The sequence below is a fragment of the Perlucidibaca sp. genome, assembly GCF_057084925.1.
Map to the genome: position 1 here is coordinate 1 of NZ_JBXMRC010000023.1, position 55,336 is coordinate 55,336.

Sequence of the window (55,336 nt, forward strand, 5' to 3'; positions counted from 1 at the left end):
CATGACATTTGATGACACCACAGGCGAAGTACTGCTGACGCTGAATGCCAAAGCACCGATTGAAGCGCCCAGTATTGAGCTGAACTTTGTGCATAGCACGCAAAGTGGTAAGGACCAGAAATTGGTCTTACAACGTCTGATGGGCAACAGCTATCGTGGCCAGCTCGCGCAGCCTCTCGATGGCGTCTTCCAGATTGAATTGTCCACCCGCGATTGGCGCTTAGCAGGTACGCGCCGCTTACCGTCACAGGAAGGCATTCGCCTACAACCCGAGTGAGTAACTGCTATCACTGCGACCTGCCCAATCCGGAAGGGTCTGGCTCAGAGCATACGCCCCGCTATCACACCCTGGTGCTTGGCGAGCGGCGAACTTTTTGCTGCCCCGGCTGTGTCGCCGTTGCAGAAAGCATTGTGTCCAGTGGTTTATCGTCGTACTACCAAGAACGAGATAGCAGCAGCCCCACCGCCGCCTTGCCCGAAGCGCTTGAAGACCTCCTGCGATATGACCACCCTGCAGCACAAACTGACTTTGTACACCGTGAAGGCCGCTATGCCTGCACCGAGCTCAGTTTAGAGAACGTCAGCTGTGCGGCCTGTGCCTGGCTGATTGAGCGCCGCTTAACGCAAGAGCCCAGCGTCGCCCAAGCTTCTGTGAATCTCAGTAATCATCGACTGCGTTTAGTTTGGGATGACAGCGAGCGGCCTTTGAGCAGCTTGCTGAAGGTACTCGAAACGGTGGGCTATCGTGCCCGCCCATTCCAAGCCGACACCCATGCTGCCCAGCTCAAGCGTGAGGCAAGGACGCAGCTCATTCGAGTCGCCCTAGCTGGTTTGGGCACGATGCAAGCCATGATGTATGGTCTAGGGCTCTATATCGGTGCCTTTCAAGGCATTAGTGATGAATATCGCGACTACTTGCGCTGGATTTCTGGCGTGGTGGCGACCCCGGTCTTTTTCTACGCCGGATGGCCTTTTTATCGCGCCGCCGTTAATGCCCTAAAAGCCCGCAGTTTGACTATGGACGTGCCTGTTTCCATCGCGCTGATTTTTGCCTACACCGCGAGCTGGTATGCCACCGTGACCCAAAGTGGAGAAACCTACTTTGATTCGGTCTGTATGTTTATTTTCTTTCTACAAACCAGCCGTTATTTAGAGCTGAAGGCAAGACAGCATGCCGGAGAAACTGCGGCCAGTCTGATGACGCTGGAGCCTCGTCTTGCCCAGCGCCGTTTAGCGGATGGTCAATGGCAAACGGTGGCCAGCGATGATTTATTACCGGGCGATGTCATTCTCATACGCGCCGGTGAGTCTGTGCCCTGTGATGCACGGGTGCTCCATGGCAGCAGTAGTGTCTCGGAAGCCTTCATTACCGGCGAGCCTTTGCCCGTCAATAAACAGCCCGGTGACGACTTACTGGGTGGCAGCATCAACGGCGAGCAAGTTCTAGAAGCTGAAGTCACGCGCGTGGGCCAAGAGTCTGTGCTGGCCACGCTGCAGCAACTGCTTGCACGTGCCTTGTCAGAAAAGCCGCTGATTGCTCAAAAAGCGGACCGCATGGCGCATTTCTTTGTGGCACGCGTGCTGGTACTGGCCGTGCTGACCTATGTGGGATGGCAGTTTGTTGATCCCAGCCATGCCTTTTGGGCGGTGCTGGCCGTATTGGTCGCCACCTGCCCTTGTGCCCTTTCTCTGGCTACACCCGCGGCTTTGACGGCGGCCACACACACACTAGCGCGAGAAAGCTTCTTGCTTACCCGTGGCCATGTCTTGGACACGTTAGCCGCCGCCACTCATGTGGTGTTTGACAAGACCGGTACGCTAACAACAGCACAGCTCATCGTGAAGAAGCTCGATACCCAGGCCTTACCGCGTGAGCAGGTACTCAGCTTGTTGGCAGGTCTTGAGGCTGGCTCCGCGCACCCCATTGCCCAAGCCATTACCGCCCTCGCCCAGCAAGAACACGCGGTGGCCACGCCATTTATCGAACCGCCCAGCCAAATCGCTGGCTCTGGCGTATCCGCCTCGCATGAAAGCTTTATCTATCGCTTAGGTCATGCTCGGTTTGCCTGTGCAGAAAGCTCGGCAACCCATGAGTCTGCCTTAACACTGTACCTCACCCGCCAATCCATCGATGCTGAAGATGCCCCGCGTATCGTGCTCGCCAGTATCACACTGGAGGATCAATTGCGGCCCGAGGCGTTGCCGGTGATCCAGGCCTTACGCGAACGCGGCTTACAAACCTATTTGATGTCCGGTGATCATTCCGCCGTGCCACAACAAGTGGCTGATGCACTGGGTATTGATCACTGCCATGGTGCCATGACACCGCAGGACAAACAGCAGGCGATCGAGCAATTGCAAGCCAGCGGCGCCATTGTGGTGATGGTTGGCGACGGCGTGAACGATGCCCCGAGCTTGGGCCAAGCCCACCTCGGCATTGCCATGGGCTCGGGCACAGACTTGGCGCAAACCACGGCCGACGCGGTTCTACTCGGCGATCGCTTACCCGCCTTGCTGCCTGCGTTTCGCATGGCCGATCGCACCGCTCACATTATTCAGCAGAACTTGCGCTGGGCCGTGGGCTACAATCTCGCTATTCTGCCGCCGGCTGCCTTGGGCTTTGTACCGCCTTGGTTGGCCGCGCTGGGCATGTCCTTAAGTTCACTGGTTGTGGTCATCAACGCCCTGCGCTTACGCCAGCGTCAATAACCGCTCATAGAGACATCCGCATGGAAGTCATATACCTGCTTATTCCCCTAAGCCTGCTTTTTCTCGTGGCCTCTGTCTGGTTCTTTTCCTGGGCCGTGCGGAATGCTCAGTACGATGACTTACAGGGCCCCGCACATCGCATCATTTTGGATGATCGTGATCGCCAGCGTACCCTCACTGAGGCCACCAAGTCGTCCACCGAGGCGGGAGACAAATTGCCATGATGGATCTGAGTTGGTTGGCTACGGCCTTTGTCATGGGTCTGCTGGGCGGCACCCACTGCGTGGGCATGTGCGGCGGCCTCAGCAGTGCCTTTACCTACGCTCTGCCCGAGCGCTCACGCCACGGCGTCGCCCTCGTCGGTTGGCAGCTGATCTACAACAGTGGTCGTTTACTGACCTATATGCTGCTGGGCTTGTTGGCAGGTTTTTTGTTGCTGGGTTTACAAAATCTCGGTGGGGTTGGCACGGCTATCCGCTGGTTTGCCGGACTCTTCATGATGTTACTCGGCGCCTACCTGGCCGGGTGGTTTCAAGCTCTCGCCACGCTAGAGCGTCTGGGTGGCCCGCTGTGGCGCTGGATGGCGCCATTACGTCAACGCCTGCTGCCCATCAAACATCCGGGTCAGGCACTCGCCGCTGGCATGCTCTGGGGTTTCTTACCCTGTGGCCTGGTATACAGCGCCATGGCGCTAGCGATCACACGCGCCGAACCTAGCCAGTCTGCACTGGTCATGCTCGCTTTTGGTCTGGGTACGCTACCGACCTTGCTGGTCACGGGCACAGCATCCGCCCAATTACGACGCGTACTTCAGCGGCCCGGCACACGCCAATCCGCTGGTGCGCTGGTCATACTGTTCGGACTTTGGACCATCATCGGGCCGGAGCTCATGCCACACGGCCAGCATCATCATGAGTCATCGATGACGCCGGCTGCCGTGAACCACGAGCAAATGAACCATGAGCACAGGGATCACGGCAGCATGCATCACTAGCGTCAGTCGCGAATATGATGCGGAATCATGTAGCGGGTAATTGCGGGGACCAGCAATACCGCGGCCACCATGTTGGCGAGGAACATAAACGCGAGCAGCATACCCATATCGCGCTGGAACTGTAGTTCCGAGAACATCCACATCGCGACCGATAGTGCCAGCGAGATACCGGTGAAAATCACCGCCTTACCCGATCGCTGCAAGGTACGGTAATGCGCCTCTTCCAGCTTCATGCCCATGCCCATGCTTTCTTGCAGAATGGCGTAATGGTAGATGCCGTAGTCCACGCCAATGCCCACCGCCATCGCCAGTACCGGCAACGTCGCGACCTTGAGGCCAATGCCAAGCAGGGCCATAAAGGCATACGCCAGCACCGACACCATCGCCAGCGGCAAGCCAATGGACAGCACCGACGCCGCGTCACGGAATGACAACCAAACAAACAGCACGATGATGAGGAACACGCCAATCACGACCTGCTTTTCATCGGCATGGATAACTTCGTTGGTCGCGGCCATCACACCCGCGTTGCCCGTCGCCAGTCGGAAGGTCATGCCATTGGGCTTACGCTCCGCATTAAAGGCCTTAACCGCATTCACCACATGTTCCAGCGTCTCCGCTTTGTGGTCTTTCAGGTAAATGAATACCGGCAAGGCGCTGCAATTGGCATTAAACAAACCGGCACTGCTGGGCAGCAGACTGGTGGCACGAGACAAGGACTGGGCATTACGCGGCACCACGTCTGCGTGAGGGCGGCCCTCGTTAAAGCCAACATAGACCTGTCGTGCATAGGTCAGTGCAGAGAAGGCCTTGGCCACACCCTCTACGTTTTCCATGCGCCACGCGAAGCGATCCACTTCCTCCATCCATTCATAGTTGATGCAGGCATCGGGCCCCGCCTCAGCAATGACTTTCAGAATATCGGCACCGAGTACGTAATTGTCGACGATGGTGGCAGTGTCTTGGTTGTAGCGTGAGTCTGCACGCAGCTCAGGCACGCCCTTTTGGATGTCCCCCACATGCAGGTCTTGGTAATGCCAAGCCCCCCAGATCGTGACCAAAATGGCGCCACCAATAACCACTTTCGATTGCACAGGACGCGTCAGCTTTTTCAGCTGATGCCAGCACGGGTCGAGCAGGCGCTCACGAACGCGCTGTGCTTCCTTAAACTGACTGGCATTGCTCACCGGCATATACGACAGCCAGATCGGCATCAGTACCTTGTTGGTGATGATGATGGCGAGACAGCCCAGCGACGCATTCAAGGCCATGTCTTGAATGGCTTGAATCTCGATAATCATGATGGTGACGAAGCCAATGACGGCGGTCAGCAAAGCGATCGTGCCGGGAATGGCAAAGCGTCGGAAGGTGATGAGCGAGGCTTCCAGGCTGGTGTTGCCGGCATCCACTTCCGTCACCCACGCATTCACATATTGCACACCATGAGAAATTGAAATGGCCAGAACTAAGAAGGGCACCAAGACCGCGAAGGGGTCCAAGCCCATGCCGAAGACCACCAGCAAACCAAAGTTCCACATCACCGACACGAGGGCGCAGACCAGCGGCATCACCGCCATCCGTAAGCTGCCGCAATAAACCCACAGCAGGCCGGTGGTCAGCAGCAGCGTCAGCAAGAAAAAGATGAAAACTTGGCCCGTTGCATCGGTCATATCCCCCACGACCTTGGCAAAGCCAATGACGTGAATGGTGACGCCATCTTTCTCATACTTGCCGCGAATCGCCTCCAGCTGATCCGCTACCTGTTTGTAATCAATGCGATTACCGGTAACCGGATCAACCTCCAGCATTTCCGCAAACACCATGCCGCCATGCTCATCGTTAGAGACTAGACGCCCCACGATACCCGCCTTGCGGACATTCGAGCGCACCTGCTCCATCATCTCAGGGGTGGGCTGATAGTCCGCCGGAATCACATCGGCGCCACGTAAACCATCTTCAACCACTTCAATGTAGCGCGTGCTGGGCGTGAACAGCGACGACACGCGCGCGCGATCCACGTTGGGCAGGAAGAACACATCGTCAGTGACTTTACGCAGCTTCTCTAGGAATGCCGGCTGATAAATATCGCCACGCGTGTTTTGCACCGCCACCAGCACAATATTGGCGCCACCAAAGTCACGCTGGTACTTCTTATAGACCTCCATGTAGGGGTGATCGAGCGGAATGGTCTTTTCATAACCGGCATCGGGTGCCAGATGGCTGCCGAAATACAGCAGAATCAGCGTAATAAAACCAAGAACGCCTAGCGTGAGTTTGCGCTTTGCAAAGACCAGCGGCTCAATGACTGCAAGAATACGTCGGGTGCGTTCGGAGAGAACGAGAGACTCTTTCACTTGGCGAGCTCCGGCAGCTTAATTCGAGAGACACCGTGCATACCCACCACCAGCAAGTGCTGACCTTGGCGAGCAACACGGGAATAGGTCGCAGAACCCTTATGCTTAAGCAAGGTCGCGGAGGTAAACGCAGGATCTACTACCAATGTCGTGGCATCTGCCCCAACGAAGACCGCACGACCATCAGGCAACAGGCTGCCACCGAAAAGGGAAGCCTCAACGGGCGTCGGGACGCGTCGAAAACCCAGCTTCAAGGCTTGAGCATCATCCGGACTAGGGGTAATGAGCGGATCGAAACTGGCAGGATCGCCTGATTGCAGACGGCTAATGTCATCAATTGCGTACAAACGACCGCGCTGACCATAGACCAACGCAGTATTCCCCGAGGTGGGCAATACGCCAAAATACGAGCCTGCATACGCGGGTGCCGACAATTTCCAGGTCAGACCGCCATCACGCGAAACGCCTAACAAGCCGCGCTCACCACTGACAATCAGCCCGCCCTCACCTAAGTTAGCGATGGCATTCAAATGCAGGCCCGAAAGTGACAGCGCATTCTCTACGGGCTGCCACGTCGTGCCGCCATCCTCAGTCACCAACATGAGACCAAATGCGCCCAGCGCGTAACCCCGTTGCGCAGAAACAAAGGCCACATCATAGAGGGTGTTCGGGCGTTGATCTGAAATGGTCTGATGCTGCAAGGTCCAGCGTTGACCTCCATCAACACTGCGTAAGATCACACCGTCATGACCGACCGCAATGAGGCGGGCATCCGTCAGGGCAATAACTCGATTGAGCATGGCCCGCGTAGGCACCGAGCGCTGAGTCCAATTCACACCATCTTTTGAGCTGAGGATATGACCTCTCGCACCGACGGCAATAAAGCCCTTGGGCAGCGCCACGACATCGAGCAGAGTGCTAGATGTCGCTTTGGGCATGATCTCCGCGTGGCCTGCGGGTGTCGCAGCACTGACGCCCGCAGAAAGTGTCAGCAAAGCCGCACACAACAGGTATTTCAACATCATCTAAACCCTTATTTGGACATGCTCTGCGGCAAGAAGTGGCTGTCTTTGAAATCAATGGTCCAGTCACTGAACTCACTTTCATTCAACAGACCCGTTGCGTAGTAACGGCCACTCAGCAAGTCATAAATAAACTCTGGGCTTGGCGAAACCGTTGGCAGGAACGGAACGGTGGCCAGATGCGCTTCTTGAAACTTCCACAGTTGGTCGCGGTTGTCATAGCAATCCACAGCCGCAATGGCATAGGAGTCCTCATCGACATAGAAGCGACGCTTTTTGAACTGATGGCGCTGACCGGCTTTCAACGTTGCTTCAACAACCCAGACGCGATGCAGCTCATAGCGAGCGTGATCTTGGTTGGCGTGGCCTTTGGTCAGAATATCTTTCACTTTGTGTGTTGGTGACGACATACGCACGCTGTTGTAAGCAATCAGCATGGGTTTCTTGCCTAACAGCTTCCAGTCATAACGTTCCAAAGAGCCGTTGAACGTGTCCACTTGGTCGTTGAATTGCTCACCATCCGCACCCAACGTCGGGTTATCGAAGCCCACATCCGGTGCGCGACGTACACGACCTAGACCCGGATCAAACAACCATGCCGAACGCGAGCCCATAATGGGTTCATGAACCAGCGTAGTCTGCCCAGCGACACGCGCGGGTGCTTGGTTCTTGGCTAAGAAATACAAGGCCAGCTTGTTGTCTGCCGGTGCTGGATTTTTGTAGTTGGCGTAAACGAACTTTACATCCGCAATAAAGCGCGACTGCTGAATGCCACCGTCCTGCGAGACGATGGCGGAATTGTTCACCAAACGCACCGCATTACCGCGATACTTTAGGCGGTGATTCCAGATCACTTCAGCGCCGGTTTTCGGGATAGGGAATGGGAAGCCAATCGCGGCGCCTTTCAGATCATCCGTACCTTGCAGCGTGGCTGATGTAGCGTTTTTCTTAGTGGCCGCGTAAATCTGCTCGGGGAAAAACCCGGTACGTTCGGAGGGATACACATTCATCTTGTAAGACGGGTACAACCGGAACATGGCCTTATGGCCTTCGGTGAGCTGGGTGGCGTATTGCGCCATGTTGGCGCGAGTGATGGTCAGACGGGGCTTATCATCGGCCAGTTTACCGGCCAGCAGGGCATAGGCCCCTGTTGGGTTATTACGCCCCATCGCAACCAATGCAGGTCGATTGATGTCCAACTGGGCCTGACTGTAAAAGCTCTTTCCCTTCCATGCAGGAATGAGGCCATCCGCCGATGCCCCCATTTCAGCGCCAACCGGCGTGAGATCTTTGCCTAAACGATCAGCTTCTGCTGCCGAAACGCTGGCATAGGATGCTCCAGATACGAGTAGCAATAGGCTCGCTTTTAAAAGTTGGTTCATTCTTCTTATTCTCCTGCCATTTTTTTGATCTAAGCGCTGTCGTTACAGGCATGCAGCACAATGTAGTCGTTCAGTGTACGAAGCTGCGGATAGTCATGAATTGGCCTTGCGGCGAACAACTAATTTCTCGCCGGCCAATGCCACCTTGGCATACCCCTGCAAAAGATGCCAATGGTAAAAAACCACCGTCCCCAGTGTGTCCGGAAGCATAAAAATGATAAGAAGCGGACTAGTGTGGGTGATCTGCTTATTGACGTTTGCGACCCCATCCTGGGCGCTCGAAGGCGAATTAGCAGGCATCCGTTTTAATGTTAAAACCAATGTATTAGCCGGCGTGGCCTTTCGTGCCGAAGATCGTGACTTAAATCAGGTCGCCAAACTCTCCATTCCCGGCCAAGAGAGTCTCTGTGATGGCAATGACAGCGCAGGCCAAGCCAGCAATGGCTGTACTAGCGTGCAAGGCAATCGCGATTTGATCAATGCCAAAGGGGCATTCACCGGCACTAACTCGGACGATGGCAACTGGAATTACGACAAAGGCGACATTACCGACTCTGCCATTCGTATTTCGCCCGAGATCAAGCTGCAACGCGGTGATCTGAAAGTTGAGTTCTCCGGTCTTTTCTACTACGACCCTGTGAACGCGAATTTTGAAGAGTTTCACGCGGACAGCACTTACCAACCGGAACGCACCCCACGCGATCAGAATGTGGTCGATATTTACGCGCGACGCGCGGAGTTGCGTAAGGCCTTTTTTCAGTACACACCAGAGGTATTTGGCTTACCCATTAACTTGAAAGTGGGCCGGCAAGTCCTCCCTTGGGGCGAATCATTATTGACCCTGTTTCATAACCTGAATCAACTCAACCCACTCGATGCCAATGCCGCTGTTCGTCCCGGCTTCCAGCTCAGTGACGTATCTACGCCCGTCAATATGGCCGTGGTAAGTTTTCCGATTCTCGACAGCTTATCTCTCGAACTGGTTGCTCCGCTTGAATGGCAAGGCGTTCGCGCCCCCCCTCATGGTAGCTTCGCTTCCACCTTAGATCCCGTGGATAACGACTACCTAACGCTAGGTCTTGGCAACCAGAAGGAAAATCCGGATCGAGTACCTACGGCTTACGGAAACAATGGACTGATTACGAGAACGTCTTATAGCCCTAAGGTGCTCCCCCCCGAATTTGGTTACGCTTCGGATAAAGGCCAATACGGCGGTCGTTTAACTTATGTTGCTGACTGGCTTAATAATGGCACCGAAATCAGTCTGCACTATTTGCATTACCACAGCCCATTTCCTTACTTAAGTGGCTTTGCAGCGGACGAATCTTGCTGGCATCGATCCAGTGGTCGAAACCTCAATGGTAGCCCAAATGGCAACCTTGCCTTCTTGGATGCCCTGAGTGACTGCCGAGGCTTTGCGAATGCACCAGGTGGTGAAAACCCACTCACTGTCGATACCCTAAAGGTTTTTCTCGATTACCCTGAAAATATTGACATGTTTGGTCTCAGTTTTAATACCAACGTATTGGGTGTTGCATTGTCAGGTGAGTACGCCTATCGCCCCAATATGCCGCTGCAAATTTTGACGACGGATGTACTCTTTTCACTGCTGCAACCTGCTTTACCAACGCAAGATTTAATTGCAGTGCCAAACTCGCCCCTCATGGCCGGCACAACTATTCCCAGTGGCGAAAATGCATTGCCAAGTTACATTGAAAAATATCGTGGCTTTCAAGTTCAAGGGAATCAGTATGTACAGGGCTACGAACGCTTCCCCGTGCATAACATTTCGTTGTCATTTCTTAAGCTGTTTCCACATAATCCGTTTGGCGCAGACGACATGACGACGATTCTCGAACTCGGCGCGACCTATATCGATAACATGACCGGGTCACAGGAACTGCCGCTGAATGGGCCAGGCGAAAATACGCATACCAGTCCGGGCGCCGATGGCACGGGCACTGCCTCAGGTACGCCAGACACACGACGACAGAATCCCACACAGCAAACGTGGAATCGCCCAACCGAACTGTCTTACGGCTACCGCGCCGTGGCTCGCTTTGCCTATAACAATTTGATTCCAGGCGCTGTGTTTGAGCCCAGCATCATCTTCTTCCATGATTTAAAAGGTATTACGCCAGCGCCACAGGCTAACTTTATTGAAGGTCGCAGAATAGCCAACGTCGGCCTGGTGCTGCGCTTCCCCAATCAGCTGCAGTTGGGTGCCGGCTATGAAGCAAAGTTCGGCTCTAATATTCGCGAATACCTGGAGCGCGATCGCGACCGTATCCTTTTCTACGGGACCTACAGCTTTTGATGTCTAAAGCTTAGGCGAAACATCGTGGCGCTGATGGCGAGCCCGGAAATCTGCCGGTGTCTCGCCATGGCTCCAGCGCTTAAAGGCTCGATAAAACGTGCTCGGCTCGGAAAATCCTGCGGTAAAGGCAATTTGAGAAATACTTTCATTGCTCCGGCGTAACATCTCTTTGACTAAGCGACGGCGGCAGTTTTCCCGCTCACGAATGAAGTGCGTACCCAACGTACTGAGTCGATACTTCAGCTCGGTGGTGTTGAGGCCCAAGGAGCGACTGGCCGCTTCCAACGTCACCTCTCCCCGCTGCAACAAACTCGAGATTACTGTCTGCACGCGCAGCAGAAAATCTTGCTCTTCAATTTTGCGCAACGCACTACGGGCGTAATTTTCATGCATGCGCAAGAGCTCAGGCTCTGCATAACCACAGTTGCACGCCAACACGGCAGTATCGAAATAAATGCGATTTTCACTGCAGCCAAAGTGCAAAGAACAATCATAGATCGTGGTGCGTTCAGCCATATTGACTGGGGCCTCACAAACAAAATCGATGCGGGTCGGCTTGAACTGGTTGCCGGTAACCTCCCGATAAAACGCAATGAACCCCAGTAGCAGACACTCGGTGTAGTGCCTGAAAGCATTCACATCCGGGCATCGCGACTGCAGATGCAAATAGCTGGTGTCGCCCAAGCCATGCAATTCAACCGTAATGGCATCGGACAATAAGCGCATGAACTTAAAGCTCGTGACTAGGGCATCTCCAAAATTTGGCGCGCCGAGAAACAAGCAACTTTGCACACTGCCTCGGGACGACGGCAGATGCCGACCAATGCATAAACCAATGTCTGGGTCGCCGGAAAAGTGCTCAAGCGCTGTCCAAAAATGAATGACTCGATCGTGGGGGTAACAAAAATCCGGCTGCTGGAATTGCTCAGCGGAATACCCCAGTCTGGCTAAAAAATCGTCAGCGTTGTAACCGGCCCGTCCAATGGCCTCGTAGCACAGCACGGCAAATCTACCGCGATCAGATAGCGTGTGATTCATGGTCGTGAAGTCCGCTAGGCTTTAATTATTTTTCTCGCGCTTCTTGTTGGTCTTTGCCAACGCCGCCGAATGTAGCACTTATTTTTTTCTGTGTAACTTTGTGTAACTGGAAACAGTGTAACCCGCAACACTTAGTTTGACCCTGGTCCCTGTCAAATATAGAGTGCGTGGCACACCCCCATATTTAGCTTGAATTTTTTACTCTCGGCGTTTTCGGAGCCCGCTATGCAAACTCAATTCAGAACCCTTTTTCAATCAGCCGGTTTGCTGCTTGCGCTGTCCATTAGCTCACCCGTACTGGCTTCCGTGGGCGTTTGGGTACAGGACAAAGCCTTAGGCTTAGAGCAGTTCCGCGCCGACTTAATGACTAGCTCCGTCAACGTTGATGGCCATGACGTAAAAGTCTTTACGCGCAAGCTCGATAGCAGCGAGCCCTGCATCGTCATGATCCATGGCTTCACCGCGCGGGGCGCGCACTGGTTCCGTATGGCGCAAAAGATGCCCGCCGAACGCTGCATCATCTCGCTGGATTTACCAGGGTTTGGCGAGTCCAGCTTCATTCCAACAGCTACCTATGATGCGGCAACGCAAGCGGATCGCGTCAGTGCTGTGATTCAGGCGTTGAAGCCAAAAAACCCTCAGGTGGATGTCATCGGCAACTCCATGGGCGGCTTCATTTCCGCCGAGCTTGCGTTACGTCATCCTGAGCAAGTGCATAGCTTGGGCCTAATGAATGCTTCTGGCGTCAGTAGCCCTACCCCTAGCGTATTGCGTCAGCAAATTGCCGCCGGCAAGAACGGCTTCTTCGCTAAAGATATCGCCGGTTTTCACACCTTTTACGCCATGACCATGAGCAAACCACCGTTTATTCCTGGCTTTGTCTTGGATGCCGTTGGCGAGCAGGCCATCGCACGTGTACCGCGCCACGAATACATTTTTAAGCAGATCAGCAATGTGAATTTGGATGACCAGCTGAACAAGATCAAAGTACCGACGCTGATCATCTGGGGCGATGAGGACAAGCTGCTGCACATCAGCATGGCCTCGATCTGGCGCAAGATTCCCGGTTCGCGCGTGTTCGTGTTCAAGGGCATTGGCCACATGCCGCACCTGGAGCGTCCGACCGAAAGTGCCGAGCTCTACACCCGATTCCTGAACAAGACTCTGTAAGGACAGCCACCATGACGGTCGCCAATCGCCGCTTCACCCTGTCACTCAGTAACGGTCATGACATGCAGTGCGAGCTGTTTTTGCCGGCGCGCCGCAACAGCAAGCGTGCGGCGGTGATTGCCATCCATGACATCTTCGGCCTGACCGATGACATTCGCCGCATCGCCAGTCGTCTCGCCGATGCCGGCTACCCGGCGGTGGTGCCCGACCTCTACGACAACGGCTCGATGAAGCCGCTGTGCGTGACCAAGACGCTGCTCGCGCACGAGACCGGCAAGGGTCTGGCGTTCGAACAGCTCGAAGCCGTGCGCCAGTGGCTTCTGATCGAGCCGGAGCTGGATGTGCAGCAAGTCGGCGTGATGGGCTTCTGCATGGGCGGCCGCTTCGCCCTGCTCTATGGTGCGCAGGCACCGCTGGCCGTGGTGGCCCCGTTCTACGGCATGGTGCCGCCCAAAGCCGAAGACTTGCAGGGCATCTGCCCGGTGGTCGGTGGCTGGGGCGAAAAGGACATGATCATGGGCAAGCACGGCAAGCTGCTCAACAAGCATCTCGACAAGCTCGGCGTGGAGCATGATGTGAAGAGCTACCCGGATGCCGGTCACTCCTACATGAACAACCACGACACCTTCATTTTCCGCGAGCTGGGCGATTACAGCCCGCTGCGCTCGAAGTACAACGAGGCCGCCGCCGAAGACAGTTGGGAGCGCGTATTCGCGTTTTTTGACAAGGTGTTGTGATTGGCAGTTGCTGATAACGCACAAGCGCAGGGCTTCGCGCCGGTCGCCCGTAGCGATGCGCGGCTGCTGATTCTCGGCAGCATGCCCGGCCAAGCCTCGCTGCAAGCGCAGGCCTATTACGCCCACCCGCGTAACGCGTTCTGGCGCATCCTCGCTGATGTGCTCGGCTTTTCGACCGAACTGCCCTATGCCGAACGGCTCTTGATTTTGCAGGCCAACGGCATTGCCCTGTGGGATGTACTAGCGTCCTGTCATCGCCCCGGCAGCCTCGATGCCGACATCGACGACGCCAGCATCGTGGTCAATGACTTCGCCAGCTTCCTGCAACAGCATCCGCACATCCGCCGAGTCTGCTTCAACGGCGCCAAGGCCGAGAGCAGCTGGCGCAAGCAGGTGCAGCCTGTGCTCGTCACGCCGCTTGAGCTGTTGCGCCTGCCCTCGACCAGCCCGGCCCATGCCGGCATGCCCTACGAGACCAAGCGCGCCATTTGGACCGAAGCCTTAGTGCCAATTTGAGCGAATTCAGGCAGCCGCTTTCCAGCCCGACACGATGATTGCCATGCCGAAAAGCGCAATGCCAGCACCCAACCAATCGGTTGCTTGTAACGTGATGCCATCCACCCAGCGCAACCACAGCAGCGCCACCACAATATAAACCCCACCGTAGGCTGCATAGACACGGCCGCTGGCGGCGGGATGCAAGGTCAGCAGCCAAGCGAACAAGGCCAGACTGAGCACCGCCGGCAGCAACAACCACGGCGAGCCCGCTTTTTTCAGCCAGAGATAGGGTAAGTAGCAGCCCACAATTTCAGCCACGGCAGTCAATACAAACAAAGCTGACGTTTGGAGAAGCCCGAGGGTGTTCAAGTGGAAGTGCTCGTTGGCGTGGCCATACCTTCAATCAACAGACGCACACAAGCTTCTGAGTAGGGTTTAAGCACATCGGCATTATCGGGCTCTGTGAGCAAACGAAACATCCCCGCCATGATGATGCCGACAATGGCATGGCCGGTACTCAGGGTGTCGAGGTCAGCCCGCAAATAGCCATGCTGCACGCCATTCGCCAAGTAGGCTGCGGTAATGTGGCCACTGGTATTGACCAGCCTTAAGACGCTTTGGGTCATGTCGGCATCAATCGATGTCGCCTCCATGAGCACCAGTCTTAATACTTTCGGATTAGCGTGGGCAAACGCACTGAAACGTTCCGCAATGCGACGACACTGTTCGGCGTAATCCTCCAGGGTATCCACCGCTTCTGGCGCATTCTCCGCGACCAACAGCTCAGTGAGCTTCAGGGCCGTGTCATTAATGACATGCTGCAAGATATCGCGCTTATTCTCGAAATAACGGTAGAAGGTGCCATGACCAATGCCCAGTCGCTGCGCAATATCGGCGATCGCGGTTTGGTGGTAACCACGCTCGGAAAACTCAATGAATGCCGCCTGCAAAATATCTGCACGCAGTTGCATACGGTTGCGCTCAGCGCGGGAAAACTTGGGATCTTCGCTCATACGTTGAATCTTAACTGACCATTCAGAAAATGACGACTTTCACCAAATTTGACATTATATTCCTTAAATGACATTGTATTCCGTAAGTGGCCAGCAAGTCACAATTTCGAACACTTAGGATGAATACGGAGCACTGCATGCATGAAGTCATAATTTTGGGCGGAGGTTTTGCCGGCCTAGGTGCTGCCATCAAGCTACGTGAGGCCGGTATTCATGACTTCCTGTTGCTGGAGAAAGCCGATGAGCTTGGCGGCGTTTGGCGTGAAAACACCTATCCTGGCTGTGCCTGCGATGTGCCTTCTGCGCTTTACTCCTACTCTTTTGCGCCTAATCCGGCCTGGAGCCGTGTCTTTGCCGGCCAAGCCGAAATTAAAAACTACCTTCAGTCCACGGCCGAAAAAGCGGGCGTACTCTCACATGTTCGCTTCCAACATGAAGCCCAACGCGCCGGTTGGTCCGATGCCGATGACTGCTGGATTATCCAAACTAACCAAGGCGAGTTTCGTTCTCGATTCGCCATCATGGCCTGCGGCCCGATGCATGAACCTGTACTGCCTAATGTGCCAGGTCTAGAGAGCTTCGGTGGCGACATTTTCCACTCATCGCGCTGGCGACATGACATCGACTTACGCGGAAAGCGTGTTGCGGTGATCGGCACGGGCGCTTCTGCCATTCAGTTTGTGCCGAAAATTCAGCCCCTGGTGAGCCAGCTCAGTGTGTTTCAGCGGACGCCGCACTGGGTTTTACCCAAAATGGATCAAACCTTGCCGCCACTGGTGCAACGCCTGTTTAAGCGTCTGCCCTTGGCACAGCTGACCGTTCGCGGCGCCATCTTTGGCATTTTCGAAACGCTCAATGGCGGCATGCAAAATATAGCGGCCATGAAGCAATTCCAGCGCCTGGCGTTATTCAATTTACGACGCACCGTGAAAGACCCTGAGTTGCGAAATCGCCTCACTCCCAACTACGTTTTGGGTTGCAAACGCATACTGCAATCCAACGACTGGTATCCGGCACTGGTTAAAGCCAATGTCAATGTGATCAGCAGCGCCCTAGCGGAGGTGCGCGGCAAAACGCTGATCGGCGCAGATGGCACTTCGCGTGATGTCGATATCATTATTCTCGGCACCGGATTCGAAGTTGCCGAGCCACCCATCGCCAAGCGCGTGTTCAACCGGCATGGCGTGAGCATGGCGGAAGTTTGGCAAGGCAGCCCTAAAGGCTATATGGGCACGATGGTCGAAGATTGTCCGAATGGCTTTCTCATGTTTGGCCCCAACATCGCGGTCAGCTCGTCCGCTTTCCTCATCATTGAAGCCCAGCTTGCCTACATCATGGACGCCATTAAGCAGGCTCGTGCGAAAGGCATCACCCGCATTGAGACTGACCCCATTCGCCTCGCGGAATACAACCATCGCGTGCAAGCCGCTCTGCAAGATTCGGTTTGGAATCGCGGTGGCTGTAGCAGCTACTTCATTGATAGGAATGGCCGAAACAGCACGGCCTGGCCTTGGAGCACGCTGGAAATGCGCCGGCAGCTAAGTCAGTTCAATCTCGACGAATATCTCACTAAAAAACAAACGGCCTAAGTCAGGAGCTAACAATGACAAACACATCACTGCAAGGCCCACTGAAGAATAAAGTGATTGCCATTACCGGCGGTGGACGCGGCATCGGCCTGGCCATTGCAGAGGCCCTAATCGCCCAAGGTGCACGCGTGAGTATTGGTGATATTGATGTGGAGCTGGCCGAGCGGGAAGCGAAGCGTATCGGGGCTCATGCGGGGCTGCTCGATGTGCGTGATCGCGCCTCATTTGCGGCATTTATTGCCGACACGGAAGCAACACTAGGCCCGCTCTATGCCTTGATTAACAACGCCGGCATCATGCCCATGGGCTATTTTCTGGACGAGGACCCCGCACTGGCGGACGCACAAATCGACATCAATTTCCGTGGCGTCATTCATGGCATGCAAGCAGCCTTACCCGGCTTACTGCAGCGTAGCAGTGGGCATATCGTTAACATTGCCTCGTTGGCAGGACGCTTTGCATTACCCGGCTCTGCCGTTTATACCGGCACCAAATTTGCCGTGGTGGGGATGACGGAAGCCGTCGCGGGGGAATATCGCGACAGTGGCGTGGAGTTCACCTGCATCATGCCGTCAAAAGTGCTCACCGAGCTGACCTCTGGCACTGAAAAAGCCGCCAGCGTCATCCCCGCGGTAACGCCTGAACAGGTCGCAAAAGCCGTGGTTGGCGCGCTGCTGAAACCACGGCTGATGATTGCAGTGCCAGATTATCTGCAGGCTGCACATCGCGCCTACACGGTTATCCCTGGCTGGCTGCAAGAGCGGGGCCGCCGACTCTTCGACGATAATCGTATCCTCACGCAGCTGGATCATGCCGCCCATGCGAGTTATGAACAGCGCATAAATCAACTCGCCCGCTCGGTTAAAAAAGGAAAAACCGCATGAGACTGCCGCAGCCTATCGCCCACAGCTTGGTAAAAACGGCCCTGCGGACGAGCTTCAAATTACCCAGCCTGCTTCCCCTGCCACTGGCCGTGCTTCGCCAGGCCATGGAAGGAGGCGCACTACTTTTTCGACCCCGCGCTGAAGCCATTGTAGAAAAGGCAACGCTAGGAGGCGTTCCGGTCGAACGTATTTCACCACCCGGTCGTGCGGATCGAGTCCTGCTGCATCTCCATGGCGGCGCATTCTTTGCGGGCTCCTCCAATACCCATAGGGCACTGGGCAGTGAGTTGGCTCTGCGTGGCATGGCACAAGTCATCATGGTGGACTACCGACGCGCACCGGAACATCCCTACCCCGCCGCCTTAGAAGATGGGCTAGCGTGCTATCACGCACTGTTGGAAAAAGGCTGGCGCGGCGACCAAATTGTGCTGGGCGGCGACTCCGGCGGTTGCGGGCATATTTTGTCGCTGGCCATCACCCTAAGAGACCGAGGCCTGCCGCTGCCCACCGGTCTGGTCATGATTTCACCGTACTTGGACATCACGCTGAGCTTGCCTTCCGTTAAACGCAATGCCCGTCGCGACCCCATGGTAACGGCTCAAGCACTGCGTCGCGGAGGGGATGGCTTTCGCGGCAAAATCCCTGAAAACGACCCCCGGGTATCCCCACTTTATGCTGAGCTGCGTGGCTTACCGCCGGTGCTCGTGCAAGCGGGCAGCGAAGAAATTTTGCTGGATGACGCCCTTATGTTTAGCGGGCGCGCACAGTCCGCAGGCGTTGATGTGACCTGTCGGATCTATGAAGGCCTCTGGCACAACTTCCAAATGTTCAATGCACTGATCGCAGAGGCGGACACGGCACTGGATGAAATTGGGGCATTTATTCGCACTCAGTAATTTATCCCGTGAGCACAGGGAAGCCACGTTTGACCTTACAGACTGGCCAATTTTTAGCCAGCAGCTGCTTCCCTGCCACAATCCTACTTGCAGCCACGGCCTCAGCTGAGTAGGGTGCAGGCAATTTGCCCATTTGCCTAAGCTCCTATGCACATGACTGAAACCTGGTGGGCCTGGCTAACGCAGAATCCGGATTGGACACTGCTACTCATTTTTGGCCTTGCCGCACTTGAGTCACTGGCCGTCATCGGCTCCATTATTCCGGCTATTCCGGTCATGATTGGTCTGACCTTATTGGCCGGACATATCGGCATTAATGTCTATGAAGTGCTGCTCTATGCGGTGGCGGGCGCCATCGTCGGCGACGGCATCAGTTATGCCATCGGGCATCACTTTAAACACCGCATTGAGCATGTCTGGCCTTTTCGGAAAAATCCGCATTGGTTGGCGGCCAGTAAAGTTTTTGTCGAAAAACACGGCGGCAAAAGCCTGATCTTTGGACGTTTTATTGGTCCTATCCGCGCATTTGTTCCTCTGGCGACTGGCATTTTCCAGATGCCATTTCCACGCTTCCTCTTTTTTAATGTCATTTCCGCCCTGCTTTGGGCTCCGCCGAATATTTTGCCAGGCTATTTTGCCGGTGCTGCCATCGACAACCCACTGCTACCCGGCAAGCATCAGCTCCTTTTTGTGGGCGCCATTCTCATTACTATTGGGACGTTGGTTTGGTTACTGCCCCGCCTTAACAGCCTCACACGGCGTTGGCGACAGCAACATGCGCCGCATAACCACGGGGTATTTGCCTGCGCCGATGGCATTCCAGAAAACCAATTTATGACCTTACTGGTAGGCAGCGTCGGCTTAGTGGGTTTTATCTCGCTGGCTCTGTATTTACCCTTTCTAGCCGACCTTAATGCATGGGTCACAACGGAGTTCACCCGCCTCCGACAGCCCGGTATTGATTGGTTGTTTACGGCATTTACGTTGCTCGCCGATAACCGCGCCTTAATGACCTTGGGCGGCATCGTGGCATTTTGGTTGCTGCTGCGCCGCGAATGGCGGGCTCTCAGTTTTACCGTTGTGGCCAGCCTGTTGTGTTTATTCCTGCCCTCACTGCTGCAAACAGTGTTTGCCCATCCAGGCCCACAGCCCGTCTTTACCATGCGCGACGAGGCCTCCTTCCCCAGTGATCACGCCTTTTCCGTGACCGTGCTATGGGGTTTATTCTATGTCTTTATGACCCGCGATTTTTGGCCCGGTCTCAAGCCTTGGGCACTTGCCGTGAGCCTTACGCTCATTATTTTTACCTCAATTTCACGTGCCTTTTTGGGTCTGCATTGGATCAGTGATGTGATGGCCGGCGTCATGCTCGGTACGGCAGTTGTGGCGGGTCTGCGCTGGTCGTGGTACCGCGGCTCAGGTTTTACCCGGGTTAAGCACTGGGAGCCGACACTCATCATTATGCTTGCGTTGGTTTTGTCGGGCTTCTTGTGGCTGCGTCATAGTTGGGCATCCGCATTAATTCCCTACACCGTTTTAGGCTCAGGTAGCTAAACATGGCATCAACTCGTTTTTTACGAACTCTGGATCGCATTGAGGCGTTAGGGAATCGTCTCCCTCCGCCAGCGTGGCTCTTCGTTTGGCTCTGCGGCATCGTGCTGATTGCCTCCGCCATTGCCGCGGGCCTAGGCTGGCAAGCCACTTGGCCGGATGGCAGCAAGACCATTTCCGCCGTTAATCTGATCTCTCTGATCGGGTTGAACCATTTGTTCAACGACACCGTGACCAACTTCACCAGTTTTGCGCCTGTCGGCAATGTCGTGGTGGCCATGCTCGGCTTAGGGCTGGCTGAACGCTCAGGCTTACTCGCAGGTCTCCTGTCATCGCTGGTTCGCCTCAGCGGTGTGCGCGCATTGCCAACAGTCGTTGCACTGGCCGGTGTGTTGTCAAGCATTGCCGTGGATGCCGGCTACGTGGTGGTCATCCCCCTCGCCGGCCTGCTCTTTCAACGCGCAGGGCTGCCGCCCTTAGCCGGGATTGCCTGCGCCTTTGCTGGCGTTTCAGGCGGCTTTTCTGCCAATGTGCTGATTGGCCCCGTTGATGCCCTGCTTGCCGGCATAGCCAGCGAAGCCTTGCAAACGGTGAAGCCTGGCGCGGAAGTGGCTGTCACCGCGAATTACTTTTTTATGCTGGCGTCCACGCTCTGGGTAACCCTGATCGTGTCCTGGGTCAATCATCAATTTGTCATGCCTCGATTGTCGGCCACAGCATCGACTGCGATGAGCGCGTCCGATGAGCTTGCCGATAGCCATTTGCACCTAGGCGGAGCCCGTGCGGTACTGCTGTGGACACTGGCTGTGCTGGCCTTCGCGCTCGCGGGCTTGCTCCCTGCGGATGGCTTTTTGCGCGGGGAAGATGGCAGCGTCGCGAAGTCGCCACTAATCAAAGGCGTGGTGGTATTGGTCGCTATTTACGCGGGGATTGCCGGCATTCTCTATGCGCGGGTAAGCCAGCGTTGGGCTCGCAGCAGCGATGCCATTCCCGCCTTAGAGGAAACCCTGAAAACCTTAGCCAGCTATCTGGTGCTGATGTTTTTTGCCGCGCAATTTGTTGCCTATTTTCAGTGGAGCCAGATCGGGCAACTCGTTGCCATTACCGGCGCTGAACAGCTCAAAACCATGGATTGGTCGCCGGTGGTGTTATTGCTGATGTTTGTTTTATTCACAGTCACGCTGGATTTGTTGATTGGCTCGGCTTCGGCGAAATGGGCGCTGATGGCTCCCATATTTATCCCCATGTTCTTTCTCGCCGGCATTCCGGCTGAAGGCACCTTGGCGGCCTATCGCGTCGGAGACAGCGTCGCCAACATCATCACTCCGCTCATGCCGTATTTTGCGATGGTCGTGGCCTTTGCCCAGCGCTTCGAGCCGAAAGCGGGCATCGGCACACTCATGGCCATGATGCTGCCTTACTCGCTAGCGCTGTTGATTGGCTGGGGCGGCCTGCTTGCGCTCTGGCTGAGCATGGGCTGGCCGTTGGGACCGGGCTGAACTCCGCCACCTGCGCATCCCCGACACGGGAAAACACGCCGTGAATACGTCCCTGTAGGCTCTCATGCGCCATCCATGGCGCATGACGGTTTTCCCGTGTCGGGGATGCGCGGGTGAGGTGAAAGCGTTAGCGTTCGGTGCTGCTTTTACCGGCTTGAAGGAGCTTTTGGCGGCGCTCGCCGGCTTTGCGGAACAGGCCGATGGCTTTGTTGCCGAGCTGTGGCAGATTACCCGCTAGTTTCGCGGTAGTGCCTCGCCAAGCCGGCAGTGCAATCTCAAACGGACGATCCCGTAGTACAGGCCCGAGGATGGCGGCAACAACTTCTTGCGCCGTCAGTGCGCGCGGGCCGGAGAAGGTCAGCGCGGTCTGCGGCTTGCCTTGTTGGATGTCTAGCATGGGTGTCTGCACCGCGTCCGGGCACACGGCCGTTACGGCGATGCCTTTGTCGGCAAGCTCCATGGCCGCAACCAGTGAATAGCCGCGCACAGCAAACTTGCTGGCGCTGTAGAGACCGATACCGGGCACCGGCGACAAACCTGCCAGCGACGCAATATTGATGATGTGGCCCTGACCGCGCGCGAGCATGCTGGGCAAGACGGCCTGAGTGCCAAAAATCACACCTTTCACATTAATGTCGAAGTGGAAATCGACTTCGGCTGCCGTGGCATCTTGCACCCAGTTTTCTTTCAACACACCCGCAATGTTGGCCAGCACATCGACTGCGCCATCCTCCGCTTCAACTTGAGCCACTAAGCTTTTCCAAGCTTCGGCATCGCGAACGTCTAAGGTTTCCACGCGCAGCTGCGCAGACGCACCGGCCAATGCCTTTAGCGCCTGCAAACCGGCAGGCTGAACATCACAGGCACAAACACGATCTCCACGCGCCAGCAGTTGCTTAGCCAACTCCTGACCAATGCCCGAGGCTGCCCCTGAAACGATCCAATGCAGGCTCATGCTGCGACTCCTGATTTCAAGGTCAATTGACCAAACTCTTGCTCACCCACGGTGGCTGTTGGCGCGGTGCCGGGGAAGAGCCAGAACGCACTCACTTCCGACGACGGCGCCACATTCGGGAAGCGCTCATCCTTGGGATTCGGGCCGGCCACGCTCTTTTCCTGAACCATGGAGATGTACTGATCCACCACATATTCCATGGTGTTGCCGTTGATGATGATTTCGGCACCGGTCTGCTTCGCAAATGCCGCGAGACCGGGCGTGGTGGAATGCTTGGGCTCGTAGGCATCTAAACTCACGCCGTTCTCGCTGGTCACAATTAGGCCCGTGTCGGTGTGCGAAACAATGGAGTGATTACCTTCGGTATGCCCCTTGGTGCGCATAATGGCCACCGAGCCATCGCCCAGCGCCACACTGTCGTCGAGCAAGATCAGCTTGCTCTCGGGCACGGCGGCGATGCCATCCGGGCAATACCATTGGTTCTGCCACGGAATCAGCGCCTGCGCACTCTCCCACTCCTCGCGCATCACCAAGAGCTTGGCATTTGGAAACAGCGCGGACTGGCCGTTACCACCAAGCCAGCGCGTCACATTCTGCGTATGCAAATGATCATAGGTGATGTAGTCAACGTCCTCAGGGCTAAGACCAATGCTTTTAAGGCAGTCCAGCACGGTCGCTGTCTTGCGAACGATGAGCTTATCCATCACACCCGTAAATCGCCCGGCCTGTTGATCTAGCTGGGCAAAAAACGGCGTTTCGCGTTGATGCTCCCAGTCTGAAGGCCCGACCAGCAGCGTCTTAAGGCCTTCACTGGAATCAAACTGAATCACACTCAAACGGTTGCACAAATGCACAAACGGCGTCGGCAAACTGAACGCATTGAGGTAGGCAAATTTGGCCGGATACGGGACGCGCACGAGCTCGAAGGATTTGTAAAAGCGCACCTTGGGTTTGGCCAACATGTCGCGGCGAAAATCCTTGGCGGCTTCACGCACATTGTCGACGCGAGCCATGGGGCGACGGGCATCGCGCGTGCCATCAAAGTGTTTCAGGGGCTGCAAAACGGTCATGCCTAGTCCTCAACAATCCGGATAAAAATCACGCCTAGCTGACTTGCCAAACGAGCAATCTGTGGCAGACTGTAAATCCAACAAGAAATCTTGTCAAAATAACTTATGGCTGTGATGTTCACCGATGCTGCGCTACCCAACACGCCTCGCGATGCTGAAAAACCGGCTCGCGCGTATCGTGGTGTAGCGCCTGAACAACGCAGAGCAGAACGCCAACAGCGCCTACTCGCGGCGGCTTTGGAACTGTTTGCGCGGCAAGGCTATGCGCGCACCACCATCGAACAGCTCTGTTCCGAGGCCAAGGTCACAGCACGTCACTTCTACGCCATCTACCCCTCGCGTGAAGCCCTGCTCACCGACCTCTACGACCGCATCTTGCAGGATCTGCGTGAAGCCGCGTTGCTGGCCATTCATGCCCCCGAGCAAAGTTTCGAAGAAAAGATCCCCCGTGCCATGCAAGCACTGATTACCCACTACTTGGCAGATAGCCGACTCGCTCGGGTCGGTGTGCTGGAATCCGTTGGTGTCAGCGCCGCCATGGAAAAGCGACGACGTGCGGCCATTCATGACATGGCTGGGGTGATAGAAGGCTTCGTCAATGCCATGGTCAGCCGAGGCGAGTTGCCCGCGCATAACTACCACCTCGTTTGCGTAGCCCTCGTGGGGGGCATCAATGAACTCCTGGCCGAATGGCTCACCGTTCCCGAGCCGCCCAGCATCACTCAGCTAAGCCATGAAATCATTCGGATTTTTTACGCCTTGATACGTGGCAGCGCCGTCCTGCCCCCCACCCTATTCACTCAGGAAATCACCTCATGACAACGCTTGCGATTACCGGCATCGGCGGCTTCATTGGATTGCGCATGGCCGAACGCGCACTGGCGCTGGGCTGGCAGGTTCAAGGCATGGATCACTCGCTCATCGCGGCAGAACGCGCGCATGCGTTAGGCATCCAAGTTACCGTCGGCGACATCAATGATGAAGCCACACTGCAGGCCACCTTTGCCGGGGCCGATGTGGTTTTTCATACCGCGGCCATTGTGGAGGAAGACGGTCCCCGTGAGGCTTATGAGCGGGTGAATGTGGAAGGCACGCGCAGTGTCTGCCGGGTAGCGCAGTCGCAGGGCGTGAAGCAATTGGTGCATTTATCTTCGGTCATGGTCTATGGCTTTGACTATCCGGCCGATGTCACCGAAGACGGCCCGTTAAACGGGCAAGGCAATGTGTACAACGACACCAAGTTGGCCAGCGAGCAAGTTGCCCTGACGTTTAACACCGCCGATTTTGCGGTGATCGTGATAAGGCCCGGCGATGTCTATGGCGCAGGCAGCGTACCTTGGGTGCAGCGTCCCATCGACTTGATTCGGCGGGGGCTGTTCGTGTTGCCGGATTTCGGACGCGGGGTGATCAATCATGTGCATGTCGACAACCTGCTCGATGGCATTTTTCTGGCCTTGGAAAAAGCGCAGGGCGGCTCCGTGTTTACCCTCAGTGACGGCGTCGCCACGCCTTGCCATACCTTCTTTGCCTATCACGCTAAAATGGCGGGCAAAAAACGTGTGCCGGCACTGCCCGCTTGGGCGCTTAACGCCTTTTTGGCAGCCAGTGCGCCTGTGCTCAAGCTGCTCGGCCAAAAACCGTTGGCCAGCCCCGCGGCCATGAAGTTTCTTTTAAGACGCCATCGTTACAGTATTGCCAAAGCTCAGCGTGAACTGGGCTATACCCCGAAAATTTCACTCGCCGATGGCATGGCGGACATTGCTCGGAGCCAAACAACATGACCACTGTCAGCCATCGTGGTGTGCAGGATGCCCTGCGCTTTCACCTCGCATTTTTTGCCCTGGCCATCCCCAGTGCGCTGCTGTCGCAAGGCGCCACCTTGGGCTGGGCCATTTTGCTGTTGGCCGCGGCCTACAACTTAGCCTTGCCGCTCATGTGCTATTGGCGAGGGCATCGCCAAGGCCTGAATCTCTGGCTATTTTTACTGCCCTTATCCATCGCACTGCCCTGTGCAGACTGGATGCTGGTGAAACAAATGGGCACGCTCACCTTCCCAGATCACGGTATCTATCGTCTCGGCGGTGCCGTTCCGATCTACTTCATGGGCTTGTGGATCATGCTGCTCTGGCCGTTGTGCTGGCTAGCGCAAGCCACTCGTTTCCCATACAGCGTTAGCGCGGTGGGTGGCTTAGCCGCCTTCCTGACGTGGGAATGGGCCGCCCGCCCCATGAATTTGTGGCATGCCCAAGACGTGCAGCAAATCGCTGGCTTTGCGCTCTACCCCCTCATTCCAGAGATGCTTCTGGTCTTGGCCGCCCTCTGGATATGGCGCCAGCACGGTCGCTCGACCTTGCCGGTACGCCTTTTCTGCGCTGTCAGCGTGGCCATTTTTTATGCCGGCGCCCTGTCACTCGCGCTGCTTTGGATAGGCTAAGCCCTTCGTCGTCTCCACTCAATTTTAGGCTGTTCACCATGACTCACGACTTACTTGCACAACCCTTTACCCTGCCCTGCGGTGTCACGCTTCCAAACCGTCTAGCTAAAGCCGCCATGACCGAAGGCCTGGCCGATGCCCAGCAACGCGCCACCGAGCGCTTGAATTCGCTCTATCGCCGCTGGTCCGAAGGCGGCTCAGGGTTGCTCATAACCGGTAATGTGCAAGTGGATCGTGAGGTCTTAGAGCGCCCGGGCAATGTGGTGATTACGTTAGAGACCGAGCAAGACAGCGTGGCCATGGCACGACTGCAGGCCTGGGCCGAGGCAGGCACCGTTAATGGCAACCAACTGTGGATGCAGATCAATCACGCGGGTCGTCAATCGCCGCGCTATGTCACCCGCCATCCTGTTGCGCCGTCTGCCGTTAAACTCGATCTCATGGGCAACTACGCCTCACCTCGAGCACTCACCGAAGCAGAGATTCTCGGCCTCATTCAGCGCTATGCCCATGCCGCTCGCGTCGCACAGAAAACGGGCTTTACCGGCGTGCAAATTCATTCGGCGCACGGCTACTTGCTGTCGTCCTTTTTATCGCCCATCACCAATCAACGCACCGATGCCTGGGGCGGCTCTTTAGCCAATCGCGCCCGCTTTCTGCTCGAAACGGTACGTGCGACACGGGCGGCTGTCGGCCCGCATTACCCCGTTGCGATCAAGCTCAATTCAGATGACTTCCGCCAAGGGGGGTTCTCTCACGAGGAATGCCTACAGGTCGTGGCCTGGTTGAATGACTTGCAGGTGGATCTGTTAGAAATTTCTGGCGGCACCTACGAGCAGCCCAAGCTGCTGGGCCACACCGGACGCAGCGACTCCATCAAAACGGAAACGGTGGCGGTTCGCACCAGCACACGCCAACGCGAGGCCTACTTCCTTGAATACGCTGCGGCAATTCGCCAAGTCGCCACCATGCCCTTGATGGTCACGGGCGGCTTCCGCAGCCGAGAGGCCATGGAGCAGGCACTAAAAGCCGGCGACTGCGATGTCATCGGTCTGGGGCGCCCCCTCTGCACCGACCCCAACACCGTCAACGACTTACTCAGCGGGAACATTGATCGCGTGGCTACGTATGAGCACACCCTCCGTTTGGCTGCCAAAGGGCTGTTTTCACCCGCAAGCCCGGTGCTGCCCCTCAAGCTCATTAATGTCATTGGTGGCCAAGCCTGGTACTACCAACAAATATTCCGCTTGGCTGATGGCCTGGAAGCCGACCCCAAGATGGGCTTACTGCGCGCACTCACCGGCTACTACGGCGATGAATTACGCCAAGCGTGGCGCATTCGTCACTAAGCCATAGATCGTTGCGGCTCGCGTTTGTCCTAGCGCGAGCCCACGACCAAGGTCGCTACACTTAGCGCATCTCATGGCTTGAAGGGTTAGCACGCGACATGACTGCCGTAAAAAAAATTGCCGTGATTGGCGCGGGCATTGCCGGACTGTCCTGCGCTCAACGCTTACAGGCTACTGGCCACCATGTCACTGTGTTCGAAAAGAGCCGTGGCGCAGCCGGTCGTATGAGCACAAAGCGTGGTGAAGCTGAAAATGGCAACGCCTGGCAATGTGATACCGGCGCACAGTACTTCACCGCACGCGATCCCCGCTTTCATGCTGAGGTTCAGCGCTGGGTAAGTCTGGGCTTGGCTGCCGCGTGGGATCCTGAACTGCAAGTATTTGGCTCCTTGCCAGAGGCATCTGAAGCAAACGCCACCCAAGCTAAGCCTCAGCGCTTTGTCGGTACTCCACGCATGACAGCGCCCGCACGACACTTGGCCGCGACACTGAACGTGAAAAGCCAAACCACGATCCAAGCCATAAAGAAGCATGAAGAGCAATGGCAACTCCGCAGTGCCGAGCACGATTGGCTCGACGACACCTACGATGCCGTTGTGCTGGCCGTGCCTGCACCGCAAGCCCAACCTCTGCTTCGCCCCATTCATCTTGGCTTAGCCGAGCTGGCTAGCTCTGCGCCGATGCGCGGCAGCTGGGCGCTCATGTTGCGCTATCACGAGCCTATGAAGCTGGCCTTCCAAGCCGCGTTTGTTAACCACGGCCCCTTACGCTGGGTGGCGGAAGACAGCCAAAAGCCGGGACGAAACGGCCAACACTGTTGGTTACTTCATGCTAGCGCGGAATGGAGTGAGGCCCACATTGAAGCCACCGGCGACGCAGTGGCCGCGCCGCTTATTGCGGCATTTATCAGTCTGGGTGGGCGCACGCCAGATGCTTGGAGCGCGCATCGTTGGCGCTACGCCGACACCGCTAAACCCTTGAGCGTGGGTGCGGTGTGGGAAGCGCAGGCAGGGCTAGGACTGTGTGGGGATTGGCTCAATGGAGGCAAAGTAGAAGGTGCCTGGCTGAGTGGCCAAAGCCTGGCAGAGCAAATCCTCACCGCGACTTAATCGTCACGCGTGAGGACTTCGAGTAGCTCAATTTCAAAATTCAATGGGCTGTTGGGCTTGATGTGTGCGCCCACTTGGCGCTCGCCATAAGCCAAATGCGCGGGCACATGCAATTGACGCTTGCCGCCCACTTTCATGCCCATCAAACCTAAGTCCCAACCTTTAATCACGCGACCCGTTCCAATCACGCATTGAAACGGCTGGCCGCGGGACCATGATGAGTCAAACTCGGTGCCATCGATTAAAGTGCCTCGGTAATGCGCGCGGATCAGCGCGCCTTTCACCACGGCCTTACCCTCGCCCAGCACCAGATCCACTACCTGTAACTCATCGCTCATCATCAACACCCTAGCCTAGTCCATCGCGACGGTGTTTTACCGTATTCCCGGTCTGCTATCTAGCTTGACGAGGTCATATCTGCTGCCGTGCCATCGATCATCTCCTGAAAATCGTCCAGCGTCAGTGCTCGTCCTGAGGCCAAAATCTCCCGAATTTTCGGGATATACACCTGCATGGCTCGACGCGTATTAGCCTGCGAGGCCACCGCCAGAAACGCGTTCTTTTCCACTGCCATGCCCTGATCCCAGCTCTGCGAAGCCGCCTGATACACTGCCTGCTTGATCGCCCGCACGGCAAACGGCGAGCGCGTCGCCATACGCTGCGCCAAGACCATGGCCTCATCAGCTAACGCCTCTACCGGCACCACCCGATTAATCATGCCCAGCGCAAGAGCCTCGGCCGGCGTCAGTGGCCTACCCTCAAGGCAATGCTCCAGCGCCTTAGCCACACCGAGGCTACGCGTGAGAAATTGTGTGCCGCCACCGCCAGGAATAAGGCCAATGAGAATTTCCGGCTGGCCTATCATGACGCCAGTGCTGGCATCCCCCTCGATCATCAGGCGCAAATCGCAGGCCAGTGCCAGCTCGCAACCACCGCCCATGGCGCGACCATTGATGGCGGCGATAAAGACCTTATTCATGGCCCGCATGCGCGCCGTCACTTCATGAAAGATGTTCATGTCCGACACGCCGGCCATGGGCGTATGGCTGAGCAACTTGCGCGTTCCCGGAATGTGATCGAGCAGGCTTTCACTGCGCGTCAGTACTTGCACCAAGCCTGCCGACATGGGGAACGGAATTGACTCCACGGCCTGCTCGATATCATCCACATCAAAATGGGTGAGGAACACGCCCTCGACCGCACTGGTGATGATGACCGCACCAATGTCTTGGCGACTTTCCAACGCGACCAGCTGCTGATTCAACTCAGCCATGATGGCCGCCGTGAGGAAGTTGGCCGGCGGATTATTGATGGCAAGGGTCATGACACGACCCTGCTCGCTCACCTGCAACAGCGAGGATTTTTTCTGGCTCATTAGGCTCTCCAATTATTAACGCAAGATCATGCAAGTGGCCGTCGCAAAGGCATACAGCACGCCATTGTCATCGCGGATGCTGCCTTCCGAAATCACGAGCCGGCTGCTCACATTGATGACTTTACCCTCGGCCCGCAGCGTCTTGTGAAAGGGGATGGCCTTGCACATCTTCACATTGAGCTCGATGGTGCCGTAGCTCTCGCCCGCCGCCAGCGCCGTGTGGGTGGCGCAGCCGGTGACCGAATCCAGCACCGTCGCAGCAAAACCGCCGTGCACGCCGCCGAGCGGATTGCTGTGCGTCTCATTCGCCGTACAGCTGAACACCACCCGCCCGGACTCCACGGTCTCGGGCTGCATCGGCATGATCTTGGCGATGCCCGGTGCCGGCACTAGGCCTTGTGCAAACGCCTGCATGATCTCCAGGCCCGTCATGGTTTTGATACTCATCAAATAACTCCAGAAATGTGATGACGGCCTCAGGCCGCATTCGCCAGTACGCCCGGCGAGGCATGGATATAGGCCAGCGCTTCTTGTGTGGATGCCTCGTGCAAGGGGTTGTAATCACGGCGCAGGAAGCGCGCGCCATGCATCAAGAACCACGGAAACGATGGCGAGTTTCCCGCCTGAGCCGCCTTGTAGAAAGCCTTCCAGAAGCCGAGGCCAAGCACGCGGGCATCTCGCTTGGGAACCGCCGGATCCAGCTGCATGAGCTTGGCCGTGCCATCAATAAACAGATAACTTAGCAGCGGCATGACCACCGCCATCAGCGCCGCCCGCGTTGGCAGGTTGCCGCCCAGGTGCTGGTACAAATCAAAGGCCACGGTGCGATGCTCCATCTCCTCGGCGCCATGCCAGCGGAAGAGATCGGCCACCACCGGGTCGGCATCGCTGTATTCCCAGTTCTTCGCACGCAGCACGAAAACGCCGAGCGCGCAGGTGTAATGCTCCACCGCCGCGATGATGCCAATCCGCATGATTAGCCACTGCTTCTGCAGGAACTTCGGCACGGCATAGCCGAACGGCTTGGCCGCCAGCAACTCCTTAAACAGCCACTCGCCGCGCTGCACGATGGCATCCGGATCAATGCCGTGCGGGTTCAGATAGGCCTTAATCGAGTCCTCATGTGCCCGTGAATGAATCGCTTCCTGCTGAATAAATGCCTTCACATCTTCGCGCAGACGCTCATCGGTTACCTGCGGCAGCGCCTCGGCGAACGCGCGACAAAAAAAGAACTCGCCCGGCACTAGCAAATAACTGAACTCGTTGATGGCGTGGCTGGAAAAGACATCGTTCGGCAGCCAATGCAGCGGTGCGCCGCTCCAGTCAAAACGGACCTTGCGCGGGAGAATGCGAGTATCGGCAGACGACGCTGCCTTGTGTTCAATAGCTGACATGAGCGGACTCCAGCTGGCTGACAAAGGTGGCAATCGGTTCCACAAAAAGCTCGGGATGGGTCATCGCGCCCCAATGGCCGGTGGCCAGCTCACGGCGTGTCAGATTCGGCACCCACTCGGCAAGGCCGTCTAGCAAATGTGCTGGCACGAAGCGGTCTTGCATTTGAACCAGCAACTGCACCGGCGTGTGCGTTACACGCGGCTCTGGTTTCATCAGCGCCTGCGTCAAATTGGCGCGATATAGGCCTAGCCCTTGCACGCCATCGGCGACCAGCGTGGCCTCGGGCGCAGTGTTTACTCCCTCAGCGGTTTTCAGAAACCACGGCCACAGACGCGGCATAGCCAAACGCCAGGTCAGTTCCGGCACCACCGGCAGCTGAAACGCACCCATGTATAGCGAGCCCAGCATCTGCTTGCCGGCCTGCAACATGCCTTGCAGCGAACCGCCCTGAAGCCGGCGCTGAAACCAGACCCCCACATGATCAAGGCTAGGTGCCGCCGTGCTGAACGAAGCAATTCGCCCCGCCATTAAGGGTGACTCCACCGCTTTCCAGCCTTGCAAGGAGCCCCAATCGCTGCCGATCAAATGCACCGGCTTGTTCGGGCTGACGGCATCGGCCACGGCCGCGAGATCAGCAATCAAATACTGAAACTGGTAGGGGTTGATGCCTTGTGGCGCTTCCGATGCGCCGGCACCACGAACATCGTAGGTCACTACATGGAAACGATCCGCCAACGGCGCGGCAATGGCATCCCACAGCGCACTGGTGTCGGGATAACCGTGAATGAAAATCAGGCACGGATGCGCCGTGTCACCACGGCTTTGCACCGCGAGAGATACCGGCCCGGATTGCACCCGAAAGTGTCGAACGGTTGAAGCTGAAGAAAGACTCATGAATAAATTCCTGCATGACTGATGACAAAAATGCCCAATCAAAGTAAGTTCTAAAAAGGAACTTGTCAACAACAAGTCAGGGCACTAAAGTCCTAGCGCTTTTCCGGCAGGAGCAACTGCGGCATGAAATGGGATGATATTGGTAGCTTGAACTGCTCGATCGCTCGATCGCTGGCACTTATTGGCGATCGTTGGACGCTGCTGCTGCTGCGTAATGCTTTTTTGGGCACACGCCGTTTCGACGACTTCCAGAGCCAACTTGGCGTCACCCGTCATGTCCTGGCCGAGCGCCTGAAGCGTCTGGTTGAAGCAGATATCTTGAACAAAGAAGCCTACCAGCCGAATCGCTACGAATACCGGCTGACCACTAAAGGTCGTGCGCTATACCCTGTGCTACTGGCGCTCACCGCCTGGGGCGATGCTTTTCTCGATGAGGGTGCCGGGCCACCCATTCATTACCATCACAAGTCGTGCGGCAAAATTATGACGCCCACCATGAGCTGCTCAGAATGTGGCGAAGCCATACATCCGAGGGATGTCATGCCGATGATTGGCCCGGGCTATGTCGCCGAAAAGAAATTTGGATGAAGCGCATCGCTCATCACGTATTCTCTTACTTAATCAACCACATAAACTACGCCAAACGCGCCGATTGAAGCCGTTTTATCGCCTACCGTTGTGTACGAAGCCAAGCCAACGCTATGGTACTTCGACACGAACGAGGTCAACTGGCCCAGCCCCAAGAGTCCTTCCACCGGACTGCGCTCGGACACCACGACCTTAATTTTTTCACGATGCTGATCGGCAGATGGGTTAAGCACAAAGGCACCAATAACTCCGATGGCAAATTGCGGCTTACTTTCCGTGTCAAGTCTTGCTCAATTCAATTCTGCCCTGTAGCGTGACCACCCAGTCAAATTCATTGGAGTTGCCACACCATGTCCGCACTAGCTAACCGCCTAAAGGCTCTCCCTAAACTCAGCGCCATCTGGGCCATCGGTAAAGTGTTGGCGGTACCACGGCCTCTGGTGTTGTTCGGTGAAGGCTCAGCCGTGCGTCTGTGTCATAGCATCGCCGACCAAGGGCATAAGCGCGTTCTCGTCATTACGGATGATGTTTTAGCCAAGCTGGGCACGATTGACCCATTGGTTGCCACCCTCAATGCGCGAGGCGTTATCACCGAAATTTTTACCGGCGTTCGACCAGACCCGACCTTTGAAATTGTGGAAGCAGGACTGCAAGCCTGCCAGCAGGCACGTGCAGATGCCCTCCTGGTGATTGGCGGCGGCTCGGCCATTGATGCCGGAAAAGTCATCGCCCTCGCGGCCACCACGGGTAAAACGCCTCAACAATTGGTGGGCGTACTGAAAGGTCGGCAACCCGCTCTGCCCTTCTTTGTAGTGCCCTCCACCTCGGGCACCGGCTCTGAGGCCAGTGTGGCCGCCGTCATTTCAGACAGCAGCACGCATGTGAAAGCCTTGGTGGTGGATCCTGGTTTAGTGCCCCTGGCTGCCGCGCTGGACCCGCTCATCACACAAGGCATGCCAGCTTCGGTGACAGCAGAAACAGGGATTGATGCCCTCACCCATGCCCTCGAGGGCTGGATGAGCCTGTTTGCCAACGCGCAAACCGATGGCTACAACCGAACGGCGGTTCGCCTAATTTTGAATAACCTAGAAACCGCTTGCAGCGAACCTAACAACCTTGCAGCTCGTGACGCGATGGCACTGGGATCTCATTATGCCGGCCTGTGCCTGAGCACGTCGGCGGTGGGTTATGTGCATGCCATTGCCCATCAACTCGGCGCTCTATACGGCGTGCCACATGGTCGTGCGAATGCCATGGTATTACCGCATGTGTTGGCGTTTAACCAACCAGCTTGCCTGAGGAAGCTCGCCAGTTTGTCTCGCGACCTTGAGCTAGCACCTGCCGGTGCAACCGATACCGTCGCGGCCAACGCACTGTCTACACGAGTCAGCGACTTACTCGCGCGTTTGCCGATACGCCGCAGCGGCAGCATGATTCAACGCAGTGATTACGCGCGCATGGCAACCGACGCGCTGACCGAAGCCCATGGCATGTATGCCGTGCCGCGCTACATGGATGAACAGGATGTGTATCGTGTTTTGGATGGGGTGGCCGCTAGCGCCTAAACCAGCGCGCTATAGAGAACTGAAACTTACTTTTTCGGCGACACCCACATGGCAATCACCGCCTGAAACACAGGCACGCCGTGGGTGTCGCTGACGACGATCTTCACCGGATAATCACTCGCTCCGGACCAATCGATGTCTGCCATGGGCGTGGCGACTGCCACTAAATCGGTGGTGGCTTTTTTCAAGTACTCAACCGTCATACCCTTGGGAATCCAACGGTGCGTCGACGGTACGGTAACCTCCGTCATGGAGCCTCCCGCCAGCTCGGCCATATTGCACATGGCAATGGCATGCACGGTATCTAAATGATTCAGCACACTCCTGCGCTTACGCATGTGCACTTCACAATAGCCTGGCTTTAATGCCTCAAATTGTGGGCGGATGCTGCCAAAGTAAGGGGCTTTCAAGCACAGCGCGCGCGAGAAAATCCATTTTCCGCCAGGCTGTCTGCTGAGTTTATTCCACATCGCTAAGGTGTTCATATTCATCCATTTCTACTGTGACAGAGCCCAAAAAATACCATAAACAGAATAATATTCTAGTAATTTTTTTGTTAGGCTCCTGCCATGACTCAATCTACTTCCCTAGATCTTTTTGATCGCGCCGAGCCCGGCACACGCAAAGCCCATAAGCGCGATATTCTACGAAGCGCTTTGCAATGCTTCGACGAGCTCGGGGTTGAGCTCACACCCATCGACACCATTCGCGAACGCGCCAACAGCAGTATTGGCTCGATCTATCATCACTTTGGTAATAAAGAAGGGCTTATTGCCGCCATTTACCTAGCCGCGCTGGACGATCAACAGGCGCTGACCAAAGCCGCCATGAGTCAGGCAGACAGCCCCAAGGCGGCCATCTCAGCGCTGGTGTTGAGTTATCTCGAGTGGGTTTGCAAAGAGCCCGCCGCGGCGCGCTTTATGTTTCGCGTACGCCAATCGGTGGCCAGCGGCCCACACCAAGCGGCACTGGCAGAACGCAATAAATCTCGCTATCAGGCCTTACTGCGTTGGCTTAAAGAGGGTGTGGTGCAAGGCAGTATTCGCGCCTTACCGGCAGAAATTTATGCATCACTTCTCATTGGGCAGGCCGAAAATTATTGCAAAGCGTGGCTAACGCAACGGGTAAAAACGTCACCTCTGGCGCATGCCGAAGTATTTTGCGACGCCGCATGGCGATCAGTAGGCGTTTAATGCATTAACGGCCGAGCTGTCATTCGAAACACTTCCGGACGGCCGCCAAGCTTACCTAGGCTGAAAACGAAGTCATACCCGCGCAGCATTACTGTGAAACATGTAGACATGGCGGATTTGGCAACCTGAAGACCTTAAGTGGCGCTAAAAAAAACGGAGCGCGCGCGAAGCTGACCACAACCGCCGGCTACGTCTTGCCCTGCACTATTTCGTACGCGACTCAGTACCCCGCGATGATTGAGTTCGCGCACGATCTCCACCGTACGCTCATCATCGGGTCGTTGCCACGCTTCACCGGTCATACCCTCTGCCTCGGCGGCATTAAAAGGGATTAAATTGAGCACGGCATATTTGCCCTTCACTAAAGACACAATGGCATCGACTTCGTCCTGACCATCGTTCACGCCCTTGAGCAAGGTCCATTGCAGCTGAATGGGGTAGCCTACCCATCGGGCATAGGCCTCGCCCAGCTCCAGCAGCTCATCCGGCGCAATTTTTGGCGCTTTCGGCAGCAGATATTCGCGCAGCTCGGCCTTGGTGGTGTGCAGCGACAAGGCTAGCGCCGGCTTCACTCGCAGCTCGGGCAGACGCTCGAACACGCGCCTGTCGCCGACCGTGGAAAACACCAGATTCTTGTGGCCAATGCCACCCAGCGTGCCGAGGATGTCGATCGCTTCCAGCACATTGTCGAGATTGTGCGCAGGCTCGCCCATGCCCATGAACACGACCTTCTTCACCGGCCGTCGCCGCCGCGCCTGCACCACCTGCGCGACGATCTCCAGACTGCTGACCTGACGCAGCAGGCCGCTCTTTCCGGTCATGCAAAATCGACAAGCTACCGCGCAACCCACCTGCGACGACACACAAACGCCATCACGCGGCAGCAGCACGGTCTCCACCATCTGGCCATCGGGGATATCCACCAGCAGGCGCGCTGAACCATCGGCACCGGGGTGTTCGGAGCGCACGCGGGCCAGGGCATCGAGATCGGCACTGAGTTGCGGCAAGCCCGCTCGCACCGACTTGGGCAGAAAATCCTTGGTGGGCTGATGCCGTCGGCCTGTGTCCAGCGGCTGGCCCTGTAGCCAGGCGCGGATCACCACATCGCGATGGATGGGGCGAGCGCCGAGGTCGGCGAAGCGTTGATGTAGGTCAGAGAGGCGCATGGGCGCGGAGGTTACCATTGCCTCCTGCCCGATGCATTTATGTTCGTTTAAAGGCGTGAGATTATAACCATCTCATTGAGGCGCCTACTTTGCTCAAACTATTGTTCAACACTCGAGGCATTTGCCTGCTAATCATCTCGGCGCTGAGCTTGCTCCCTCTCAGAGCGGCCGCTGATGACGCTCTCGGCCTGCCCGCTGGCGTCATCAACAGCGACTGCCAGCTGCAGGACAAGCGCGCGCCCATCGTGCTTATACACGGCACCTTCGCCACCACACAACGCGCTTACTCGCGACTGGCTCCGGCACTGAAAGAAGCAGGCCACTGCCTGTTCGCACTCAATTACGGCCGCCAAAATGCATTCAGCTTTTACGGCACGATGGACATCAATCAATCTGCGCAGCAAATCAGCGAATTTGTGCAGTCGGTGCTGGCGCGCACCGGTGCCGAGAAAGTGACACTGATCGGGCACTCTCAGGGTGGGCTACTGGCCTTCAAGGTAGCGCGATTACCTGAGCTGTCGGGGCGGATAGATCGCCTCGTGGCATTAGCACCCAGCCTGCATGGCACCACCCGCGTACCGGCAGACATGTCGTCGCGGCATTGCCCAGCCTGCGCCCAGCAGTCCAACCAATCTGAATTCATGCAATCCTTTCATAAAAACAAAGTGAATCCGTCCGGCGTTCGCTCGCTCATTGTTGCCACCCGCCAAGATCTCGTGGTGACGCCTGTTGCTCGACAGTTTCTCGATGAGCCCGGCGTCACCAACATCCTGCTACAGGACCTGCACCCCAAGGTGGTGGCAACGCATTCCGGGATGCTGCACAAGCCCGAAACCATTGAGCTGGTCGGCGCGTTCCTGAGTCAGCCCTAGAGGTCATCCCTGCCTGATCAGATCTGCCGCCTTCTCCGCGATCATGATGGCCGGGGCATTGGTGTTGCCACCGATGATGGTCGGCATGATCGACGCATCGACCACGCGCAGGCCCTCGATGCCATGCACGCGCAGCGAGGGATTGACCACTGCCATGTCATCGATACCCATCTTGCAGGTACCCACCGGGTGGTACACCGTGTCCGTGCGCTGACGCAGGATGGCGCGGATGTCATCGTCAGTTTTCACGTGCGCGGTGAAGGGGTCCTCGGTGATGAACTGCGCCAGCGCCGGCGCCTTCATCAGCTTCTCGGTCATCTTGTAGCCGGCGACCAGCTCCTCCACATCCGCCGGGTCCGAGAGGAACTGCGGATCGATCAGCGGCGGGCTGTCGGGGTTGCTGTCACGCAGGGTCACCGAACCTGTGCTGCGCGGGCGCAGCAGGCAGACATGGCAGGACAGCCCGTGGCCCGGATGCAGCGTACGGGCATGGTCATCCACCAGCGCAATCACGAAGTGCAGCTGGATATTCGGCGCCGGCAAATCCGGGCTGGTCTTCAGGAAAGCGCCACCCTCGGCAAAGTTTGAGCTGACCAGGCCGCGACGCTCGCGACGGTAGCGCGCGATCTGCTTGAACAGGTGCAGACCGCCCTTGAGCGAAATGCCGAGCAGATTGCTGTCGTCGGACTTGTAGCCAAAGATGAAGTCCGGGTGATCCTTGAGGTTCTTGCCCACGCCCGGCAGATGATGCACAACCGGAATGCCATGCTTCTGCAGCTCGGCGGCATCGCCAATGCCGGACAGCATGAGCAGCTGCGGCGACTGGAAGGCACCGGCAGACAAAATGACTTCCTTGCGCGCCATCACAGTCAGCAGGCGGCCACCCTGCTTGTACTCCACGCCCACCGCGCGCTTGCCCTCGAACAAAATGCGTTGCGTCTGCGCGTCGGTCTCGACCCGCAGGTTGCTGCGCGACTCCAGATGCGGCTTCACATAGCCGCGATACGACGACCAGCGCTCACCGTTTTCCTGCGTGACCTGATACAGGCCCACACCCTCCTGCTCAACACCATTGAAATCGTCGCTGATCGGGTAGCCGACCTGTCGCGCGGCCTCCAGGTAGTGACCCTGGAACGGGTTATCGGTCTGCAGATCACTGACCACCAGCGGACCACCCTGCCCGTGCATCTCATTCTTGATGCGACGATTGTCTTCGGAGCGCTTGAAGTACGGCAGCACCTCATCAAAAGACCAGCCGGCATTCCCCAGCGCTGCCCACTCGTCATAATCGTTTCGATGACCACGGATGTAGGCCATGGCATTGATGGACGACGAGCCGCCCAGGACCTTGCCACGCGGTTGATAGCCCTTGCGCCCGTTCAGACCCGGCTGTGGCACGGTCTCGAAGGCCCAGTTGTTGAACTTCTTCGGCACCATCAGCACGACCGCTGCCGGGGTGTTCACCAGCCAGTTATCGCCCTTACCGCCGGCTTCCAGCAGCAACACCTGCGTGCTGGCATCCTCACTGAGACGGCCAGCCAGGGCGCAGCCGCTGGAACCGCCGCCCACAATCAGGTAATCCACTGTGCTTTGCATGAGGCGCTCCGAATTTTTGTTTTGCGTATAGAAAAATAGATGACGCAATAGTAGCTTGCCTGTGACGCAGTGGTCATGCCTACAAACCCGAAATAAACGCCTCTCAGTAAAGGCCTCGTACCCTCACTTAACTGATGGTGGGAAATAATCTTCAATTATTTTGACGGCTTAAGGATGCCTTAAGCTACGCCCCCTAATCTGACCCTGACGACATCCCCGTCAGGAGTTCAGTATGCTGCCGTTACCTCGTGTCTACCCCATAACAGCCCCCGAGATTGCACCGATCCGCGCGGATCGTGGCGTACGCCTGCTGGCACGCCAGCGTGATCAGCACACGCTCAGTTGGCACGATGAAGGCACACCGGATCGCGAACAGGTCGAGCACTACATCCACGATCGTTTCGCCCGTGCCTATGAGGCCCAGGTCGGCCACTTCATGCCGGTCCTGCTGGCCCTGCGCCATCACCATACCGTAGTGGGCGCGCTTGGCCTGCGCCCGGCCGCCGAGGGTCCGCTCTTTCTGGAGCAGTACTTGGATCAGCCCGTCGAGCAATCGCTGGCTGCCGCATTACGCCAGCCGGTGCCGCGTGACGGCATCATCGAGATCGGCAATCTGGCTGCCGATCACCATGGCGCGAGCCTGATGCTATTTTTCACGCTGGGCAGCCTGATGCGTGCCGCCGGCTACCGCTGGCTGGTGTTCAGCGCTACCCCACAGGTCGCGGCGATGATGACTAAGCTCAACCTCGCCACGCGCCATCTGGCCCCTGCCGATCCCGCCCGCCTCGGTCATGAAGCGGCCGAATGGGGCCGCTACTACCAAACCTGCCCGCAAGTGCTGGTCGGCGATATGGACAGCGCATTCGCCTGCGAACCGGAAGACTCCCGCGAGCTCACCGGCTTGCGGCTGTTTGCAGATGTCGGCGCCAGCCTGGTAACACCGTTGACACAGCGTCGGCAGCGGTCGGAGCAGCGTCAGTGAACCGCCTGCTCACGGCAATTGCCGACTATGCAGTGCGTCAGCCACAGGCACCTGCACTGACTTCAGCCAGTCTGTCTTTGAACTATGCCGATCTGTGGCAACGCGTGATGGCACTGGCCGACTGGTTACGCACGCTGCCGCCGGGTGTCCTCGCCCTTGACTTGGATAATGGCGCGGGCTGGGTCGTCATCGACCTGGGTTGTCAGCTCGCGGAGCGACCGCTGCTGCCACTGCCGGGTTACTTCAGCGCCGATCAACGCAAACATGCACTCGCCACAGCAGGCGCCTTCGCCGTCTTGCAAGCAGCAACGAGCGACCATGACAGCCGCACACCGACCGGCATCGTGAACGTACCGGGCTGGGCGGATCTCTTACTAATGCCCCTGCTGAGTAACGACGATGCCGTTGCCGCAGCGACCCGCGGAGCGCTGTCCACGTTACCGCCGGATACGGCCAAGATTACCTTCACCTCGGGCAGCACCGGCCATCCCAAAGGGGTCTGTCTGAGCCAGAACAACCAGATCGTTGTTGCGGAATCGCTGGCCAGCGTCATCGCCGATCCGGCCCCGCGCCACCTCTGTGTGCTGCCGCTGGCCACCCTGCTGGAGAATGTTGCCGGCGTCTATGTGCCCCTGCTCTGCGGTGGTGAGGTGCTGCTGCCCAGCCTGCGATCCCTGGGCCATGGCGGTAGTCGAACGCTGGATCCACAGGCTTTTGTGGCTCAGATCAGCATGGCCCGTCCGGCCAGTCTGATTCTGGTTCCTCAGCTCCTGGACCTGCTGGTACTCGCCGCCGGGCAGGGCTGGACAGTGCCTGACTCCCTGCGCTTTGTCGCGGTCGGCGGCAGCCGCGTCGCCCCGGAAGCGGTGGCTCGTGCCCGTGCCTTGGGCATTCCGGCCTTCGAAGGCTACGGTCTGTCTGAATGCAGCTCCGTGGTAAGCCTTAACACGCCCTCGCAGGATTTACCCGGCAGTGCCGGCCAGGTGTTGCCACATCTGCAGGTCAGCATCGGCCCTGAAGGCGATCTGACGGTCACTGGCAATGCCTTTCTCGGCTACGCCGGCCAGCCCGACAGCTGGCTTCTCGCACACGTCGAGACCGGCGATCTGGCACAGCGGGATGAAAACGGTTTCCTGCACTTGGCGGGACGGCGCAAGCACCTGCTGATCAACAGCTACGGTCGCAACATCAGCCCGGAATGGGTGGAAAGCCAGGTGCAGGCGCATCCGGGCATCCGCGAATGCCTGGTGCTGGGCGATGCTCGCCCGTTCTGCAGTGCGCTGTTGTTCGCGCCGGCACTGGATGACCTCGCCATCAACCAGTGGCTGAGCCAGGTTAATGCCGAACTGCCCGATTACGCCCGCGTGCTGCGCTGGCATCGCCTGCCAGCACCGTTGCAGGCCGACCCCGAGTTCACCACCGCTAACGGCCGTCCCCGTCGCGATCGCATCGCGCAACGGCTGCACACCCTGATCGACACCTTGTATGCCCCTTTAGAGGAAACCTGCTCATGAGCTTTCACAATACCCTGGTGCAACACACACAGTCCGCAGCAACCACACTGCAATCGGCCGCCATCATTCAGCGCGCCCTGCGTGGCGAGATCACTCAGGCGGAATACATCGCCTTCCTGACCGAGGCCTACCACCACGTCAAGCACACGGTACCACTGCTGATGGCCGCCGGTTCCCGACTGCCGGAAGACAAGGAGTGGCTGCGCGAAGCCGTAGCCGAATACATCAGCGAAGAGGTCGGGCATCAGGAGTGGATTCTGAATGACCTCGCTGCCTGCGGTATCGACAAAGAACTCGTGCGCCACGGTCGCCCGGCGCTGGCTACCGAGCTCATGGTCGCCTATGCCTACGACACCATCCAGCGCGGTAATCCGCTGGGCTTCTTCGGCATGGTGCATGTGCTTGAAGGCACCAGTATCGCCATCGCCGACCGCGCCGCCGACGCCATCGCCGAGGCCACCGGCCTGCCGCGCAAGGCATTCACCTACCTGCGCTCGCACGGCGGACTGGATGTCGAGCACGTGAAGTTTTTTACGGGCCTGATGGATCGCATCACGGATCCCGTCGAGCAGGATGTCATCTTGCACGCTGCCGGCGTGTTCTTTCGCCTGTACGGCGACATTTTCCGCAGCCTGCCGGCGCTGGCTCTTAACGGCAGCACCTCAGTGGAGGTGGCGGCATGAATCTCGCTGGCAAACGTATCCTGCTGACCGGCGCCACCGGTGGCATCGGTCAGGCCATCGCCAAGCAGCTGGCGGCTGAGGGGGCATCCCTGCTGCTGACAGCTCGCGATGCAGAGGCTCTTGCAGCCGTTGCTGCCGGTCTACCCGGCAATCACGTGGTCTGTGCCGCGGATCTTACCAAGGCTACAGAGCGTGCCCGGCTGGTGGACGTGGTCAGCGAAGGGAAAGGCCTTGATGTGCTCATCAACAATGCTGGCAGCCAACAATTTGGCTGGTTTTCAGCGCTGTCAGAGGCTGCCATCAGCCGTCAGCTGCTACTGAATCTGGAGGTGCCGGTGCTGCTCAGTCATCAACTCATGCCGCGGCTGGCTGCATCAGGCGAGGCAGTAATCCTCAATATTGGTTCTACGTTCGGCAGCATCGGCCATCCGGGCTTCAGTGCTTACTGCGCAAGCAAGTTTGGACTGCGCGGCTTCAGTGAAGCCCTGGGTCGCGAACTGGCCGACACCGGCATTCGTGTCAGTTACCTGGCCCCGCGAGCAACCCGCACATCGCTAAACGCACCGGCAGTGAATGCCCTCAATGACGCGCTCGGCACCCACAGCGATAGTCCGGAGCAAGTCGCTGCAGCGGTCATCCGTATGCTTCGCGACGGTAGCCGACGCCGCCACCTGGGCTGGCCGGAGCGCTTCTTCGCCTGGCTCAATCAAGTCTTGCCGGCCGTGGTTGACCGCGCTCTTCGCCAACAACTGACCCTCATCAAACGTTTTGCCTTACAACAGGAGATCGCTCCATGAATACCCTTAATCGCGCCCGCATCACCCTGATCGCCAGTGTATTTATCAGCAGCCTGGCCCATGCCGGCGTCCCGGAAGACTTGACCAGCGTGCAATCAGGTTGGGCGGTGGCCACTTACCAAAATACGGGCGAGCGCAAAATCACCGCGCTGGAGAACTTGATGACCAGCAGTGATGCCCAGGTGCGGCAACACCCCGACGCTGCCGAATTGCTGATCTGGAACGGCATCGTCAAGTCCAGTCTGGCTGGGGCCAAAGGCGGGCTCGGTGCGCTGCGTCTGGCCAAGGCGGCCAAAAAGTCACTTGAACAGGCCATGGCACTGAATCCTCAAGCCCTCGACGGCTCTGCCTACACGAGCTTGGGCACGCTTTATGCCAAGGTACCCGGGTGGCCAGTCGGCTTCGGTGATGAACGCAAGGCTGAAGCGCTGTTGCTGAAAGCGCTGCAGATCAACCCGAACGGCATCGATCCGAATTATTTCTATGGTGAGTTTTTGCGTGACCAGGGTGACACAGCCAAAGCACGTGTCTATTTGCTGCGCGCGCGCAAAGCAGCACCGCGACCCGGTCGCGAACTGGCAGACCAAGGACGACAGAGCGAGATCAGCACAGCACTTAAAGCCTTGGATGGACATTGACCTCGCTGGTTATGCGTCCTAGAGTGCCGGCAAACCTCACCGAGCCAAGCCTCATGCGACTGCTGCTGGTCGAAGACAATCTGTCACTGGCTGATGGCCTGCGCGAAGCCTTGATGCGCGAGGGCTTCGCCGTTAATCATGTGGCGACAGCCAGCAGCGCTTTGGCCGCCCTGCACAGCGACCCACCGGATCTGCTGGTGCTCGATCTGGGCCTACCCGACCAAGACGGCCTGCAGGTCTTGAAGTCCTTGCGCGATGACGGCATCCGCCTGCCGGTGCTGCTCCTGACCGCGCGGGATACGATTGAGGACAAAGTGAACGGCCTCGACAGCGGCGCAGACGATTACCTCGCAAAACCCTTTGAGATGGCAGAACTGCTGGCACGTCTGCGGGTGCTCGAGCGCCGGCTCGGCACTCACACTCAGGCTACGCTGAGCCACGGCGATTTGTTGCTGTCGACCCGCAGCCACGATGTCAGCATCGCCGGCACTCCGGTGGAGCTATCGCGCCGTGAATACATGCTGCTGAAATCCCTGATGGAAAACGCGGGTCGGGTGCAGACCCGCGACAGCCTGGAGTCCAGTCTCTACAGCTGGGGCGAGGAAGTCGCCAGCAATGCGTTGGAAGTGCACATCCATAATCTGCGCAAAAAACTCGGTAGCGAATGGATACGAACCGTTCGCGGCGTCGGCTACATGATGCCAGCGCAACCGTGACCTCGATACGCCGCTTCCTGATCTACCTGCTGGCAGCCACCTTTGCGCTGACCAGCTTCGTGGCCGCCGTGCAGGCCTACCATAGCGGTTCGCGCAGCCTGCAGCTGCTGCTGGATCAGCACCTCATCGACTACGCGCTGGTGCTCGCACCGCAGAATGATCTGACCCTGCCAGGCCAGCCAGTCGCCAGTCAGAACGGCCTCGCCTATCAGATCGTCTCCCGTCATGGTCAGGTACTCGGCCAATCGTCGGGCACGCCAAACCTGCCCTTCATGGCACTCAGCCAAGGCTTCGACGAGATCAATTTTGCAGGTCAACGCTGGCGCGCACTGGCCACGCGCGTCGATGCCGAGCATTGGGTGCTGGTCGCCGAACCGTTAAGACTGCGAGACCGCGTTACTGATGCCCTGATCAGCGAAATGCTTTGGCCGCTGCTACTCGCGATTCCGCTGGCGGCCCTGCTGATCTGGGCAGTGGTCACGCGCGGGCTGTCTCCGCTGCTGTTGCTCTCCTCGCGCCTGCAGGCTCGTGATGACGCCACGCTGGCACCAATCGTGCTGCCGGTGCTGCCCGAGGAATTGCAGCCCGTGCTGGCTGCGATTAATGCCTGGCAGGAGCGCCTGCGCCTTGCCTTCGAGCGGGAACGCCACTTTGCCTCGGATGCCGCGCATGAACTGCGTACACCGGTCAGCACGCTGAAAATCCACCTGCACAATCTGCAACAGCAAGCAGGCCATGATGCTGCGCGCTGGCAGCCGGCCCTGCGCGCCGTGGCCGACCTGGAACACCTGATCGAGCAGATGCTGATGCTCTATCGCACCACGCCCGATCAGTACCTGGCCCGACATGAACCCCTGAATCTTGCCGTACTAGCCCGGGATGCCATTGCCCAGCGCTACGCTGACATGGATGCCCGCGAACAAACAATTACCCTGGAGGCAACATCCGAATCAGTATCCGGCAACCGATTCGCCCTCACTGCGCTGCTCGACAATTTGATCAGCAATGCCAGCAAATATGCCCCACGGGGTGGCGAGATCCGAGTCACGCTGGCATCAGCAGGGCATGAAACGGCACTCGTGGTCGAAGACAGCGGACCGGGCATCCCTCAGGACCATCGCGCGGCGGCCATGGAACGATTTCAGCGCCTGCATCACGGCAGCGGCGACATCCCCGGCTGCGGTCTGGGGCTGGCCATCGTCCGCCACGTCGTTGATCGTCATGGCGGACGTTTGAGTCTTGATGAATCTCCCAGCCTGCACGGACTGCGCGTTCGTGTCTGGCTACCCCTCAGTCCAACGGAATCCTGACATGCGTCTGCCTACCGTCTTTGCGCTGATCCTGTTCGCTGCGCTGCCCATGCTGGCTCATGCAGCAGTCCCGGAGTTCACCCTGGAAATACGCCAGCATCTCTTTGTGCCCGACACACTGACCGTGCCCGCCGGGACCAAAGTGCGGCTGCGCGTCATCAATCGTGACCCAACCCCGGAAGAATTCGAGAGTTACTCGCTGAACCGGGAAAAGGTCATCATGGGCCTACAGGAAACGATCATTTTCATCGGGCCGCTGGCGCCGGGTCGCTACGAATTCTTCGGTGAATTCAACCCGCGTAGCGCCATCGGCCACATCGTGGCAGAGGCGCGCTGACATGCTCCTAGTCTCTCTGGTGGTGGTGTTGCGCGAGGTCCTGGAGGCCTCGGTCATTCTCGGACTACTCTTTGTGCTGGGCCGACAAATCGGCCTAACCCGGCGTTGGGTACCTATCAGCTTAGGGTGTGGCCTGCTCATGGCCTGGCTGTTGGCCAGCTACTTTGAGCAGGTTGCCGCCTGGCAGGATGGTATTGGCCAAGAGCTGCTGAACAGTGCCTTATCGGCGCTCGTCTTCGTCGGGCTGGCCTGCCTGTGTCAATGGCAACGCAACATTCAGCAACGCCACGCCGTTGTGCTCATCATGGCGACAGTATTTGCACTCACTACCACACGCGAAGGCGCCGAACTGCTGCTTTATTACTCCGCCTTCACGGGCGATGCCGACCTGTTACGAACCACGTTACTGGGCGGCGCCATGGGCGTCGGTATTGGTCTGAGCCTGGGGGTGGTTTGCTACTATGTATTGGTGCAGCTATCGCATTCGGCCAGCCAGCTGGGTACACGCCTCTGGCTTGCGCTGTTCGGTGCCGGCATGCTCTCGCAGGCCGTGCAAATGCTGCAACAAGCCGACTGGCTGCCGGCGCAGACGCCGCTCTGGAGCACGAACGGGCTGATTGCCGAACAGCAGGTCGTGGGGCAGCTGCTTTACGCCCTGTTCAGCTATGAAGCAACACCAACGCCCCTGCAGCTAATCGTCTGGCTGGCTGGCTGTGCACTGCTTCTGCTATTACCAATATCCCGCAGGAGAGCAGCTTGATGATGATGCGATACCGCCTCGTCGGGGTGATGGCGCTAATGACACTGTCTCTGCCCGCCGTAGCCGATGGGCTGGCGATTGATCGGGTCTACGAACCGACCGTGACCGCGCTGGAGCGCGAGCTTGAAGTGCGCACGCGTCTACCGGTCGGATCTGTCGATACATTGACTCTGGGCTACGGCCAAACCATAGCGGAACGGGTTGCGGTGGAAGGCTATGTCACGCTATTCAATGACACAGAGCAACACGCACACGTGCAGAGCTATGAAGCCGAAGTACGCTGGCAACTCACGGAAACCGGTGAATACGCGCTGGACTGGGGCCTGATGCTGGAAAGCGAATACGAACCGCGGGAACGGATCTGGGAAAAAGCAGTGACGGTGATCGCCAGTCATCAGGCACCGCGCTGGACAGGTACCGTCAACCTGGCCCTGGTGCATGAGTCAGGTTCAACCATCCGCAATGAGTTCGAGACTGAAATGCGCAGCCAATTGCGCTACCGCTGGCAGCCTAGGATGGAGCCGGGTATCGAGATTCACTTGGGCGAGATGACCCGGGCCATTGGTCCCATGCTGAGCGGTCGGATCAAATTGCCCGGCAACCGAGGTCTGGCCTGGGAAGTTGCAGCACTCGTCGGCTTCAGCCCAGAGACCCCAGATGCCACGCTGCGTACCCTGCTCGAATGGGAGTTCTGAGCAGGACTAAAAAAGCCCGCATAATTAGCGGGCTCTTGCCACAGCACGGAAACTCAGTTATTAACCGGAATCTTCCCGATCTTGGCCTGCCAGATCTTCGGCGCAGTTTCGTGCACGGAGTTACCGGTCACATCCACCGCCACGCTCACCGGCATGTCTTCGACCACGAACTCATAGATCGCTTCCATGCCCAGGTCTTCAAACGCAACCACGCGCGACTTGCGGATCGCCTTCGACACCAGGTAGGCAGCGCCGCCCACCGCCATCAGGTACACGGCCTTGTGGTTCTTGATCGCAGCAATGCCGGCCGGGCCGCGCTCGGACTTGCCGATCATGCCGTACAGGCCGGTCTTGGCCAGCACCGTCTCGGTGAACTTGTCCATGCGAGTGGCCGTGGTCGGGCCAGCCGGGCCGACAACTTCGTCACGCACCGGATCAACCGGGCCGACGTAGTAGATGAACTTGCCCTTGAGATCGACCGGCAGCTCTTCGCCCTTGGCGAACATCTCGACCATGCGCTTGTGGGCAGCGTCGCGGCCCGTGTACATGGTGCCAGATAGCAGCAGGGTCTCGCCCGGCTGCCACGACGCGATCTCTTCCGGCGTGATGCCGTCGAGATTCACGCGGCGCGACTTGGAGGCGTCGAAGGTCAGCTGCGGCCAGTCTTCCAGCTTCGGCACTTCTAGCTCGGCCGGGCCGGAGCCGTCCAGTTCGAAATGCACGTGGCGGGTGGCGGCGCAATTCGGGATCATGGCGACCGGCAGCGAGGCAGCATGGGTCGGGTAGTCGAGTATCTTGATATCGATGACCGTGGTCAGACCGCCCAGACCCTGGGCGCCGATACCGAGCGCGTTGACCTTCTCGTAGAGCTCGATGCGCAGTTCTTCGATGCGGTTGGACGGGCCACGGGCAATCAGCTCCTGGATGTCGACCGGGTCCATCAGCGACTCCTTGGCGAGCAGGGCAGCCTTCTCGGCCGTACCGCCGATGCCGATGCCGAGCATGCCCGGCGGACACCAGCCGGCGCCCATGGTCGGCACGGTCTTCAGTACCCAGTCGACGATGCTGTCTGAGGGATTGAGCATGGCCATCTTCGACTTGTTCTCGGAGCCGCCGCCCTTGGCTGCGACGGTGATGTCGACCTTGTCGCCGGGCACGATCGAATAGTGGATCACGGCCGGGGTGTTGTCTTTGGTGTTGGTGCGCTTGCCGGCCGGGTCACGCAGGATGGACGCGCGCAGCACGTTGTCCGGGTGCAGGTAGGCACGGCGGACACCTTCGTTGATGGCGTCGTCCAGCGACAGGTCGCCGAGATCCCAGCGCACGCCCATGCCGACCTTGACGAAGATGGTGACGATGCCGGTGTCCTGGCAGATCGGGCGATGACCCTCGGCGCACATGCGCGAGTTGATCAGGATCTGCGCCATCGCGTCCTTGGCGGCCTGGTTTTCTTCACGCTCGTAGGCGGCGTGGATGGCCTGGATGAAGTCTACCGGGTGGTAGTAGGAGATGTATTGCAGGGCATCAGCGACGCTCTGGATGAGGTCGTCTTTCTTGATGACGGTCATGGGTGAAGCTCCATCGGAACGATCGAATGGGTTAGCGAAAAATGTGGACGCGAGTATAACCGCAGCTAGCCGCGTGCGGCTAAATGAGGAAGCAATGCTGCCACCACAGCCTGTGGCTGTTCAGCTTGCAAAAAATGCCCACAATCATTGAGTCGCTGACAAGTAATGCCCGCCGGAAACATGGTTGGGTCCACCAGCACATTAAATAAGTCTGCCTGCATACAGCCGTCCAAAGCGCCGGTCAACGCCAGTGTCGGCACGTTCAGCGCACGTCTGGCTAATGCGTAGAGCGTGCGGGTATTGCCTCGCCACGGGGTAAACAGCGCTCGGTAATACCGCGTTGCTGCCCAAGCCACATCAGCTTCCAGAAACGCCTGCTGCACGGGCGCGAACTGTTCTGGTGTAAACGCCCAGCCCGGCGACCAAATCTGCCAGAGCTCGCGCAAACGCGCACAGTCATTGGCACGCACACCTTGCACGGCATTTAGCGACTGCATTTCTAGCATATAGGCGGAGTTTCGGAGTTGCGCGGGCAGTAGGCGCCAGGCACGTTCAACGCGCTGAAACGGGGGAATAGCCAAAATACTCAAGGATCGCCACGCAGCCGGCTGATTCGCCACCGCCGCCATTGCCGCGATAGCGCCCCAGTCGTGCCCGACCAGATGGATGGGGAGTCCACCCATTTCACGCTGCCACGCCAATAAATCCAGACTGGCGGCATAGGCATCGTAATCGGCATCGGGGTGCACGGAACTGGGCGTATAGCCTCTAAGCCACGGTCTTAACACCCGATAACCTGCCGCGAGCAAGCCCTGCGTCACGCCATCCCAACCGTGCGGGGTGTCTGGAAAACCATGCACCAACATGACCAAGGGCGCGTGTTCCGGGCCTTCCAGCCACGCCGTTAGCGTCAGTTGATCGCGCCGTAGATACAGGGTTTTTCGTGTCTCTGCGCTAGGCGTGACGAGGGTTAGTGCCATGACCGGCCTCCATTATTTCGCTATGTGGCAAGGTCTCACCTTGCAGTAGTGCGCTAAGTGATTGCGAACGTTCACTCGCCGCGTGCAGCGGAGCCAACCAATTCCGCAGGGCTACTCGCCAGGGCTGCGAACGGTCTAGCGTTTCATCGGGCTGGAGTGTGTCTGGGGCTGGCAAGGACCACGGCAAACTCGGCAAGAGCTGTGCAATATCAACCTGACTCAAATCCCGCGCTAAACGAAAATCGCCATCGGCCGTGCGCACCACATACCGTTGCTTGAGCAACCACTCCTGCCATTGTGACCAGCCCCATTGCGTGCTGCGCTGCAAAATCCGCATGCTCTCGGTTTCGCTAAGTCCCATGCCCTCGTGATGGCGAGCTTGTAAGCATTGCAACAGCGTCATCAATGCCAGCACCGGATGCTGCGATGGACGCGCTTCCACATCATGTAGGACCAAACTTCGGCTGAGCTCCACACCAAACAAAATAATTAGCCATGACAGATAAATCCACAGCAGGAACACGGGGAAGGCAGCGAACGCGCCGTAAACCAACTCATACGAACTGAAACTCGTAACAAAGATACCGAAGCCACGTTTGGCTAACTCGAATAAGCAGGCCGCCACAAAACCACTGATCAAGCCCGCGCGCCAAGGCACGCGGCAATTCGGAACAGCGGTATAGAGCAGCGTGAAACCAAGCGCCGTAAACAACAGCGGAATGAGACCCAACCCGGGCAGCACGGTGCCGACCATATCAACCGTATCGCTGAGCACACGCAGCGACATCAAATACGACGACAGCACGAAGCCGGCGCCGAGCAGGAACGGCCCTAAGCTAAGCACGGCCCAGTAGCGCAAAAAGCTGATTAAGCCCTGCTTGGGCGCACGCACCTGCCAGATTTCATTAAAGGCGCGCTCGATGGTGACCAGCATCATGATGGCCGTGAGAAACAACATGCCAATACCCACAAGCGTGAGCTGACTGGCTTGTTGGGCGAACTCGCCGAGATGCTGCTGCACAGCTTCACCGGTGCTAGGCACCAGATTCGAAAAGATAAACTGCTGAATTTCAGCACTGACGGGCTTCAGCGAGGGCACCGCTGCCAGTGCCGTAAAGACCACCGTCATCATCGGCACCACGGCAAATAAGGTGGTGAACGTCAACGCAGCGGCATGCCCGCGACAGTTGTCGCGCAGGAAATGCTGGCCGGCGGTGCGCAGCAAATGCCCAATCGTGCTGAATTGTTGTCGTGCCGAACGCTTCATGCAGCAATCCTCAGTGGCTTCGCGCTAGTATTCCCGCCAGACCCGTGGCTGTCGAGGCAAGCATGTCAGATCCTTACATTTTGGTGTTGTATTACAGCCGTCAAGGCGCCACCCGCGAGATGGCTCGGCTCATTGCGCGTGGCATTGAAAGCACCGGCATGAGCGCCCGCCTGCGTACCGTGCCGGCGATATCTGCCGACTGTGAACAGACGGCTCCCGAGATTCCCGACACCGGCGATATTTATGCCACGCTCGATGACCTCGCCAATTGCAGCGGCCTCTTATTGGGCAGCCCCACACGTTTCGGCAACATGGCCGCACCGCTGAAATACTTTCTTGATAGCACCACGCCGCTGTGGCTTAACGGTGCACTCATCGACAAACCTGCCGCCGCCTTTACGTCCACTGGCTCGCTGCATGGCGGTCAAGAATCCACCTTATTAAGCATGATGCTGCCTTTGTTGCATCACGGCATGGTGCTGGTGGGTTTACCCTATGCCGAGCCGGCTTTGCTCAACACACGTACCGGCGGCACACCCTATGGGGCGTCGCACTGGGCTGGTGGTGATGGCCAGCAACCCATCTCGCCCGACGAAGCCGCGCTCTGCCAGGCCCTCGGACGCCGTGTGGCACGCTGGGCAAAAATGCGCCCAACGGCCTAAGCCGAACTCAACCCAATATTGATTTGCAGAGACAAAACCCATGAATGATGCCGAGTTACTACAGGTTCAAGCCGCTCAATTACAGCGCTACACCATGTGGAGCTTAATCGCGCTTTTAGTGTGGATGGCCGTTGAAGTCGCCTTTACCGAGCTGTCACTGTTGGCCTCACTGGTGGTCTGGCTGGTGCAGGCGATCGGCCTGCTTTGGTTTTTGCCAGGCCTACGTCGGGGTAATGCCAGTAGTGCCGCTTGGTTGGGCTATGTACTGATGCTGTATTTCGTTTTTGCCGTGCTGTCGGCGTTTGCCCCGGGCTTAAAAGGCCAGCTGGCCATGATTGAGTGCGTGCTTATTACGGGGGTATTTGTGCTGACGATTCGCTTCGTTAAAGCTAAGCGCGCCACTCAGGGCGGCGCGCTCTAAGCAGACTTCACGACCACTTTGTTGGCGACAATAATCTGGCGGAAGGATTCGCTGGTTGCCGCCCAATCCACCAGATCAACGCGGAAGGTTAGGTCCGACGTATCAAACGCCTCCTGCAAGGTCGCCATTTGCGACAGCGTTAGCGGCACTTGCGTGATCAATGCCAGATCAAGGTCGGAGTAAGGCTTGGCCTTGCCCGTGGTGCGCGAGCCAAACGCCCACACCTCCCACTCAGGGGCACAGCGCTGCAAAATGGCTCGCACCTCTGCCCATGCGTCAGATGACAGGGCCAGACCCTTTGGCACCAGACTCATGGCAATTCGTTTCGTTCAGTGAGCTGGCGATACAAAAACCGCGCTTCATCGAGAAAATCAGGTGCGATCGCAAAAACGGCCTCTGCCTTCTGCTGATCGTAGGTATGGCTGCTATCGGTTCGGGCTTGACGATACGCTTTCCAACGCGACCAATCCGAGCGTAGCAACTGCTTTTCATTACCCAACCGAATCAGGCTTTGAAAGCTGGCCAAGTCGATTGAATCAGGATTGGCTGCCGTGCTTTCGAGGTAACGCTTGAGCATCTTGTGGCTCAGTTCATAAGTGAACTCAAAACACTGAATCACGGAGTTGCGCAGTTGCTCTGCCAGCCCGGGGTTGCCTTGTGCTAAAGGTGAATGTGCATAGGATAGGCTCTTTTCGAGCTGAGTGATGGCATTGGCAAAGGAACTGAAATCCAGACTCATGGCACTTCCTGATCCGTTGAAACTAGGGCGCAGCTTATTTCGCTTCAGTGCTCAGCGTCCACTGTTGAAAGCGCGCATAGCGAGCTGCTTTAGTCCAGCACAGCTCGCGCCAACGGCACTGTGATCGCTCGCTTTTCGCGTAGGGCACGCTGCTCGAGCTTATCGAGCATGACCGTGAATCGCCCCAAACCACGCGGTCCTCGCTCAATCAAATAGCGCACCAGCTCCGGTTCCAACTGCCAGTCACGACGCAGCGCGATGGTCTGCAACAACTCCTGCCGAATGGCGTCGTCCGGTGTTGGCAACACATGCACGCTGGCACGCGCCAATCGTGATCGCAAATCAGGCAATTGCAGCGGCAGATCGGCCGGAATCATGGCTGCACTGACCAGCAAACGCCCACCCTGCTCTTGCAGGCGGTTATAGAGATTAAACAATCCCTCTTCCCACTCCGGCCAACCGGCCACGGCCTCGATATCATCGAGCACCACCAGCGGGCAGCTTTCCAAACCCTGCAACATATCCGCAGGCAGAAACACGACTTGGCGCAAAGGCAGCAAAATACACTGGCCGAGTCGTTGCGCCGCTTCCGCCGCGACCGCCGACAGCAGCAGCGAACGACCGGAGCCGGGTTCGCCGTAAACATGCAGCTGCGTTAACACGCCCGACATCAGCTGCTCAAGCGCAGACAGCACTGGCGCAAAGGCCTGCGCGGGCAAATCAGCTAACGCCACATCCTGACGAGACTGCAGGGGCAGCAGCAGCTGCTCCTCGGGCATGAATACCTCGCCCAAATTAGACAAGCGGAGGCTCTCCGCCGTGATACCAATGACTATTTAAATAGCGACGCTGAGCATGGCGCAACAACACCACGAGGATGGCTGCCACAGGCAACGCCAACAACATGCCAAAGAAGCCAAAGAGCTGGCCACCCGCCATGATGGCGAAAATCACACCGACCGGGGGCAGGCCAATACGGTCACCCACTAACCATGGCTGCAAGATCCAGCTTTCAATGAGCTGACCAATACCAAACACCGCCCACACCAATAACAACGGCTTAATAAACAAACCAAATTGAAATAGCGCCACCAAGCTGGCAATGACAATCCCTAGCGTAAAACCGAAATACGGAATAATACTGGCCAGACCAGCCACTAGGCCGATAACCATCGCTAACTTAATGCCCACCATTTGCAGGCCTATGCCATAAATCAGGCCCAGGGCCATCATGACCAAAAGCTGTCCACGTAAAAACGCCGCCAAGACACTGTCGCACTCTTCTGCCAAGGCCACCAACTGCGGCTCCAATTTGCGCGGTAATAGCGAACGCAGCTTCAGTAACAGCTCATCCCAATCGAGCAATAAGTAAAAAGTCACCACGGGGATCAGCGCGATAAGCCCTAGCGTGGCGACCACATGCAGCCCGGACTGTGCAATTTGGGTGAGCATGTCGGTGGTGGTGGCATCCGCCCCGCGCCAAAAGGCGGTGAGCCACTCACTAATCAAATCCATATCAATACGATCAATGTTCACGCGCAGCTTATTCTCCAGCCACGGAATGCCTTCCCGATTCATCCAGCGCAAGACCGATGGAATACGGGACTCTAGGTAAACTAATTGCTCCCACAAGCGCGGTAGGACCAGTACCAAAGTCGCGGCACCTGCTAAAGACAAGGTGGCAAAGGTAGCGCTAACCGCCATGACGCGGCTAAAGCCGGCACGCATGAGACGATGCACCAAAGGATTCCCGAGATAGGCGAACAGTGCGCCAACCACAAAGGGTAACAAGATAGGTTGCAAGGCATAGAGCAGGCCAGCAAGCGTCGCGAGAGCCACTACGATCAGCCAGCGATTACGATCTTTCATGCACACATCCTGCGCTCATGCGATGGAATATCAAGGAGTCGCTATTGTGCGTAGCCGGAGCCATGACGGGCAAGCACTGTCCTGCTAGAATGCGCGCCTCATTTGCCGCAACCCGCCGAGTTTTTAGCCATGACAGACGCCAAGCCTTCGCTCAGTTACAAAGATGCCGGTGTAGACATCGACG

The 55,336-nt window shown here is 57.6% G+C and carries 59 protein-coding genes (1 of these 59 cut by a window edge); 35 read left to right on the forward strand and 24 right to left on the reverse strand.

All coding sequences use genetic code 11. The features are described from left to right. From AC14IB_RS06575 to AC14IB_RS06590, 4 genes are all read left to right on the forward strand, one after another. On the forward strand, positions 1-277 hold a 277-nt coding region (locus tag AC14IB_RS06575), incomplete at its 5' end, for a FixH family protein (protein WP_484231129.1). Continuing rightward, positions 274-2,709, forward strand: a complete 2,436-nt coding sequence (locus tag AC14IB_RS06580) for a heavy metal translocating P-type ATPase (protein ID WP_484231130.1) — start codon at positions 274-276, stop codon at positions 2,707-2,709. The genes AC14IB_RS06575 and AC14IB_RS06580, both read left to right, overlap by 4 nt. A gap of 20 nt (positions 2,710-2,729) precedes the next feature. Beyond that, on the forward strand, positions 2,730-2,933 hold the full coding sequence (ccoS, locus tag AC14IB_RS06585) for a cbb3-type cytochrome oxidase assembly protein CcoS (protein WP_484231131.1): 204 nt from the start codon (positions 2,730-2,732) through the stop codon (positions 2,931-2,933). Next, positions 2,930-3,703, forward strand: a complete 774-nt coding sequence (locus tag AC14IB_RS06590; protein WP_484231132.1) for a sulfite exporter TauE/SafE family protein — start codon at positions 2,930-2,932, stop codon at positions 3,701-3,703. The genes ccoS and AC14IB_RS06590 overlap by 4 nt, the downstream gene beginning before the upstream one ends. 2 nt (positions 3,704-3,705) lie before the next feature. Here the strand turns inward: AC14IB_RS06590 and AC14IB_RS06595 are convergent, their stop codons facing one another. Genes AC14IB_RS06595 through AC14IB_RS06605 form a run of 3 tightly spaced genes read right to left on the reverse strand, consistent with a single transcriptional unit; the run spans position 3,706 to position 8,461 of the window. Further along, positions 3,706-6,057 carry an efflux RND transporter permease subunit gene (locus AC14IB_RS06595; RefSeq protein WP_484231133.1) on the reverse strand — a complete coding sequence of 784 codons (2,352 nt, stop codon included), beginning with the start codon at positions 6,055-6,057 and terminating at the stop codon, positions 3,706-3,708. Beyond that, a complete protein-coding gene (locus AC14IB_RS06600; RefSeq protein WP_484231134.1) occupies positions 6,054-7,082 on the reverse strand; it encodes a WD40/YVTN/BNR-like repeat-containing protein in 1,029 nt (342 codons plus the stop codon). Before AC14IB_RS06600 ends, AC14IB_RS06595 begins: the two co-directional genes overlap by 4 nt. A gap of 8 nt (positions 7,083-7,090) precedes the next feature. After that, positions 7,091-8,461, reverse strand: coding sequence for a DUF1329 domain-containing protein (locus AC14IB_RS06605; RefSeq protein ID WP_484231135.1), 1,371 nt, complete (start codon positions 8,459-8,461; stop codon positions 7,091-7,093). Positions 8,462-8,675: 214 nt separating this feature from the next. Here AC14IB_RS06605 and AC14IB_RS06610 point away from each other — a divergent pair, with 214 nt between their 5' ends. Next, on the forward strand, positions 8,676-10,778 hold the full coding sequence (locus tag AC14IB_RS06610; protein WP_484231136.1) for a DUF1302 domain-containing protein: 2,103 nt from the start codon (positions 8,676-8,678) through the stop codon (positions 10,776-10,778). 3 nt (positions 10,779-10,781) lie between these two features. On the opposite strand, the gene AC14IB_RS06615 is transcribed toward AC14IB_RS06610, so the two are convergent. Further along, complete coding sequence (locus AC14IB_RS06615; RefSeq protein ID WP_484231137.1) at positions 10,782-11,816, reverse strand: AraC family transcriptional regulator; 1,035 nt, start codon at positions 11,814-11,816, stop codon at positions 10,782-10,784. A 225-nt stretch (positions 11,817-12,041) separates the two neighbouring features. On the opposite strand from AC14IB_RS06615, the gene AC14IB_RS06620 reads away from it, so the two are divergent. Genes AC14IB_RS06620 through AC14IB_RS06630 form a run of 3 tightly spaced genes read left to right on the forward strand, consistent with a single transcriptional unit; the run spans position 12,042 to position 14,239 of the window. Then, positions 12,042-12,986, forward strand: a complete 945-nt coding sequence (locus tag AC14IB_RS06620) for an alpha/beta fold hydrolase (protein WP_484231138.1) — start codon at positions 12,042-12,044, stop codon at positions 12,984-12,986. Positions 12,987-12,997: 11 nt separating this feature from the next. Next, positions 12,998-13,723 (forward strand): dienelactone hydrolase family protein, encoded by a 726-nt coding sequence (locus AC14IB_RS06625; RefSeq protein WP_082968671.1) that lies wholly within the window; start codon positions 12,998-13,000, stop codon positions 13,721-13,723. Beyond that, positions 13,724-14,239, forward strand: a complete 516-nt coding sequence (locus AC14IB_RS06630) for a DNA-deoxyinosine glycosylase (RefSeq protein WP_484231139.1) — start codon at positions 13,724-13,726, stop codon at positions 14,237-14,239. A 6-nt stretch (positions 14,240-14,245) separates the two neighbouring features. Here the strand turns inward: AC14IB_RS06630 and AC14IB_RS06635 are convergent, their stop codons facing one another. Together AC14IB_RS06635 and AC14IB_RS06640 are read right to left on the reverse strand one after the other, a co-directional pair. Then, positions 14,246-14,590: a YnfA family protein gene (locus AC14IB_RS06635; RefSeq protein ID WP_484231140.1), complete on the reverse strand. Its 345-nt coding sequence runs from the start codon at positions 14,588-14,590 to the stop codon at positions 14,246-14,248. Next, positions 14,587-15,234 carry a TetR/AcrR family transcriptional regulator gene (locus tag AC14IB_RS06640; RefSeq protein ID WP_484231141.1) on the reverse strand — a complete coding sequence of 216 codons (648 nt, stop codon included), beginning with the start codon at positions 15,232-15,234 and terminating at the stop codon, positions 14,587-14,589. Before AC14IB_RS06640 ends, AC14IB_RS06635 begins: the two co-directional genes overlap by 4 nt. Positions 15,235-15,371: 137 nt before the next feature. On the opposite strand from AC14IB_RS06640, the gene AC14IB_RS06645 reads away from it, so the two are divergent. The 5 genes from AC14IB_RS06645 (at position 15,372) to AC14IB_RS06665 (ending at position 21,653) form a co-directional block, all read left to right on the forward strand. Beyond that, positions 15,372-16,823 carry a flavin-containing monooxygenase gene (locus tag AC14IB_RS06645; protein WP_484231142.1) on the forward strand — a complete coding sequence of 484 codons (1,452 nt, stop codon included), beginning with the start codon at positions 15,372-15,374 and terminating at the stop codon, positions 16,821-16,823. A 14-nt stretch (positions 16,824-16,837) separates the two neighbouring features. After that, a complete protein-coding gene (locus AC14IB_RS06650; protein WP_484231143.1) occupies positions 16,838-17,707 on the forward strand; it encodes an SDR family oxidoreductase in 870 nt (289 codons plus the stop codon). After that, the gene (locus AC14IB_RS06655; protein WP_484231144.1) at positions 17,704-18,603 is read left to right on the forward strand and encodes an alpha/beta hydrolase; all 900 of its coding nucleotides are present in this window, start codon (positions 17,704-17,706) and stop codon (positions 18,601-18,603) included. The genes AC14IB_RS06650 and AC14IB_RS06655 overlap by 4 nt, the downstream gene beginning before the upstream one ends. Positions 18,604-18,756: 153 nt before the next feature. Next, positions 18,757-20,157, forward strand: coding sequence for a VTT domain-containing protein (locus AC14IB_RS06660; protein ID WP_484231145.1), 1,401 nt, complete (start codon positions 18,757-18,759; stop codon positions 20,155-20,157). Positions 20,158-20,159: 2 nt separating this feature from the next. Continuing rightward, the gene (locus AC14IB_RS06665; protein ID WP_484231146.1) at positions 20,160-21,653 is read left to right on the forward strand and encodes an AbgT family transporter; all 1,494 of its coding nucleotides are present in this window, start codon (positions 20,160-20,162) and stop codon (positions 21,651-21,653) included. Between the two features lie 127 nt (positions 21,654-21,780). Here AC14IB_RS06665 and AC14IB_RS06670 read toward each other — a convergent pair whose 3' ends face one another. Beyond that, a complete protein-coding gene (locus AC14IB_RS06670) occupies positions 21,781-22,608 on the reverse strand; it encodes an SDR family NAD(P)-dependent oxidoreductase (RefSeq protein ID WP_484231147.1) in 828 nt (275 codons plus the stop codon). Beyond that, positions 22,605-23,678, reverse strand: a complete 1,074-nt coding sequence (locus tag AC14IB_RS06675) for an MBL fold metallo-hydrolase (protein WP_484231148.1) — start codon at positions 23,676-23,678, stop codon at positions 22,605-22,607. The genes AC14IB_RS06670 and AC14IB_RS06675 overlap by 4 nt, the downstream gene beginning before the upstream one ends. Before the next feature lie 105 nt (positions 23,679-23,783). On the opposite strand from AC14IB_RS06675, the gene AC14IB_RS06680 reads away from it, so the two are divergent. From AC14IB_RS06680 to AC14IB_RS06700, 5 genes are all read left to right on the forward strand, one after another. Beyond that, entirely contained in the window at positions 23,784-24,497 is a 714-nt protein-coding gene (locus AC14IB_RS06680) for a TetR/AcrR family transcriptional regulator (RefSeq protein WP_484231149.1), read from the forward strand. Beyond that, entirely contained in the window at positions 24,494-25,459 is a 966-nt protein-coding gene (locus tag AC14IB_RS06685; protein ID WP_484231150.1) for an NAD-dependent epimerase/dehydratase family protein, read from the forward strand. The genes AC14IB_RS06680 and AC14IB_RS06685 overlap by 4 nt, the downstream gene beginning before the upstream one ends. Continuing rightward, entirely contained in the window at positions 25,456-26,112 is a 657-nt protein-coding gene (locus AC14IB_RS06690; protein ID WP_484231151.1) for a DUF6989 domain-containing protein, read from the forward strand. The genes AC14IB_RS06685 and AC14IB_RS06690 overlap by 4 nt, the downstream gene beginning before the upstream one ends. Positions 26,113-26,150: 38 nt before the next feature. Further along, entirely contained in the window at positions 26,151-27,461 is a 1,311-nt protein-coding gene (locus tag AC14IB_RS06695) for an NADH:flavin oxidoreductase/NADH oxidase family protein (protein ID WP_484231152.1), read from the forward strand. Positions 27,462-27,559: 98 nt separating this feature from the next. Continuing rightward, a complete protein-coding gene (locus AC14IB_RS06700) occupies positions 27,560-28,570 on the forward strand; it encodes an NAD(P)/FAD-dependent oxidoreductase (RefSeq protein ID WP_484231153.1) in 1,011 nt (336 codons plus the stop codon). On the opposite strand, the gene AC14IB_RS06705 is transcribed toward AC14IB_RS06700, so the two are convergent. The 5 genes from AC14IB_RS06705 to AC14IB_RS06725 are packed head-to-tail and all read right to left on the reverse strand — an operon-like array spanning position 28,567 to position 32,234. Next, positions 28,567-28,908, reverse strand: coding sequence for an FKBP-type peptidyl-prolyl cis-trans isomerase (locus AC14IB_RS06705; RefSeq protein WP_484231154.1), 342 nt, complete (start codon positions 28,906-28,908; stop codon positions 28,567-28,569). The genes AC14IB_RS06700 and AC14IB_RS06705 overlap by 4 nt on opposite strands. A 59-nt stretch (positions 28,909-28,967) precedes the next feature. Further along, positions 28,968-29,945, reverse strand: coding sequence for an enoyl-CoA hydratase/isomerase family protein (locus AC14IB_RS06710; RefSeq protein WP_484231155.1), 978 nt, complete (start codon positions 29,943-29,945; stop codon positions 28,968-28,970). Between the two features lie 15 nt (positions 29,946-29,960). Beyond that, the gene (locus tag AC14IB_RS06715) at positions 29,961-30,392 is read right to left on the reverse strand and encodes a PaaI family thioesterase (protein ID WP_484231156.1); all 432 of its coding nucleotides are present in this window, start codon (positions 30,390-30,392) and stop codon (positions 29,961-29,963) included. A gap of 29 nt (positions 30,393-30,421) precedes the next feature. After that, positions 30,422-31,339 carry a metal-dependent hydrolase gene (locus AC14IB_RS06720; RefSeq protein ID WP_484231157.1) on the reverse strand — a complete coding sequence of 306 codons (918 nt, stop codon included), beginning with the start codon at positions 31,337-31,339 and terminating at the stop codon, positions 30,422-30,424. Continuing rightward, complete coding sequence (locus AC14IB_RS06725) at positions 31,326-32,234, reverse strand: alpha/beta fold hydrolase (protein ID WP_484231158.1); 909 nt, start codon at positions 32,232-32,234, stop codon at positions 31,326-31,328. The genes AC14IB_RS06720 and AC14IB_RS06725 overlap by 14 nt, the downstream gene beginning before the upstream one ends. 123 nt (positions 32,235-32,357) lie before the next feature. Between AC14IB_RS06725 and AC14IB_RS06730 the strand changes: the two genes are divergently transcribed. Next, positions 32,358-32,822, forward strand: coding sequence for a winged helix-turn-helix transcriptional regulator (locus tag AC14IB_RS06730; RefSeq protein ID WP_484231159.1), 465 nt, complete (start codon positions 32,358-32,360; stop codon positions 32,820-32,822). A gap of 29 nt (positions 32,823-32,851) precedes the next feature. On the opposite strand, the gene AC14IB_RS06735 is transcribed toward AC14IB_RS06730, so the two are convergent. Next, positions 32,852-33,055, reverse strand: a complete 204-nt coding sequence (locus AC14IB_RS06735; RefSeq protein ID WP_484231160.1) for a hypothetical protein — start codon at positions 33,053-33,055, stop codon at positions 32,852-32,854. A gap of 117 nt (positions 33,056-33,172) precedes the next feature. Here AC14IB_RS06735 and AC14IB_RS06740 point away from each other — a divergent pair, with 117 nt between their 5' ends. Next, the gene (locus AC14IB_RS06740) at positions 33,173-34,387 is read left to right on the forward strand and encodes an iron-containing alcohol dehydrogenase (protein ID WP_484231161.1); all 1,215 of its coding nucleotides are present in this window, start codon (positions 33,173-33,175) and stop codon (positions 34,385-34,387) included. Positions 34,388-34,413: 26 nt separating this feature from the next. Here the strand turns inward: AC14IB_RS06740 and AC14IB_RS06745 are convergent, their stop codons facing one another. Further along, on the reverse strand, positions 34,414-34,872 hold the full coding sequence (locus tag AC14IB_RS06745) for a hotdog fold domain-containing protein (protein WP_484231204.1): 459 nt from the start codon (positions 34,870-34,872) through the stop codon (positions 34,414-34,416). An 84-nt stretch (positions 34,873-34,956) separates the two neighbouring features. Between AC14IB_RS06745 and AC14IB_RS06750 the strand changes: the two genes are divergently transcribed. After that, positions 34,957-35,580: a TetR/AcrR family transcriptional regulator gene (locus tag AC14IB_RS06750; protein ID WP_484231162.1), complete on the forward strand. Its 624-nt coding sequence runs from the start codon at positions 34,957-34,959 to the stop codon at positions 35,578-35,580. Between the two features lie 134 nt (positions 35,581-35,714). Here the strand turns inward: AC14IB_RS06750 and AC14IB_RS06755 are convergent, their stop codons facing one another. After that, positions 35,715-36,746 carry an RNA methyltransferase gene (locus AC14IB_RS06755; protein ID WP_484231205.1) on the reverse strand — a complete coding sequence of 344 codons (1,032 nt, stop codon included), beginning with the start codon at positions 36,744-36,746 and terminating at the stop codon, positions 35,715-35,717. A gap of 149 nt (positions 36,747-36,895) precedes the next feature. Between AC14IB_RS06755 and AC14IB_RS06760 the strand changes: the two genes are divergently transcribed. Continuing rightward, positions 36,896-37,618 carry an esterase/lipase family protein gene (locus tag AC14IB_RS06760; protein ID WP_484231163.1) on the forward strand — a complete coding sequence of 241 codons (723 nt, stop codon included), beginning with the start codon at positions 36,896-36,898 and terminating at the stop codon, positions 37,616-37,618. 3 nt (positions 37,619-37,621) lie between these two features. Here AC14IB_RS06760 and AC14IB_RS06765 read toward each other — a convergent pair whose 3' ends face one another. Beyond that, positions 37,622-39,214: a GMC family oxidoreductase gene (locus tag AC14IB_RS06765; RefSeq protein ID WP_484231164.1), complete on the reverse strand. Its 1,593-nt coding sequence runs from the start codon at positions 39,212-39,214 to the stop codon at positions 37,622-37,624. 232 nt (positions 39,215-39,446) lie between these two features. Between AC14IB_RS06765 and AC14IB_RS06770 the strand changes: the two genes are divergently transcribed. Genes AC14IB_RS06770 through AC14IB_RS06815 form a run of 10 tightly spaced genes read left to right on the forward strand, consistent with a single transcriptional unit; the run spans position 39,447 to position 47,646 of the window. Then, positions 39,447-40,196: a thermostable hemolysin gene (locus AC14IB_RS06770; RefSeq protein ID WP_484231165.1), complete on the forward strand. Its 750-nt coding sequence runs from the start codon at positions 39,447-39,449 to the stop codon at positions 40,194-40,196. Continuing rightward, positions 40,193-41,710 carry an AMP-binding protein gene (locus tag AC14IB_RS06775; RefSeq protein WP_484231166.1) on the forward strand — a complete coding sequence of 506 codons (1,518 nt, stop codon included), beginning with the start codon at positions 40,193-40,195 and terminating at the stop codon, positions 41,708-41,710. The genes AC14IB_RS06770 and AC14IB_RS06775 overlap by 4 nt, the downstream gene beginning before the upstream one ends. Further along, positions 41,707-42,393 (forward strand): iron-containing redox enzyme family protein, encoded by a 687-nt coding sequence (locus AC14IB_RS06780; protein ID WP_484231167.1) that lies wholly within the window; start codon positions 41,707-41,709, stop codon positions 42,391-42,393. The genes AC14IB_RS06775 and AC14IB_RS06780 overlap by 4 nt, the downstream gene beginning before the upstream one ends. After that, positions 42,390-43,190: an SDR family oxidoreductase gene (locus tag AC14IB_RS06785; RefSeq protein ID WP_484231168.1), complete on the forward strand. Its 801-nt coding sequence runs from the start codon at positions 42,390-42,392 to the stop codon at positions 43,188-43,190. The genes AC14IB_RS06780 and AC14IB_RS06785 overlap by 4 nt, the downstream gene beginning before the upstream one ends. Continuing rightward, complete coding sequence (locus AC14IB_RS06790; protein ID WP_484231169.1) at positions 43,187-43,828, forward strand: hypothetical protein; 642 nt, start codon at positions 43,187-43,189, stop codon at positions 43,826-43,828. The genes AC14IB_RS06785 and AC14IB_RS06790 overlap by 4 nt, the downstream gene beginning before the upstream one ends. A 53-nt stretch (positions 43,829-43,881) precedes the next feature. Further along, on the forward strand, positions 43,882-44,544 hold the full coding sequence (locus tag AC14IB_RS06795; protein ID WP_484231170.1) for a response regulator: 663 nt from the start codon (positions 43,882-43,884) through the stop codon (positions 44,542-44,544). Beyond that, positions 44,493-45,854: a sensor histidine kinase gene (locus tag AC14IB_RS06800; protein ID WP_484231171.1), complete on the forward strand. Its 1,362-nt coding sequence runs from the start codon at positions 44,493-44,495 to the stop codon at positions 45,852-45,854. The genes AC14IB_RS06795 and AC14IB_RS06800 overlap by 52 nt, the downstream gene beginning before the upstream one ends. Position 45,855: 1 nt before the next feature. Further along, positions 45,856-46,191, forward strand: coding sequence for a cupredoxin domain-containing protein (locus AC14IB_RS06805; protein ID WP_484231172.1), 336 nt, complete (start codon positions 45,856-45,858; stop codon positions 46,189-46,191). A gap of 1 nt (position 46,192) precedes the next feature. Beyond that, positions 46,193-46,951, forward strand: a complete 759-nt coding sequence (locus AC14IB_RS06810; RefSeq protein ID WP_484231173.1) for an FTR1 family protein — start codon at positions 46,193-46,195, stop codon at positions 46,949-46,951. Continuing rightward, positions 46,951-47,646, forward strand: a complete 696-nt coding sequence (locus AC14IB_RS06815) for a hypothetical protein (RefSeq protein ID WP_484231174.1) — start codon at positions 46,951-46,953, stop codon at positions 47,644-47,646. Before AC14IB_RS06810 ends, AC14IB_RS06815 begins: the two co-directional genes overlap by 1 nt. A gap of 53 nt (positions 47,647-47,699) precedes the next feature. On the opposite strand, the gene AC14IB_RS06820 is transcribed toward AC14IB_RS06815, so the two are convergent. From AC14IB_RS06820 to AC14IB_RS06830, 3 genes are all read right to left on the reverse strand, one after another. Further along, the gene (locus AC14IB_RS06820) at positions 47,700-49,214 is read right to left on the reverse strand and encodes a fumarate hydratase (protein ID WP_484231175.1); all 1,515 of its coding nucleotides are present in this window, start codon (positions 49,212-49,214) and stop codon (positions 47,700-47,702) included. A gap of 65 nt (positions 49,215-49,279) precedes the next feature. After that, complete coding sequence (locus AC14IB_RS06825; protein WP_484231176.1) at positions 49,280-50,194, reverse strand: alpha/beta fold hydrolase; 915 nt, start codon at positions 50,192-50,194, stop codon at positions 49,280-49,282. Beyond that, a complete protein-coding gene (locus AC14IB_RS06830; RefSeq protein ID WP_484231177.1) occupies positions 50,169-51,461 on the reverse strand; it encodes a YihY family inner membrane protein in 1,293 nt (430 codons plus the stop codon). The genes AC14IB_RS06825 and AC14IB_RS06830 overlap by 26 nt, the downstream gene beginning before the upstream one ends. 62 nt (positions 51,462-51,523) lie before the next feature. Between AC14IB_RS06830 and wrbA the strand changes: the two genes are divergently transcribed. Beyond that, the gene (gene wrbA, locus AC14IB_RS06835) at positions 51,524-52,123 is read left to right on the forward strand and encodes an NAD(P)H:quinone oxidoreductase (RefSeq protein WP_484231178.1); all 600 of its coding nucleotides are present in this window, start codon (positions 51,524-51,526) and stop codon (positions 52,121-52,123) included. A gap of 40 nt (positions 52,124-52,163) precedes the next feature. After that, entirely contained in the window at positions 52,164-52,544 is a 381-nt protein-coding gene (locus AC14IB_RS06840) for a DUF2069 domain-containing protein (RefSeq protein WP_484231179.1), read from the forward strand. Here AC14IB_RS06840 and AC14IB_RS06845 read toward each other — a convergent pair. From AC14IB_RS06845 to AC14IB_RS06860, 4 genes are all read right to left on the reverse strand, one after another. Then, positions 52,541-52,858 (reverse strand): nucleotidyltransferase family protein, encoded by a 318-nt coding sequence (locus tag AC14IB_RS06845; protein ID WP_484231180.1) that lies wholly within the window; start codon positions 52,856-52,858, stop codon positions 52,541-52,543. The genes AC14IB_RS06840 and AC14IB_RS06845 overlap by 4 nt on opposite strands. Then, entirely contained in the window at positions 52,855-53,283 is a 429-nt protein-coding gene (locus tag AC14IB_RS06850) for an HI0074 family nucleotidyltransferase substrate-binding subunit (protein ID WP_484231181.1), read from the reverse strand. The genes AC14IB_RS06845 and AC14IB_RS06850 overlap by 4 nt, the downstream gene beginning before the upstream one ends. An 89-nt stretch (positions 53,284-53,372) precedes the next feature. Then, positions 53,373-54,086, reverse strand: a complete 714-nt coding sequence (hda, locus tag AC14IB_RS06855) for a DnaA regulatory inactivator Hda (RefSeq protein ID WP_484231182.1) — start codon at positions 54,084-54,086, stop codon at positions 53,373-53,375. Then, the gene (locus tag AC14IB_RS06860; RefSeq protein ID WP_484231183.1) at positions 54,079-55,152 is read right to left on the reverse strand and encodes an AI-2E family transporter; all 1,074 of its coding nucleotides are present in this window, start codon (positions 55,150-55,152) and stop codon (positions 54,079-54,081) included. The genes hda and AC14IB_RS06860 overlap by 8 nt, the downstream gene beginning before the upstream one ends. 129 nt (positions 55,153-55,281) lie before the next feature. Between AC14IB_RS06860 and purM the strand changes: the two genes are divergently transcribed. After that, positions 55,282-55,336, forward strand: partial view of a phosphoribosylformylglycinamidine cyclo-ligase gene (gene purM, locus AC14IB_RS06865; protein ID WP_484231184.1) — the 5' end (the start) only. Its footprint extends 986 nt past the window's final position; 55 of the gene's 1,041 nt are visible here — the first part of the coding sequence; its start codon is at positions 55,282-55,284; its stop codon lies off the right edge, out of view.

Coding starts and splice junctions, on each gene's coding strand:
- ccoS (WP_484231131.1), top strand. CDS start 2,730: ATGGAAGTCATATACCTGCTTATTCCCCTAAGCCTGCTTTTTCTCGTG.
- AC14IB_RS06590 (WP_484231132.1), top strand. CDS start 2,930: ATGATGGATCTGAGTTGGTTGGCTACGGCCTTTGTCATGGGTCTGCTG.
- AC14IB_RS06600 (WP_484231134.1), bottom strand. CDS start 7,082: ATGATGTTGAAATACCTGTTGTGTGCGGCTTTGCTGACACTTTCTGCG.
- AC14IB_RS06605 (WP_484231135.1), bottom strand. CDS start 8,461: ATGAACCAACTTTTAAAAGCGAGCCTATTGCTACTCGTATCTGGAGCA.
- AC14IB_RS06610 (WP_484231136.1), top strand. CDS start 8,676: ATGATAAGAAGCGGACTAGTGTGGGTGATCTGCTTATTGACGTTTGCG.
- AC14IB_RS06615 (WP_484231137.1), bottom strand. CDS start 11,816: ATGAATCACACGCTATCTGATCGCGGTAGATTTGCCGTGCTGTGCTAC.
- AC14IB_RS06620 (WP_484231138.1), top strand. CDS start 12,042: ATGCAAACTCAATTCAGAACCCTTTTTCAATCAGCCGGTTTGCTGCTT.
- AC14IB_RS06625 (WP_082968671.1), top strand. CDS start 12,998: ATGACGGTCGCCAATCGCCGCTTCACCCTGTCACTCAGTAACGGTCAT.
- AC14IB_RS06640 (WP_484231141.1), bottom strand. CDS start 15,234: ATGAGCGAAGATCCCAAGTTTTCCCGCGCTGAGCGCAACCGTATGCAA.
- AC14IB_RS06645 (WP_484231142.1), top strand. CDS start 15,372: ATGCATGAAGTCATAATTTTGGGCGGAGGTTTTGCCGGCCTAGGTGCT.
- AC14IB_RS06650 (WP_484231143.1), top strand. CDS start 16,838: ATGACAAACACATCACTGCAAGGCCCACTGAAGAATAAAGTGATTGCC.
- AC14IB_RS06655 (WP_484231144.1), top strand. CDS start 17,704: ATGAGACTGCCGCAGCCTATCGCCCACAGCTTGGTAAAAACGGCCCTG.
- AC14IB_RS06660 (WP_484231145.1), top strand. CDS start 18,757: ATGACTGAAACCTGGTGGGCCTGGCTAACGCAGAATCCGGATTGGACA.
- AC14IB_RS06665 (WP_484231146.1), top strand. CDS start 20,160: ATGGCATCAACTCGTTTTTTACGAACTCTGGATCGCATTGAGGCGTTA.
- AC14IB_RS06670 (WP_484231147.1), bottom strand. CDS start 22,608: ATGAGCCTGCATTGGATCGTTTCAGGGGCAGCCTCGGGCATTGGTCAG.
- AC14IB_RS06675 (WP_484231148.1), bottom strand. CDS start 23,678: ATGACCGTTTTGCAGCCCCTGAAACACTTTGATGGCACGCGCGATGCC.
- AC14IB_RS06680 (WP_484231149.1), top strand. CDS start 23,784: ATGGCTGTGATGTTCACCGATGCTGCGCTACCCAACACGCCTCGCGAT.
- AC14IB_RS06685 (WP_484231150.1), top strand. CDS start 24,494: ATGACAACGCTTGCGATTACCGGCATCGGCGGCTTCATTGGATTGCGC.
- AC14IB_RS06690 (WP_484231151.1), top strand. CDS start 25,456: ATGACCACTGTCAGCCATCGTGGTGTGCAGGATGCCCTGCGCTTTCAC.
- AC14IB_RS06695 (WP_484231152.1), top strand. CDS start 26,151: ATGACTCACGACTTACTTGCACAACCCTTTACCCTGCCCTGCGGTGTC.
- AC14IB_RS06700 (WP_484231153.1), top strand. CDS start 27,560: ATGACTGCCGTAAAAAAAATTGCCGTGATTGGCGCGGGCATTGCCGGA.
- AC14IB_RS06705 (WP_484231154.1), bottom strand. CDS start 28,908: ATGAGCGATGAGTTACAGGTAGTGGATCTGGTGCTGGGCGAGGGTAAG.
- AC14IB_RS06710 (WP_484231155.1), bottom strand. CDS start 29,945: ATGAGCCAGAAAAAATCCTCGCTGTTGCAGGTGAGCGAGCAGGGTCGT.
- AC14IB_RS06715 (WP_484231156.1), bottom strand. CDS start 30,392: ATGAGTATCAAAACCATGACGGGCCTGGAGATCATGCAGGCGTTTGCA.
- AC14IB_RS06720 (WP_484231157.1), bottom strand. CDS start 31,339: ATGTCAGCTATTGAACACAAGGCAGCGTCGTCTGCCGATACTCGCATT.
- AC14IB_RS06725 (WP_484231158.1), bottom strand. CDS start 32,234: ATGAGTCTTTCTTCAGCTTCAACCGTTCGACACTTTCGGGTGCAATCC.
- AC14IB_RS06730 (WP_484231159.1), top strand. CDS start 32,358: ATGAAATGGGATGATATTGGTAGCTTGAACTGCTCGATCGCTCGATCG.
- AC14IB_RS06740 (WP_484231161.1), top strand. CDS start 33,173: ATGTCCGCACTAGCTAACCGCCTAAAGGCTCTCCCTAAACTCAGCGCC.
- AC14IB_RS06745 (WP_484231204.1), bottom strand. CDS start 34,872: ATGAACACCTTAGCGATGTGGAATAAACTCAGCAGACAGCCTGGCGGA.
- AC14IB_RS06750 (WP_484231162.1), top strand. CDS start 34,957: ATGACTCAATCTACTTCCCTAGATCTTTTTGATCGCGCCGAGCCCGGC.
- AC14IB_RS06755 (WP_484231205.1), bottom strand. CDS start 36,746: ATGCGCCTCTCTGACCTACATCAACGCTTCGCCGACCTCGGCGCTCGC.
- AC14IB_RS06765 (WP_484231164.1), bottom strand. CDS start 39,214: ATGCAAAGCACAGTGGATTACCTGATTGTGGGCGGCGGTTCCAGCGGC.
- AC14IB_RS06770 (WP_484231165.1), top strand. CDS start 39,447: ATGCTGCCGTTACCTCGTGTCTACCCCATAACAGCCCCCGAGATTGCA.
- AC14IB_RS06780 (WP_484231167.1), top strand. CDS start 41,707: ATGAGCTTTCACAATACCCTGGTGCAACACACACAGTCCGCAGCAACC.
- AC14IB_RS06785 (WP_484231168.1), top strand. CDS start 42,390: ATGAATCTCGCTGGCAAACGTATCCTGCTGACCGGCGCCACCGGTGGC.
- AC14IB_RS06790 (WP_484231169.1), top strand. CDS start 43,187: ATGAATACCCTTAATCGCGCCCGCATCACCCTGATCGCCAGTGTATTT.
- AC14IB_RS06795 (WP_484231170.1), top strand. CDS start 43,882: ATGCGACTGCTGCTGGTCGAAGACAATCTGTCACTGGCTGATGGCCTG.
- AC14IB_RS06800 (WP_484231171.1), top strand. CDS start 44,493: ATGGATACGAACCGTTCGCGGCGTCGGCTACATGATGCCAGCGCAACC.
- AC14IB_RS06805 (WP_484231172.1), top strand. CDS start 45,856: ATGCGTCTGCCTACCGTCTTTGCGCTGATCCTGTTCGCTGCGCTGCCC.
- AC14IB_RS06810 (WP_484231173.1), top strand. CDS start 46,193: ATGCTCCTAGTCTCTCTGGTGGTGGTGTTGCGCGAGGTCCTGGAGGCC.
- AC14IB_RS06815 (WP_484231174.1), top strand. CDS start 46,951: ATGATGATGCGATACCGCCTCGTCGGGGTGATGGCGCTAATGACACTG.
- AC14IB_RS06820 (WP_484231175.1), bottom strand. CDS start 49,214: ATGACCGTCATCAAGAAAGACGACCTCATCCAGAGCGTCGCTGATGCC.
- AC14IB_RS06825 (WP_484231176.1), bottom strand. CDS start 50,194: ATGGCACTAACCCTCGTCACGCCTAGCGCAGAGACACGAAAAACCCTG.
- AC14IB_RS06830 (WP_484231177.1), bottom strand. CDS start 51,461: ATGAAGCGTTCGGCACGACAACAATTCAGCACGATTGGGCATTTGCTG.
- wrbA (WP_484231178.1), top strand. CDS start 51,524: ATGTCAGATCCTTACATTTTGGTGTTGTATTACAGCCGTCAAGGCGCC.
- AC14IB_RS06840 (WP_484231179.1), top strand. CDS start 52,164: ATGAATGATGCCGAGTTACTACAGGTTCAAGCCGCTCAATTACAGCGC.
- AC14IB_RS06845 (WP_484231180.1), bottom strand. CDS start 52,858: ATGAGTCTGGTGCCAAAGGGTCTGGCCCTGTCATCTGACGCATGGGCA.
- AC14IB_RS06850 (WP_484231181.1), bottom strand. CDS start 53,283: ATGAGTCTGGATTTCAGTTCCTTTGCCAATGCCATCACTCAGCTCGAA.
- AC14IB_RS06860 (WP_484231183.1), bottom strand. CDS start 55,152: ATGAAAGATCGTAATCGCTGGCTGATCGTAGTGGCTCTCGCGACGCTT.